At 71.0% G+C, this 55,678-nt stretch carries 51 protein-coding genes and 2 pseudogenes (2 of these 53 cut by a window edge); 28 read left to right on the top strand and 25 right to left on the bottom strand.

The features are described 5' to 3' along the window. The 4 genes from MMSR116_RS20910 to MMSR116_RS20895 all read right to left on the bottom strand — a co-directional run. A protein-coding gene (locus MMSR116_RS20910; protein WP_010687088.1) for a flagellar hook basal-body protein crosses the window boundary here: on the bottom strand, positions 1-595 show its 5' portion. It extends 197 nt beyond the left edge of the window; 595 of the gene's 792 nt are visible here — the first part of the coding sequence; its start codon is at positions 593-595; its stop codon lies beyond the left edge, outside the window. A 181-nt stretch (positions 596-776) separates the two neighbouring features. Continuing rightward, the gene (locus MMSR116_RS20905) at positions 777-1,259 is read right to left on the bottom strand and encodes a secondary thiamine-phosphate synthase enzyme YjbQ (RefSeq protein ID WP_010687087.1); all 483 of its coding nucleotides are present in this window, start codon (positions 1,257-1,259) and stop codon (positions 777-779) included. After that, positions 1,256-2,974: a cisplatin damage response ATP-dependent DNA ligase gene (locus MMSR116_RS20900; protein ID WP_010687086.1), complete on the bottom strand. Its 1,719-nt coding sequence runs from the start codon at positions 2,972-2,974 to the stop codon at positions 1,256-1,258. The genes MMSR116_RS20905 and MMSR116_RS20900 overlap by 4 nt, the downstream gene beginning before the upstream one ends. Beyond that, positions 2,971-4,032 (bottom strand): ligase-associated DNA damage response exonuclease, encoded by a 1,062-nt coding sequence (locus MMSR116_RS20895; RefSeq protein ID WP_010687085.1) that lies wholly within the window; start codon positions 4,030-4,032, stop codon positions 2,971-2,973. The genes MMSR116_RS20900 and MMSR116_RS20895 overlap by 4 nt, the downstream gene beginning before the upstream one ends. A 68-nt stretch (positions 4,033-4,100) precedes the next feature. Between MMSR116_RS20895 and MMSR116_RS20890 the strand changes: the two genes are divergently transcribed. Then, positions 4,101-5,045 (top strand): methyltransferase, encoded by a 945-nt coding sequence (locus MMSR116_RS20890; RefSeq protein ID WP_010687084.1) that lies wholly within the window; start codon positions 4,101-4,103, stop codon positions 5,043-5,045. 68 nt (positions 5,046-5,113) lie between these two features. After that, the gene (locus MMSR116_RS20885; protein ID WP_010687083.1) at positions 5,114-5,908 is read left to right on the top strand and encodes a YoaK family protein; all 795 of its coding nucleotides are present in this window, start codon (positions 5,114-5,116) and stop codon (positions 5,906-5,908) included. 36 nt (positions 5,909-5,944) lie between these two features. Here MMSR116_RS20885 and arfB read toward each other — a convergent pair whose 3' ends face one another. Further along, positions 5,945-6,376 (bottom strand): alternative ribosome rescue aminoacyl-tRNA hydrolase ArfB, encoded by a 432-nt coding sequence (arfB, locus tag MMSR116_RS20880; protein ID WP_010687082.1) that lies wholly within the window; start codon positions 6,374-6,376, stop codon positions 5,945-5,947. A 225-nt stretch (positions 6,377-6,601) separates the two neighbouring features. Then, positions 6,602-6,892, bottom strand: coding sequence for a BolA family protein (locus MMSR116_RS20875; protein ID WP_010687081.1), 291 nt, complete (start codon positions 6,890-6,892; stop codon positions 6,602-6,604). Positions 6,893-7,000: 108 nt separating this feature from the next. Here MMSR116_RS20875 and MMSR116_RS20870 point away from each other — a divergent pair, with 108 nt between their 5' ends. The 3 genes from MMSR116_RS20870 (at position 7,001) to cobT (ending at position 10,978) form a co-directional block, all read left to right on the top strand. After that, entirely contained in the window at positions 7,001-7,621 is a 621-nt protein-coding gene (locus tag MMSR116_RS20870) for a J domain-containing protein (RefSeq protein WP_010687080.1), read from the top strand. A gap of 311 nt (positions 7,622-7,932) precedes the next feature. Further along, positions 7,933-8,916: a cobaltochelatase subunit CobS gene (gene cobS, locus MMSR116_RS20865; protein ID WP_010687079.1), complete on the top strand. Its 984-nt coding sequence runs from the start codon at positions 7,933-7,935 to the stop codon at positions 8,914-8,916. A gap of 154 nt (positions 8,917-9,070) precedes the next feature. Then, positions 9,071-10,978, top strand: a complete 1,908-nt coding sequence (gene cobT, locus MMSR116_RS20860) for a cobaltochelatase subunit CobT (protein ID WP_010687078.1) — start codon at positions 9,071-9,073, stop codon at positions 10,976-10,978. 287 nt (positions 10,979-11,265) lie between these two features. Here the strand turns inward: cobT and rpmB are convergent, their stop codons facing one another. Then, on the bottom strand, positions 11,266-11,568 hold the full coding sequence (rpmB, locus tag MMSR116_RS20855; RefSeq protein WP_010687077.1) for a 50S ribosomal protein L28: 303 nt from the start codon (positions 11,566-11,568) through the stop codon (positions 11,266-11,268). A 315-nt stretch (positions 11,569-11,883) separates the two neighbouring features. Between rpmB and MMSR116_RS20850 the strand changes: the two genes are divergently transcribed. The 7 genes from MMSR116_RS20850 to MMSR116_RS20820 all read left to right on the top strand — a co-directional run bounded on the left by MMSR116_RS20850 (position 11,884) and on the right by MMSR116_RS20820 (position 20,497). Beyond that, positions 11,884-12,828: a DUF3108 domain-containing protein gene (locus MMSR116_RS20850; RefSeq protein ID WP_039894773.1), complete on the top strand. Its 945-nt coding sequence runs from the start codon at positions 11,884-11,886 to the stop codon at positions 12,826-12,828. Positions 12,829-12,912: 84 nt separating this feature from the next. Next, a complete protein-coding gene (locus tag MMSR116_RS20845) occupies positions 12,913-13,203 on the top strand; it encodes a DUF1330 domain-containing protein (protein ID WP_010687075.1) in 291 nt (96 codons plus the stop codon). Between the two features lie 519 nt (positions 13,204-13,722). After that, positions 13,723-17,115: a helicase-related protein gene (locus MMSR116_RS20840; RefSeq protein ID WP_191991969.1), complete on the top strand. Its 3,393-nt coding sequence runs from the start codon at positions 13,723-13,725 to the stop codon at positions 17,113-17,115. Between the two features lie 12 nt (positions 17,116-17,127). Continuing rightward, positions 17,128-17,421: an RNA-binding S4 domain-containing protein gene (locus MMSR116_RS20835; RefSeq protein WP_010687072.1), complete on the top strand. Its 294-nt coding sequence runs from the start codon at positions 17,128-17,130 to the stop codon at positions 17,419-17,421. Positions 17,422-17,865: 444 nt separating this feature from the next. Beyond that, positions 17,866-18,204 carry a ferredoxin FdxA gene (fdxA, locus tag MMSR116_RS20830; RefSeq protein WP_010687071.1) on the top strand — a complete coding sequence of 113 codons (339 nt, stop codon included), beginning with the start codon at positions 17,866-17,868 and terminating at the stop codon, positions 18,202-18,204. A 503-nt stretch (positions 18,205-18,707) separates the two neighbouring features. After that, the gene (locus MMSR116_RS20825) at positions 18,708-19,307 is read left to right on the top strand and encodes a CarD family transcriptional regulator (RefSeq protein ID WP_010687070.1); all 600 of its coding nucleotides are present in this window, start codon (positions 18,708-18,710) and stop codon (positions 19,305-19,307) included. A 314-nt stretch (positions 19,308-19,621) separates the two neighbouring features. Further along, positions 19,622-20,497 (top strand): RNA polymerase factor sigma-32, encoded by an 876-nt coding sequence (locus tag MMSR116_RS20820; RefSeq protein ID WP_010687069.1) that lies wholly within the window; start codon positions 19,622-19,624, stop codon positions 20,495-20,497. 166 nt (positions 20,498-20,663) lie between these two features. Here the strand turns inward: MMSR116_RS20820 and MMSR116_RS20815 are convergent, their stop codons facing one another. Continuing rightward, on the bottom strand, positions 20,664-21,896 hold the full coding sequence (locus MMSR116_RS20815; protein ID WP_010687068.1) for an MFS transporter: 1,233 nt from the start codon (positions 21,894-21,896) through the stop codon (positions 20,664-20,666). A 433-nt stretch (positions 21,897-22,329) separates the two neighbouring features. Continuing rightward, on the bottom strand, positions 22,330-22,830 hold the full coding sequence (secB, locus tag MMSR116_RS20810) for a protein-export chaperone SecB (protein WP_010687067.1): 501 nt from the start codon (positions 22,828-22,830) through the stop codon (positions 22,330-22,332). A gap of 327 nt (positions 22,831-23,157) precedes the next feature. On the opposite strand from secB, the gene MMSR116_RS20805 reads away from it, so the two are divergent. The 8 genes from MMSR116_RS20805 (at position 23,158) to gmk (ending at position 30,533) form a co-directional block, all read left to right on the top strand. Beyond that, complete coding sequence (locus MMSR116_RS20805) at positions 23,158-23,871, top strand: Tim44/TimA family putative adaptor protein (protein WP_010687066.1); 714 nt, start codon at positions 23,158-23,160, stop codon at positions 23,869-23,871. An 18-nt stretch (positions 23,872-23,889) separates the two neighbouring features. After that, entirely contained in the window at positions 23,890-25,071 is a 1,182-nt protein-coding gene (gene mltA / locus MMSR116_RS20800; RefSeq protein WP_010687065.1) for a murein transglycosylase A, read from the top strand. Then, complete coding sequence (locus tag MMSR116_RS20795; protein ID WP_010687064.1) at positions 25,068-25,703, top strand: Smr/MutS family protein; 636 nt, start codon at positions 25,068-25,070, stop codon at positions 25,701-25,703. The genes mltA and MMSR116_RS20795 overlap by 4 nt, the downstream gene beginning before the upstream one ends. 125 nt (positions 25,704-25,828) lie before the next feature. Next, positions 25,829-26,719, top strand: a complete 891-nt coding sequence (gene mutM / locus MMSR116_RS20790; protein WP_039894772.1) for a bifunctional DNA-formamidopyrimidine glycosylase/DNA-(apurinic or apyrimidinic site) lyase — start codon at positions 25,829-25,831, stop codon at positions 26,717-26,719. Positions 26,720-26,869: 150 nt separating this feature from the next. After that, positions 26,870-28,285: an endolytic transglycosylase MltG gene (gene mltG, locus MMSR116_RS20785; protein ID WP_010687062.1), complete on the top strand. Its 1,416-nt coding sequence runs from the start codon at positions 26,870-26,872 to the stop codon at positions 28,283-28,285. A 91-nt stretch (positions 28,286-28,376) separates the two neighbouring features. Further along, on the top strand, positions 28,377-28,817 hold the full coding sequence (locus MMSR116_RS20780; protein WP_010687061.1) for a VOC family protein: 441 nt from the start codon (positions 28,377-28,379) through the stop codon (positions 28,815-28,817). A 128-nt stretch (positions 28,818-28,945) separates the two neighbouring features. Continuing rightward, the gene (locus MMSR116_RS20775) at positions 28,946-29,821 is read left to right on the top strand and encodes a YicC/YloC family endoribonuclease (RefSeq protein ID WP_010687060.1); all 876 of its coding nucleotides are present in this window, start codon (positions 28,946-28,948) and stop codon (positions 29,819-29,821) included. A gap of 49 nt (positions 29,822-29,870) precedes the next feature. After that, a complete protein-coding gene (gmk, locus tag MMSR116_RS20770; protein ID WP_010687059.1) occupies positions 29,871-30,533 on the top strand; it encodes a guanylate kinase in 663 nt (220 codons plus the stop codon). Between the two features lie 291 nt (positions 30,534-30,824). On the opposite strand, the gene MMSR116_RS20765 is transcribed toward gmk, so the two are convergent. Further along, positions 30,825-31,271 carry a DMT family transporter gene (locus MMSR116_RS20765; protein WP_010687058.1) on the bottom strand — a complete coding sequence of 149 codons (447 nt, stop codon included), beginning with the start codon at positions 31,269-31,271 and terminating at the stop codon, positions 30,825-30,827. A gap of 97 nt (positions 31,272-31,368) precedes the next feature. On the opposite strand from MMSR116_RS20765, the gene MMSR116_RS20760 reads away from it, so the two are divergent. Continuing rightward, complete coding sequence (locus MMSR116_RS20760; protein WP_010687057.1) at positions 31,369-32,244, top strand: LysR family transcriptional regulator; 876 nt, start codon at positions 31,369-31,371, stop codon at positions 32,242-32,244. Positions 32,245-32,253: 9 nt separating this feature from the next. Here MMSR116_RS20760 and MMSR116_RS20755 read toward each other — a convergent pair whose 3' ends face one another. The 10 genes and pseudogenes from MMSR116_RS20755 to rimP form a co-directional block, all read right to left on the bottom strand. Continuing rightward, positions 32,254-32,832, bottom strand: coding sequence for a biliverdin-producing heme oxygenase (locus MMSR116_RS20755; protein WP_010687056.1), 579 nt, complete (start codon positions 32,830-32,832; stop codon positions 32,254-32,256). Between the two features lie 14 nt (positions 32,833-32,846). Then, the gene (locus MMSR116_RS20750) at positions 32,847-35,462 is read right to left on the bottom strand and encodes a histidine kinase dimerization/phosphoacceptor domain -containing protein (protein WP_010687055.1); all 2,616 of its coding nucleotides are present in this window, start codon (positions 35,460-35,462) and stop codon (positions 32,847-32,849) included. A gap of 85 nt (positions 35,463-35,547) precedes the next feature. Beyond that, positions 35,548-36,933 carry a dihydrolipoyl dehydrogenase gene (locus MMSR116_RS20745; RefSeq protein WP_010687054.1) on the bottom strand — a complete coding sequence of 462 codons (1,386 nt, stop codon included), beginning with the start codon at positions 36,931-36,933 and terminating at the stop codon, positions 35,548-35,550. A 202-nt stretch (positions 36,934-37,135) separates the two neighbouring features. Then, entirely contained in the window at positions 37,136-38,164 is a 1,029-nt protein-coding gene (gene truB / locus MMSR116_RS20740) for a tRNA pseudouridine(55) synthase TruB (RefSeq protein ID WP_010687053.1), read from the bottom strand. A 53-nt stretch (positions 38,165-38,217) separates the two neighbouring features. Then, entirely contained in the window at positions 38,218-38,646 is a 429-nt protein-coding gene (gene rbfA, locus MMSR116_RS20735; protein WP_010687052.1) for a 30S ribosome-binding factor RbfA, read from the bottom strand. Positions 38,647-38,750: 104 nt separating this feature from the next. Further along, positions 38,751-41,522 (bottom strand): translation initiation factor IF-2, encoded by a 2,772-nt coding sequence (infB, locus tag MMSR116_RS20730; protein ID WP_432419876.1) that lies wholly within the window; start codon positions 41,520-41,522, stop codon positions 38,751-38,753. 43 nt (positions 41,523-41,565) lie between these two features. Then, positions 41,566-41,673: pseudogene (locus MMSR116_RS32575) on the bottom strand (hypothetical protein); the annotation flags it as partial. A gap of 76 nt (positions 41,674-41,749) precedes the next feature. Beyond that, on the bottom strand, positions 41,750-42,472 hold the full coding sequence (locus MMSR116_RS20725; RefSeq protein WP_010685355.1) for an RNA-binding protein: 723 nt from the start codon (positions 42,470-42,472) through the stop codon (positions 41,750-41,752). A gap of 25 nt (positions 42,473-42,497) precedes the next feature. Beyond that, positions 42,498-44,123 carry a transcription termination factor NusA gene (gene nusA / locus MMSR116_RS20720; RefSeq protein ID WP_010685354.1) on the bottom strand — a complete coding sequence of 542 codons (1,626 nt, stop codon included), beginning with the start codon at positions 44,121-44,123 and terminating at the stop codon, positions 42,498-42,500. Between the two features lie 64 nt (positions 44,124-44,187). Further along, positions 44,188-44,953 (bottom strand): annotated as a pseudogene (gene rimP, locus MMSR116_RS20715) (ribosome maturation factor RimP). Positions 44,954-45,196: 243 nt separating this feature from the next. Here rimP and MMSR116_RS20710 point away from each other — a divergent pair. Continuing rightward, positions 45,197-45,625 carry an anthrone oxygenase family protein gene (locus MMSR116_RS20710; protein WP_010685352.1) on the top strand — a complete coding sequence of 143 codons (429 nt, stop codon included), beginning with the start codon at positions 45,197-45,199 and terminating at the stop codon, positions 45,623-45,625. Between the two features lie 20 nt (positions 45,626-45,645). Here MMSR116_RS20710 and MMSR116_RS20705 read toward each other — a convergent pair whose 3' ends face one another. Beyond that, entirely contained in the window at positions 45,646-46,662 is a 1,017-nt protein-coding gene (locus MMSR116_RS20705; RefSeq protein ID WP_039893898.1) for an aldo/keto reductase, read from the bottom strand. Positions 46,663-46,869: 207 nt separating this feature from the next. Between MMSR116_RS20705 and MMSR116_RS20700 the strand changes: the two genes are divergently transcribed. Continuing rightward, positions 46,870-47,799: a sulfite oxidase heme-binding subunit YedZ gene (locus MMSR116_RS20700; RefSeq protein WP_010685350.1), complete on the top strand. Its 930-nt coding sequence runs from the start codon at positions 46,870-46,872 to the stop codon at positions 47,797-47,799. A gap of 67 nt (positions 47,800-47,866) precedes the next feature. Next, positions 47,867-48,250 carry a hypothetical protein gene (locus MMSR116_RS20695; protein WP_010685349.1) on the top strand — a complete coding sequence of 128 codons (384 nt, stop codon included), beginning with the start codon at positions 47,867-47,869 and terminating at the stop codon, positions 48,248-48,250. A gap of 500 nt (positions 48,251-48,750) precedes the next feature. Here MMSR116_RS20695 and MMSR116_RS31430 read toward each other — a convergent pair whose 3' ends face one another. Both MMSR116_RS31430 and MMSR116_RS20690 read right to left on the bottom strand, forming a co-directional pair. Continuing rightward, positions 48,751-48,927 (bottom strand): hypothetical protein, encoded by a 177-nt coding sequence (locus tag MMSR116_RS31430; protein ID WP_010685348.1) that lies wholly within the window; start codon positions 48,925-48,927, stop codon positions 48,751-48,753. A gap of 149 nt (positions 48,928-49,076) precedes the next feature. Continuing rightward, entirely contained in the window at positions 49,077-49,475 is a 399-nt protein-coding gene (locus tag MMSR116_RS20690) for a DUF4174 domain-containing protein (protein ID WP_010685347.1), read from the bottom strand. 123 nt (positions 49,476-49,598) lie between these two features. Here MMSR116_RS20690 and MMSR116_RS20685 point away from each other — a divergent pair, with 123 nt between their 5' ends. From MMSR116_RS20685 to MMSR116_RS20675, 3 genes are all read left to right on the top strand, one after another. Next, positions 49,599-50,615, top strand: coding sequence for an NADP-dependent oxidoreductase (locus tag MMSR116_RS20685; RefSeq protein WP_010685346.1), 1,017 nt, complete (start codon positions 49,599-49,601; stop codon positions 50,613-50,615). 168 nt (positions 50,616-50,783) lie between these two features. Beyond that, positions 50,784-51,332: a single-stranded DNA-binding protein gene (gene ssb / locus MMSR116_RS20680; protein ID WP_010685345.1), complete on the top strand. Its 549-nt coding sequence runs from the start codon at positions 50,784-50,786 to the stop codon at positions 51,330-51,332. 270 nt (positions 51,333-51,602) lie between these two features. Continuing rightward, positions 51,603-52,874, top strand: coding sequence for an MFS transporter (locus MMSR116_RS20675; RefSeq protein ID WP_010685344.1), 1,272 nt, complete (start codon positions 51,603-51,605; stop codon positions 52,872-52,874). Between the two features lie 21 nt (positions 52,875-52,895). On the opposite strand, the gene MMSR116_RS20670 is transcribed toward MMSR116_RS20675, so the two are convergent. Next, positions 52,896-53,774: an SDR family oxidoreductase gene (locus tag MMSR116_RS20670; protein ID WP_010685343.1), complete on the bottom strand. Its 879-nt coding sequence runs from the start codon at positions 53,772-53,774 to the stop codon at positions 52,896-52,898. 268 nt (positions 53,775-54,042) lie between these two features. After that, positions 54,043-54,852, bottom strand: a complete 810-nt coding sequence (xth, locus tag MMSR116_RS20665) for an exodeoxyribonuclease III (RefSeq protein WP_039893897.1) — start codon at positions 54,850-54,852, stop codon at positions 54,043-54,045. A gap of 160 nt (positions 54,853-55,012) precedes the next feature. Here xth and MMSR116_RS20660 point away from each other — a divergent pair, with 160 nt between their 5' ends. After that, on the top strand, positions 55,013-55,678 hold the 5' portion of the coding sequence (locus MMSR116_RS20660) for a lysophospholipid acyltransferase family protein (protein WP_010685341.1). It continues 75 nt past the right edge of the window; the window shows 666 of its 741 coding nt (coding positions 1-666); its start codon is at positions 55,013-55,015; the stop codon falls past the right edge of the window.

The raw sequence follows: 55,678 nt of genomic DNA, 5'->3' as shown, positions 1-55,678 counted from the left end.
CCACGTAGGTGCCGCCGTCGAGGGAGGCGAGATTGTCCTGCAGGCCGAATTGCGCGAGCGTGAGCGTGCCCAGCGGTACCGAACTGCCGTTTGCGGCCGTTCCGGTGAGCGTACCGGCGGGCGAGACCGTGAGGCTCGACAGGGTGTTGGCGCCGGTCGGGACCTGCACCGGGCCGCTCGCCGAAGGGCCGGCGAACAGGTAGTAGCCCGCGCCGTTGGTGAGGTAGCCGTTCGCGTCCGGCGTGAAGTCGCCGCGGCGCGTATAGCCGGTCTGACCGGTGAAGCTCGGGCTCTGGTCCGTGCCGGTGTTCTCCCGGACGATGAAGTAGCCGTTGCCCGAGATCGCGAGGTTGGTCGACACGCCGGTCGACTGCACCGTGCCCTGGATGTTGAGGCTGTTGCGCGTGCTGGACGAGACGCCACCGGCCGGCTGCATGCCGCCCTCGGTCTGGGCCAGCATGTCGGCGAAGCTCGTCTCGGTGGACTTGAAGCCCGCCGTCTGGGTGTTGGCGATGTTCCCCGAGATGTTGTTCAGGGCGAGGGACTGCGCCGAGGCGCCGGAAATCGAGTTCGAGAGCGCAGCGAAAAGGCCCATCGGGGTCTCCGTTCGCGAGACCGGCAGGGCAGCCGACCCGACGGAGAATCATAAGCGCCCGATATGGTTAATCGTCCGTGTGCGGCGGTCTGTTGCCGCCCCTGCCGCCGATGCGGCCGCGCTGAGCCGGCCGGCACACCGCCGTCCTTGCGGGCGGACCGAATCGATGACGGCGCGGACTTCACGCGCCGATCGCGCTCAGCACGATCTCCCGCCGGTGCGGCCGATCACGATGCTCGATCAGGTAGATCCCCTGCCACGTGCCGAGCGCGAGGCGGCCGTCGACCAGCGGGATGGTGAGGGCCGAATCGGTGACCAGCGTGCGGATATGGGCCGGCATGTCGTCCGGCCCCTCGGCGCCGTGGACGTAGCCGGCGTGCCGCGGCGCGAACCCGTCGAGCGCCGCCATCAGGTCCGTCTGGACGTCGGGATCGGCATTCTCCTGGATGGTCAACGAGGCCGAGGTGTGCCGGCAGAACACCGTCACGAGACCGTCCTGGACGCCGCTGCCGCGCACGAAATCCGACACCGCGGCGGTGAAATCCGTGAAGCCCTGCCCCGGGGTCGCGATGGCGAGGCGCCCGCTCGCGTGGCGCTCCACCGGGCCCGCGGCCAACGCCTCCACCGGCCCGATCTTGCCCTCTCGGTTGATCCCCTGCCTCATGCGGACTTCTCCATCAGGGTCGCGCCGGGCGCGATCTCGCGCTCGCCGCGGGCGAGGATGCGCTCCAGCACGTCGATCCGGTCGGCCTCAGCGGGGGGCTTGTCCCAGCGGATGCGGCTGACCCGGGGGAAGCGCATCGCCACCCCGGACTTGTGACGGGTCGAGCGCTGCACGCCCTCGAAGGCGATCTCCAGCACGAGGCCGGCGTCGCGCCCGTGGGCGACCTCGCGCACCGGGCCGAAGCGCTTGGTGGTGTTGTTGCGGACGTAGCGGTCGAGCTTGGCGAGTTCCGCGTCGGTGAAGCCGTGATAGGCCTTGCCCACCGGCACAAGCTCGTCCCCGCCCTCGGGCGCCGCGCGCCAGACTCCGAACGTGTAGTCCGAGTAGAAGGACGAGCGCTTCCCATGCCCCCGCTGGGCGTACATCATCACGGCATCGACGATGTGGGGCTCGCGCTTCCACTTCCACCATGGCCCCTTGGGTCGCCCTGGCAGGTAGGGGCTGTTCAGGCGCTTGAGCATCACACCCTCAATGGCATCGGCGTCCTCGCCGGCCCCCACGGAGGCGGGGTCGGCCCGCGCGGCGGCCAGCGCCTCCCAATCCGCGAACGGCACGCGCGGCGAGATATCGATCCGGGCATGGTCGAGGCGCGTGACGAGGGCCTCGAGCTTCGCCCGCCGGGCCGCGAAGGGCTCAGGCCTCAGGTCCTCACCGTCGAGGGTGAGGAGGTCGTAGGCCCGGACATGGGCAGGGAACTCCTCGAGGAGCTTTGCCGTGACGGCCTTCCGGTTCAGCCGCTGCTGCAGCACGTTGAAGCTCTGCACCCGCCGCTCGCGCAGGATCAGCAGTTCGCCGTCGAGCGCGCCCGCGAAGGTGATGGCCTCGGCGAGATCCGGGAACGCCCCGGTGATGTCCTCACCGGTGCGGGAATAAACCTTTCCGACCTGCTCGCCGGCCCGGTCGAGTCCGCCGACGAGCTGGACGCGGATGCCGTCCCACTTCCACTCGGCCGAGAACGCCTCGGCCTCAAGCTTCTCGAGGTCGGCCTCCTCCTCGATCGGGTGTGACAGCATCGGGGGCCGGAACGGGGCCGGGTTCAGGGTCTCCGGGCGCTCACCCCGTCCCTCGACCCAGGCGAACAGGGTCTCGAATGGCGGTGTCAGCCCGTGCCAGACCTCCTCGACAGCGTCCGCATCGTGGCCGCCCAGCGCGCCCACCGCGGTCTTGGCGAGCCGCGCTGAGACGCCGACGCGGAGGTTGCCGGTGACGAGCTTCAGGAGCGCCCAGCGGCCGGTCTCGTCGAGGGCATCGAGCCATTCGGCGAGGTGGCGGGGCAGCTCGCGTTTGGGGATGGTCGCCAGTGTCTCGACGACCTCCGCCAGGGTCGGGACGTGCGGCGGCGGGTTGTTGTGGCCCGGGCCCGGTTCCCGCGGCGCCTCCGGCCGCCCCGGCCAGATCAGCGCCGTCGTCTCCGCGAGATCCCCGACATAGTTGTGCGACAGCCGGAACAGCACCGGATCGATCCGCTCCTCCACCAGGCCGCGGATGAGGGCCGGCTTGGCTTCGCGAAAGCTCAAGGTGCCCGTCATGGCGCCGAGCGCGAAGCCTCGTTCCGGATCGGGTGTGCGGGAAAAGTAATCCTGCAGCATCCGCAGCTTGGCATTGCGTCGCGGCTCGTAGGCGAGGCGGTCCAGCAGGTGGGCGAACTCGTTCACGCCGCTGCCTCCGCGTCAGCCCCTGGGCTGCCTTCAGCGGCAACTTCGGCTTCCCCGTCGTCGCCGTATCCCAGCAGGTGGAGCGGCCGGGCCCTGATGCCCTGCGTGCCGCACCAGTGGACCAGCGCGTCCTCCTGCCCGTGCGTGACCCAGACCTCGCCGGCACCGGTGTCGCGGATGGTGCGGCACAGGTCCGGCCAGTCGGAATGGTCGGAGATCACCAGCGGCAGCTCGACGCCCTTCTGCCGGGCGCGGGCCCGCACCCGCATCCAGCCCGAGGCGAAGCAGGTGACCGGATCCGGAAACTTCCGGGACCACAGATCCTGGATCGACGAGGGCGGGCAGATCACGATCGCCCCGTGCAGATCCTTGCGCTCGGCGGCCACCACCTTCGGCGTGTCGCCCAGCGGGATCCCCTCCTCCTTGTAGAGGGCGGTGAGCTTCTCCATGGCCCCGTGCAGATGGATCGGCCGGTCCCAGCCTTCCTCCCGCAGGAGCGCCATCACCCGCTGCGCCTTGCCGAGCGCGTAGGCGCCGACGATGTGCGCCCGCTCGGGGAACAGCTTCACCGATTCGAGGAGCTTGCGGACCTCGCCCCGTGTGTCGGGGTGGGTGAAGACCGGCAGACCGAAGGTCGCCTCGGTGATGAAGACATCGCAGGGCACCACTTCGAAGGGCAGGCAGGTCGGGTCCGGCGCGCGCTTGTAGTCGCCCGAGACCACCACGCGGGCTCCCTCGCGCTCGATGGCGATCTGTGCGGAGCCGAGGACGTGCCCGGCTGGGGCGAAGCGCACGGTCACGTCGCCCACGGACAAAGCCTCGCCGAGCCGGGCCTCCTGCCGCTGGCGGCAGAACTCCGCGCCGTAGCGCACCGCCATGATCCGCAGGGTCTCGGGCGTCGCCAGCACCTGGCCGTGCCCGGACCGGGCGTGGTCGGCATGGCCGTGGGTGATCAGCGCACGCTCCACCGGCCAGGTCGGATCGACGTGGAAGCGACCGAGGGGGCAGTAGAGCCCCTCGCGGGTCAGGGTGAGGAGTTCGCTGGCGCGTGTCGGCATCGGGTCCGTGCTGCCGGTGGAGTCCGCCGGTGGCCCCGGTATATAGGCGCCCCCGACCCGGCAGACGCATGGCCTCGCACCTCAGTTCCGGCGACCTCCTCGCCGACCGCCGCTATCGCTACGCGGAAGCCTGCCTGGCGGATGGCGACTTCACCGGGGCCGCCGACCTCGCCGAGCAGGCCCTGGAGATCGCGCCGCGCTACGCGCCGGCTTGGCTGCTCCTGGGGCGGGCCCGGGAGGCGTTGGCGGCGGAGGGCGCCCCGGACCTGCGGGACGCCGCCGCCCGTGCCTATGCCCACGCCCTCGCCATCGACCCCGGCGACACACTGGGTGTGCGGGCGCACCTGACGCGCCTGAAGCCGGCCGGCGGCCTGCCGGTCCTCTCCGCCGCCCATATCCGGGCCCTGTTCGACGGCTACGCCCCGCGCTTCGAGCGGCACCTCGTGGAAGGCTTGGGGTATGTCGGTCCGCAATGCATCCGCGACGCCCTGCCGGCGGATCCGGAGCGGTTCGCGATCGTACTCGATCTCGGCTGCGGTACCGGCCTGATGGGCGCGGCGATCCGCGACCGGGCCGAGCATCTCGTCGGCATCGATGTCTCGCCGGGGATGCTGACCCGGGCACGCGACAGGCTCTGGCGGGATCGCCCGCTCTACGACCGCCTCGTCGAGGACGAGGTGATCGCCTTCCTGGCCGGCGAGCCGCAGGGATCCGCGGATCTCTGTCTCGCCGCCGACGTGCTGATCTACGTGGCGGATCTCGGCGCCTTCCTGGCGGGGATCGGCCGGATCTTGCGACCCGGAGGGCTGGGGGCGGTCACCGTGCAATCCCACGACGGGGCCGGGACCGTCCTGGGTCCGGACGGGCGCTACGCCCATGCCGACCGGCATCTCGCCGACACGGCCGCCGCGGCCGGCCTCGACCTCGTCGCGCTGCGCCCGGCGAGCATCCGCCGGGAGGCCGGCCGGCCGGTGCCCGGCCGCGTCGTTGTGTTGCGCCGCACCGCGGCATGAAACCGCTTGGCTGTTCGTCCATTGTCAGTCGGTCGCGACAGGCGCGACCGCTGCATCGGGGGATCAGCATGGCGGATTACGGCAGTCGGACCGGTATTGGCACGCCTGAGCGAAAGCCCGAGCCTCCGGCGGACAAGTCCTTCCCGGCCGATCCGCGAACCCGGATCCCCTTCGCCATCGCCCTCGCTGCACTGGCCGGCTGCGCCGATTCCATCGGCTTCCTGGAATTCTCGCAGCTGTTCATGTCCTTCATGTCGGGCAACACGACGCGCTTCGGCGTGGCGGTGTCGAACGGCGATTGGGAGAACGTCACCCGAGTCGCCAGCACCATCAGCATCTTCTGCTTCGGCGCCTTCCTGGGAACGCTGATCGCCGCCTGGGTCGGCCGTTGGCGGCTCGCCGTCCTCCTGACCATCCAGGCACTCCTGCTGGCCGGCGGCCTTCTGATGCCGTGGGGCACCTTCGCCTATCCGCTGCATGCCTATCCGATCGTTCTCGCCTTGGGCCTCCAGAACGCGACGCTTCAGGACGAGGGCGGCCGCTCCCTGGCGCTGACCTACGTCACAGGCGCGGTCGTCCGTTTCGGGACGGGCTGCGCCAACCTGCTGCTCGGTACCGTCGCCCCGTCCTTCTGGATCCAGGCCCCGCTCTGGGCGGGCCTCAGCACTGGCGCGGTGATCGGCGGTCTCCTCGATATCCGCTACGGCGAGTCGGCCTTCCTGTTCCCGGCCGCGCTCGCCGCCATCCTGGCGCTGATCGCCATCGCCCTCACGCTCGCCAAGCCGGGCAGCACGTTGGTGGCGGGCTCGTCGCCGGCCCCCGATGCCAGCCCGAAGGCCGAGGTGATCGACGCCATCCATTGAGGCGGCCATTGGGCCGCCACCGAGGCGGCCTGCCCGTCAGCTGTCAGAGTCCCTGACGCTGCCGCGTCCCTGCTTGATCGTGGCGCGATTCTTCTTGGCCCCGATGCGCCGCTCCTGCGAACCCCGCGTCGGCTTCGTCGGGCGGCGGATCGGCGGGGGCGGCTTGGCGGCCTCCGCGACCAGATCGATCAGGCGCTGCAGGATCTCGGCCCGGTTGCGCTCCTGGGTGCGGTGGCGCTGCCCTGTCAGGACGAGGACCCCATCCTTGGTCATCCGTCGCCCGGCCAAGCGGACGAGGTTCGCCTTGACCCGATCGTCCACGGCCGGCGACGCGAAAACCGGCCAGCGGAGTTGCACCGCGGTCTCGACCTTGTTGACGTTCTGGCCGCCCGCGCCCGAGGCCCGCAGGAAAGACAGCTCGATCTCATCGTCCGCGATGGCGATGCGCGGTGTCACCCGCAGGGGCATGGCGCTCTCCCGGATAGGGTCACGGTCGCCCGCTCATCTGGCGCGCGGCCCTGGATCCGGCAGGTGCCGATCGGCGCGCGCATCACCATATCCCGTCTCCACCCCCGTCCCACCGTCAGAGCGACCCGCCGCGTCACCACGGATGCAGCCAAGCGACCCGGTGTAGCGCACCCATTCCGAACGCGGTGCCGGCTGGATCGCTGCGCTCCGCTCGCAGAAACGGTGTCAGGCGGCCTCGGCCGGCGTACGCGCCCGCAGTGCGAGGGCGTGCAAGCCCCGCTTGAACGCGTCGTCGAGCAGCGCGTTCACCAAGCGGTGCCGCTCCACCCGGCTCTTGCCCTCGAATGCCGCCGCGACGATGTCGAGCCGGTAATGGGTCTCGCCCCCCGGCCGTGCTCCGGCATGGCCGGCATGCAGATGCGACTCGTCGATCACGTCGAGGCGCGCCGGTGCGAGCTGTTCCCGCAGCCGCGCCTCCATCCAGTCCCGCAGGGTGCCGCCCGCTCCGTCAGCCATCGCGCCTCGCGTCGTGTTCGTGCGTGTCCGTCAAGCCCGATCTCGCGCATGCGTCATCAGGCCCGGTGCCCTTGTGTCTCAGGTCCGCCCCCTCATAATCGGCCCGTCATGGATCTCAACTCGCGCCTGTTCGACAGCATCCGGATCAAACCGTCCTGCGACGAGCCGAAGGCCGCGGCCGAGGCCGTCTGCGAGAGTCCGGGCTGCACGCAGCCGGGCCTGTACCGGGCGCCGAAGGGCCGGAAGGCGGAAGGCCAGTACTGGCGCTTCTGCATCGATCATGTCCGCGCCTACAACGCCAGCTACAACTATTTCGACGGCATGAACGATGCCGCCGTGCAGGCCTATCAGAAGGACGCGATCATCGGTCACCGCCCGACCTGGGCGATGGGGGTGAACAAGGCGGGCGAGAAACCCGCCAGCGAGCCTGCGCGCGACTGGGCCTATGTCGATCCTCTCGGCATCCTGCGCGGCGAGGGCGTCGGCGAGGCGCGCCGCCGCGCCCGCCAGCCCGAGCCGCCGAAGCCCCGCCACTCGGCCACGGTCCGCCGGGCCCTCGACGTGATGGGACTTGAGGAGGGCGCGGATTCGGCCGCCATCAAGGCGCAGTACAAGGTGCTGGTGAAGCGCTTCCACCCGGATGCCAACGGCGGCGACCGCTCCTTCGAGGAGCGGTTGCGCGACATCATCCGGGCCCACGATGTCCTGCGCGCGGCCGGGCTCTGCTGACCCGTACTCCCCCAAGGCGGACGCCGGCTCGGCGCGAGACGCGGCCCGAGCAGAGTGCGTCATAAGAGGACCATGACGCCGTTCGCGAGCGCGAACGGCTTCAACGGCACGAAGGATGCAGGCCGGGTTGCATCCAGGATAGGGCAAACCGCGCGGCGCAGCCCTATATGGGGGCGATGCCGGTCGGTGGCGCCCGAACGCGCCGCCGTCTAAGGAGGACTCCGCCCCGCCGCGGAGGCCCGGCTCGACGTTCTTCCGCGCGGATGCTTCACTGTTTGGGAGTGAAGCGCCCGCGCCTCACGAGGTTCCGAATGCTCTCTGACGCTACGCAAGCCGCGCTGCCCGACCGCACCGTCTCCGTCCGCGATGTCTTCGGCATCGATCTCGACCTCAAGGTGCCGGCCTTCGCCGAGCCCGAGGAGCACGTGCCGGATGTCGACCCGGACTACATCTTCGATCGGGAGACGACGCTCGCGATCCTGGCCGGCTTCGCCCGCAACCGCCGCGTGATGGTCACCGGCTACCACGGCACCGGCAAGTCGACCCATATCGAGCAGGTCGCCGCCCGGCTGAACTGGCCGTGCATCCGGATCAACCTCGACAGCCACGTCTCGCGCATCGACCTCGTCGGCAAGGACGCCATCGTCCTCCAGGACGGCAAGCAGGTCACCGCCTTCCAGGACGGCATCCTGCCCTGGGCGCTGCAGAACAACGTCGCGCTGGTATTCGACGAGTACGATGCCGGCCGCCCGGACGTGATGTTCGTGATCCAGCGCGTGCTGGAGCTGTCGGGCCGGCTGACGCTCCTCGACCAGAAGCGCGTGATCCGCCCGCACCCGGCCTTCCGGCTGTTCGCCACCGCCAATACGGTCGGCCTCGGCGACACGTCGGGCCTCTATCACGGCACCCAGCAGATCAACCAGGGCCAGATGGACCGGTGGTCGATCGTCACCACGCTGAACTACCTGCCGCACGACCGCGAGGTCGACATCGTGCTCTCGAAGGCCACCCACTATCGGGGCGACCAGGGCCGCGACATCGTCAACCGCATGGTGCGCGTGGCGGATCTCACCCGCAACGCCTTCATGAACGGCGACCTCTCCACCGTCATGAGCCCGCGCACGGTGATCACCTGGGCCGAGAACGCCGACATCTTCAAGGATATCGGCTTCGCCTTCCGGGTGACGTTCCTCAACAAGTGCGACGAGCTGGAGCGGACGCTGGTGGCCGAATTCTATCAGCGCGCCTTCGGCAAGGAGCTGCCCGAGAGCGCGGTGAACGTCGCGCTGAGCTGACCCGCATGGAGGAGGTCGTGGCGCGCGGGATCGGGGTGACTGCATCGGGCTCTGCCCGCGCCGCCCCGTTCGCGCGCGCCACGCCGTCGCTTCCTTCGGCCGGGACGAGATCCTGACCCGCCCCTTCGCGTCCGACGACGACCGGTAGCCGCGCATGTCCATCTCCAACCGCAAGCCCGGCGAGCGCCGTGAACCCGTGGCCGAGCCCCTGAAGCGCTCGGTGGCCGGGTGCCTGCGCGCCATCGCCCGACGCGCCGAGGTCGAGGTCACCTACGCCACCGACCGGCCGGCGCTCACCGGCGACAAGGCCCGGCTGCCCGAGCCCCCGCGCAAGCTCTCGGCGCAGGACGTCGCGGTGCTGCGGGGCAACGCCGACGCCATGGCGCTGCGGCTCGGCTGCCACGACGTGGCCGTCCACCGCCGCCTCGCCCCCGAGAACGCCGCCGCGCGGGCGGTTTACGACGCGGTCGAGCAGGCCCGGGTCGAGGCGATCGGCTCGCGGCGGATGGCGGGCGTCGCCAGCAACATCTCGGCGATGCTGGAGGACCGCTATCACCGCGGCGGCAAGTACGAGACCATCACAGACCGGGCCGACGCCCCTATGGAGGACGCCGTCGCCCTGATGGTGCGCGAGCGCCTGACCGGCCAGAAGCCGCCCGAGGCCGCCTCCAAGATCGTCGAGCTGTGGCGCGAGCATATCGAGGCCAAGGCCGGACCGAATCTCGACGGGTTGCTCGGCTCCATCGAGGATCAGCGCAAGTTCGCCCGCTCGGTGCGCGACCTCCTCACGTCCCTCGACATGTCGGACGAGACGCCGTTCGACGCCGAGGACGACGAGAACGACGACGAGAACGAGGCCCAGGACGACGAGCAGAATCCGAGCGAGGGCGACTCGGAGGAGAAGAGCCAGGGCGAGCGCGCCGAGATCGAGACCTCCGAGGAGGCCTCCGACGAGATCGAGGAAGGCGCCCAGGAATCCGCTGACGCGCCGTCCGGAGAATTGCCCGAGGAGGCCGAGGACGCCGATTCCGAGGAGGCCTCGGAGGCGTCGCGCCCGCCGCAGCGGCAGGGCAACGAGGCCCGCGGGCCCGAGTACCGGGTGTTCAATCCCCGGTTCGACGAGGTCATCCACGCCGAGGAGTTGTGCGACGCCGACGAGCTGTCGCGCCTGCGCTCCTACCTCGACAAGCAGCTCTCGCACCTGCAGGGCGTGGTCGGGCGCCTCGCCAACCGCCTGCAGCGGCGGCTGCTCGCCCAGCAGAACCGGGCCTGGGATTTCGACTTGGAGGAGGGTCAGCTCGACCCGGCGCGCCTCGTGCGCGTCGTCATCGACCCGTACCAGCCCCTCTCCTTCAAGCAGGAGAAGGACACGAATTTCCGCGATACGGTGGTCACGCTGCTCCTCGACAATTCCGGCTCGATGCGCGGCCGGCCGATCACCGTGGCGGCGACCTGCGCCGACATCCTGGCGCGGACGCTGGAGCGCTGCGGCGTGAAAGTGGAGATCCTGGGCTTCACCACCCGGGCCTGGAAGGGCGGTCAGAGCCGCGAGGCGTGGCTCGCCGCCGGCAAGCCACCGAATCCCGGCCGCCTGAACGACCTGCGCCACATCGTCTACAAGGCCGCGGACGCCCCTTGGCGGCGGGCGCGCAAGAACCTCGGGCTGATGATGCGCGAGGGGCTGCTGAAGGAGAACATCGACGGCGAGGCGCTCGACTGGGCGCACAAGCGCCTGCTCGGGCGGCCGGAGCAGCGCAAGATCCTGATGGTGATCTCGGACGGCGCGCCGGTGGACGATTCGACCCTCTCGGTGAATGCCGGCAACTACCTGGAGCGCCACCTGCGCTGGATGATCGAGGAGATCGAGACGCGCTCGCCGGTGGAACTCCTGGCCATCGGCATCGGCCACGACGTGACCCGGTACTATCGCCGCGCCGTGACGATCATCGACGCCGAGGAACTCGGTGGCGCGATGACCGAGAAGCTGGCCGAGTTGTTCGAGGAGGACGGTGCGCCCGCGCCGACGAGCCGGATGCTGCGCGCGGCCGGCGGGCGACGGTGATCGCCGGCCGGCCGGAGCGGCCGCTGCCGCTCCGCCTTTTGCCTCATCCGATTCAGAACCTCATCTTGAGGTGCCGGAGCGCAGCGGAGGCCTCGAAAGAGCCCTCCAGATAGCACCGCGATTCCTGGAGCCCTCCCTGGAGGCCCGCTGACGCGGGCACCTCAGGATGAGGGTGTGGTCGGAATTGCACGGATCGATGGCCCGCCACGCGCAAGCGGAAGCCGCCGTAGCCCAGGGGCTGCGGCGGCTCGAACCGTCCGACGAAAGGGGGCGCGAAGCCCGCGGGCTCAGGCCGCGGCGGGCTGGGTCTCGGCGAGCTTCTTGTGGATCTCGCGCTTCAGCAGGCGCGCGGTCTGCGAGAGGTCACCCTCGCCGGCCTTGATCAGGAAGGCGTCGAGGCCGCCGCGGTGCTCAACCGAGCGCAGGGCGTGGGCGGTGACCCGCAGGCGGACGCGCTTGCCCAGCGCGTCGGACTGCAGGGTGACGTTGCACAGGTTCGGCAGGAACCGGCACTTGGTCTTGCGGTTCGAGTGGCTCACGAGGTGGCCGACCTGAACGGCCTTGCCGGTGAGTTCGCAGCGGCGCGCCATGATGACTTAAGATCCCGTCTCGTTCCGCTCGATGAAGACCCGATCGCGGCCGGCGCGATCGTCGTCGCAGCGGGCGGCGCCCATTGCGTGTTCCAGGTCCGGCGGAGTCCTGTTGAAGGCGCGAGCCTATAGGCGACGCAGGTGCGTTGCGTCAAGGTCCGCGGCGGCAAGCTGAGCGCGGCGGAGCCCCAACGGTCTGTTAACCACGATGCCGGGATATAGCCGTACTCCGCCCGCAGGAAGGCACCGCACCGCCTGAGACGGGCGTGGCCGAGCGGGCATCGGGGCCCGACCTCCTGGGATGCGATCCGGATCATGAGCGCCACGCCTGTCCGTCGGACGATCAAGCCCGTGACCCTGCGTCCCCTCGGACGGGTCGTCGGCGCCGTCCTCGCCGTCGCGGCCCTGGCCGGCCCGGCGGAGGCGCGGGCGCGGGCAAAGCGGCCGGGGGCGGCGGCGCCCGCCACGGTGGCGGTCGATTACAGCATCAATCTCGCGGGCCTGCCGATCGGCACCGCGCGGCTCGCCGGCTCCTTCGACCGCGACCGCTACCTCATGGACGTGTCGGCGACGCTCACCGGCCTCGTCGGCGCCATCACGGGCGGCCGGGGCTCGGCCCGGGCCTCCGGAACCTTCGCGGCAGCGCCCCAGCCCGGCGCCTTCTCGATCGCCACGCACACGGCGAGTTCCGGGATCGCCGTGCGCATGGCTCTGGCCCACGGAAACGTGGTCCAGTCCGAGATCGCGCCGCCGCTCGTCGACATGCAGGACCGCGTGCCGGTCACAGCCGCCAACAAGCGCGGCATCCTCGATCCGGTGAGCGCCCTGCTGATGCCGACGCAGGGACGCGGCGAGCCCCTGGACCCGGACAACTGCAACCGGACCCTGCCGGTCTTCGACGGCGCCACCCGGTTCAACGTGCTGCTGAGCTACGCCGAGACGCGGCCCGTGCAGAAGCCGGGCTATGCCGGACAGGTCCTCGTCTGCAACGCCCGCTACCAAGCAGTGGCGGGCCACCGTCCGGACCGGCCGGGGGTGAAGTTCATGGAGGAGAACCGGGAGATGTCGGTCTGGCTCGCGCCGGTCGCGGGGACACGGGCGCTGATTCCGCTGCGCATCTCGGTCCTCACCACGGTCGGCACGAACATCATCGAGGCGATGCGCTGGACCCAGAGCGGCGCCGCCGAGACCATCGGGACGGCCGGAGCCGCCCCCGCGGCCAGCGGCGACGTCGCGCAGGCGAGCCTGCCCGGGCAATAGCGCCGCCGTTGCGCCGCCTTTGACCGGCGGCCGATTTCCCGGCACGCCTGCGGGGCGCGGCCGCCGCGCCAGGGAGGCCTGACAATGCCCAAGGGCTACATCATCGTCCGGATGACGGTCACCGACCCGGAGACCTACAAGGACTACGCCGCCATGGCCTCCGAGGCCATGCGCAAGTACGGCTGCAAGCCGCTGGTCCGCGGCGGCCGCTGCGAGGCGCTGGAGGGCGAGGGCCGGCCGCGCAACGTCGTGCTGGAGTTCGAGTCCTACGAGGCCGCCCGCACCTACTACTTCTCACCCGAGTATCAGGCCGCCGTCGAGAAGCGCAGGCCCGCGGGAATCGGCGAGGTGGTGCTGGTCGAAGGCGTGGATTGAGCCGCCTCCGACCGCGAGGACGGCCGTCGGGGATGAAATCTTCACCGGCCGGGCGATAATTCGTGGATGCGCGTGCCCGTCCTCCGAATCGTCCCGGTCCTGATCGCCCTCGCCGGCCCGGCGGCCGCGGACCGGCTGAGCGCCGGCACCGCTGAAGCCGGATGCGGCGGCGATGCGTCCTCGTCGGCTGAAGTGATCGAGCATCGCCCGCCCCGCCGCGGTCCGCTGACCGCGAATGCCGACACGCTCTGCGCCGACCTCGCACCCCAGCCGGGCACGCCGACGACGCAGATAGACATCTACCCGATGATCACGCCGCAGGTTGGGCCTGGAGGCTTTGGCCCCGGAAGCGTTGGACCTGGCGGCGTTGGACCTGGCGGCGGCGGCATCCCATATGGGGGACGACCCATCCGGCCCTATCGTCCCTGACGCGACCGGCCGACAGAACCCCTCCCCGCCCGCGCCCTGACGGCGCCGCGACGGCCTTCTCATCCGAAGGAACCGCCGACCATCGACGCGCTGCTCCGCCCCTCGCAAAGCCGCTCGCTGCCCCGCGACGTTCGCGCCCGCGGCGTCACGGCGGTCCTCGGGCCGACCAACACCGGCAAGACGCATCTCGCCATCGAGCGGATGCTCGCGCACCCGACCGGGATGATCGGGCTGCCCCTGCGGCTGCTCGCCCGGGAGGTCTACCTGCGCGTCGTCGCCAAAGTCGGCCCCGAGAAGGTCGCGCTCGTCACCGGCGAGGAGAAGATCAAGCCGGACCGGCCGCGCTACTGGATCTGCACCATCGAGGCGATGCCCCGCGACCTCGACGTGGCGTACGTCGCCATCGACGAGATCCAGCTCGCCGCCGACATGGATCGCGGCCACGTCTTCACCGACCGCCTGCTCTACGTGCGCGGCCGAGAGGAGACCCTGCTGATCGGCTCCTCGACCATGCTGCCGCTGGTCCAGAGCCTGATCCCCAACGTCCACACCACGACGCGGCCGCGGCTGTCGCAGCTCACCTTCGCGGGGGAGAAGCGGCTGTCGCGCCTGCCCCGGCGCACGGCCATCGTGGCGTTCTCGGCCGAGGAGGTCTACGCCATCGCCGAGCTGATCCGCCGCCAGCGCGGCGGCGCCGCGGTGGTGCTGGGCGCGCTCTCGCCCCGGACCCGCAACGCCCAGGTCGAGATGTACCAGGCCGGGGACGTCGACTACCTCGTCGCCACCGACGCGGTCGGGATGGGCCTCAACCTCGACGTCGACCACGTCGCGTTCGCGGCCAATTGGAAGTACGACGGCACCCGCTTCCGCAAGCTCACCCCCGCCGAGATGGGCCAGATCGCCGGCCGTGCAGGACGGCACCTGTCGGACGGGACGTTCGGCTCCACCGGGCGCTGCCCGCCCTTCGAGGCCGAATTGGTGGAGCGGCTGGAGAGCCACGATTTCGACCCGCTCCGCATCCTGCAGTGGCGCAACCCGGACCTGAGCTTCGGCAGCCTGGAGGCCCTGCAGGCGAGCCTCGACGAGCACCCGCGCGAAACGGGTCTGACCCGCGCCCCCATGGGCGAGGACCAGCAGGCCCTCGAGATTCTGATGAAGGAGGACGACGTCCGCGACCTCGCCCGCAGCCCGGCCGGCGTGCGCCGGCTCTGGGACGTCTGCGGCGTGCCGGATTATCGCAAGGTCCACCCGCAGGTGCACGCCGATCTGGTGGCGCAGCTCTATCGATTCCTGATGAAGGGCATGGCGGGCCGCATCCCCGACACGTGGTTCGCCGAGCAGGTGGCGATGATCGACCGCACCGACGGCGACATCGACACCCTGTCGCGCCGGATCGCCCAGGGACGCACCTGGACGTTCGTCGCCAACAGACCCGACTGGCTGCGCGACCCGGAACATTGGCAGGGCGAGACACGTCGGGTAGAGGACAGGCTGTCCGACGCCCTGCACGAACGCCTCGCGAGCCGCTTCGTCGACCGGCGCACCAGCGTCCTGATGCGGCGCCTGAGAGAGAACACGATGCTCGAAGCCCAGATCACCGCCGACGGTGACGTCACCGTCGAGGGTCAGCATGTCGGCCACCTTCACGGATTCCTGTTCGTTCCCGATGCCAGCGCCGAGGGCCACGAAGCCAAGACCCTGAGGAGCGCCGCCGAGAAGGCGCTCGCGGGCGAGATCGAGGCACGGGCCGACCGATTCGCCGGCACGGCCGATTCGACCCTCGTGCTCGCGCACGACGGCACGATCCGCTGGACCGGGGCGCCCGTCGCCAAGCTGACCCCCGGCGAGAAGCTGTTCGCCCCGCAGATCCGCCTGCTGGCCGACGAGAGCCTGGCCGGTGCGCACCGCGAGAAGGTCGAGGCGCGCCTCGACGCGTGGCTGAAGGCCACCATCGTGCGGCTCCTCGGCCCGCTGATGGAGATCGAGACGGCGGCCGACCTCACCGGGCTCGCCAAGGGCATCGGCTATCAGGTTGTCGAGGCTCTGGGCGTGCTGGAGCGCTCGAAGGTGGCGCAGGAGATGCGCAGCCTCGATCAGGATGGCCGCGGCGCGTTGCGCCGGCACGGCGTTCGCTTCGGTGCCTACCACATCTTCCTGCCGGCCCTGCTGAAGCCGGCGCCGCGCACCCTCGCGGCCCAGCTCTGGGCCCTGCGCAACGGCGGACTCGACCAGCGCGGCCTCGACGAGATCGCGCATCTCGCCGGCTCCGGACGCACGTCCATCAAGGTCGACCGCGAGATCGCCAAGGGCCTCTACCGGGCGGCCGGCTTCCGGGTGAGCGGCGAGCGGGCCGTGCGGGTCGACATCCTGGAGCGGCTCGCCGACCTGATCCGCCCGGCGATCGCCTACCGTCCCGGCACGACCCCGGGTGCCCCGCCGGATGGCACGGCCGACGGCGACGGTTTCGTGGCCACGGTGGGCATGACCTCGCTCGTCGGCTGCTCGGGCGAGGACTTCGCCTCGATCCTGAAGTCCCTCGGCTACAACGCGGAGTCGCGTCCCGGTCCGGCGATCACGGTGCCACTCGTTCCGGCGGCCGCCACGACGCCGGCTGCGGCACCGGCCGCCGCCGAGGTTTCTCCGGAGGCCGAGGCGGCCTCCGAGGAGGCTGTCGCCGCGCAGGCGGACGCGGCCGAGCCCGTCGGGGAAGGGCCCGCGGCGGAGGAATCCGCGACGGCCGAGGCTGCGGAGGGCGGCGCGGTCGGAACCGAAGCTGCCGCCGCCGCGGACGAGCCGGTGGCGGTCGTTGCCGAGCCGGCGCCCGCCGAGATCCCGCCTTCGGAGCCCGCGGCCGAGGCGGCCTCCGACGAGCCGGCGGCGGAAGCGTCCCGCGGCACCGACGCCCCGGCCGAGGAACCCGTCGCCGAATCGGACCAGCCCGCCGAGGCCTCTGCGGAGGCCGCAGAGCCCGCCACGGCCGGGACCGAGGCCGCCCCCGAGACGTCAGAGGCGGAGCCGGCCGCGCCCCCCGCGGAAGCGGGCGCAGAGGCTGCGAATGCGGAGGGCGAGCAGGCCGCCGAGGCCCCTCAGATCGAGGTTTGGCGTCTGCAGCGCCATCAGCGCCCGGCCCACCAGCGTCCTCAGAATCGTCCGCGCGGGGCCGGTCGCGGCCGCGACGGCGGCCAGCAGGGGCAGCACCCCGGGCAGGGACGCCCGGAAGGCGGCCGGCCGGAGCATCGCCGGGCTGACGGTGGCGAGGGCGGACCACGCCCCGGGCGGGATCGTGGCCCTCGCCGCGACCGCTTCGAAGGTGGCCGGCCGGAGCGCCGGGACGATCAGCGCGGCGCGGAGCAACGCCATGCCGGGCCGCGTCCCGACCAGCGCCCCCCGCGCCGGGAACGGGCGCCGGATCCGGATTCACCCTTCGCCAAGCTGGCTGCGCTCAAGGCACAGCTCGAAGCCGGCGACGGCGGGAAGCGCTGACCGCCGCCGCGCATGCGGGAGGATCGGCAGCGTCTCGACAAATGGCTCTGGTTCGCGCGCTTCGCGCGGACCCGTTCCCTCGCGGCGCGGCTGGCTTCGGACGGTTTCGTCCGGGTCAACGGCAGTCGGACCGAGAACCCGGCGAAGGGCATCGGCATCGGCGACGTCGTGACGGTCGCGGCGCCGCACGCGACGCTGGCGGTACGGGTGCTGGGCCTGGGGGTGCGGCGCGGGCCCGCTCCGGAGGCGCGCCTGCTGTACGACGATCTGTCGGGGGGCTCCCCGCCGCAGGACCCGTCGCTGTGAGGAGATCGGCGATGGCCGACGGCGGCGAGGCGAAGCTGCGGGACGTGGTCGAACTGGCAGGAACCAGCCGGCCATCAGGTCGGCCACCGCGTCATCCTCGGACTGCGGAGGTGGCCCCGAATTCCAGAACCACGCCGGGCATCCAGTGCGGCGCCGTCGGCGGATCTGAATACCGGGCTCGCCCGTCGTGCCTCACGTAGAGAGGGCCGCCGTCGCTGACCGCGTTCGTGTCTGGAAAGCCGCCGTCTCGGGAGTTGAAATCTTCGCCCCGCTGCGGCGCCCGCGCGCTTGTCAGCCCGTGAGGCACGGTCTAGAGCCGTGGCCTCCGAAGCCCGGCTCCGCGCCGAGCGTCACCGGCGTCCCGCTTACCGAGCGCCACCCGGGCGAGCGGACCGCTCCAGGGCTCCGCCCGGGCCAAGTCGTGTTTTAGGACGAAGACATCCGATGACCTACGTCGTCACCGACAATTGCATCAAGTGCAAGTACACGGACTGCGTCGAGGTCTGTCCGGTCGATTGTTTCTATGAAGGCGAGAACATGCTCGTCATCCACCCGGACGAGTGCATCGATTGTGGCGTCTGCGAGCCGGAATGCCCGGCCGAGGCGATCAAGCCGGACACCGAATCGAACCTCGACACGTGGCTGAAGTTGAACGCCGACTACGCAAAGTCCTGGCCCAACATCACGCAGAAAAAGGAAGCTCCCGCGGACGCCAAGGAGTGGGACGGCAAGAGCGGAAAGCTCGAGGCGCACTTCTCGCCGAACCCCGGCTCGGGCGACTGATCAGAGCGGACGGTCCTCACGATTTCGGCATCCCCCGCTCCGGGCCGGGCAAGTCCGGGGACATCGTCCAGGACGGACACGGAATTTCGGAACGAAGAAGGCCTGCACAGCGCGAAGCCCTGATCCGCTCGAGGGGCATTTCTGTCCCGGCGCGCCAGTGTAAAACTCTTGGTCGCAGCGCTGAGCTCGCGCATGCGTCTTCAGGGATGCTTTGATCTGCGCGCCGGATTGTGGTAGACAATCCGCCTGCCGTCGCTCGCGCCTGACGTGCTTCCTCCAGCTGAAACACCTTCGATCTTCGTGGGTTAGGAGTGGTACGCGATCGACCGCCGAGGCACACTTCGGCGGACGATCCAGGCTTGTGCACGGCCGCGCCGGGGATGTCCTGGATTTCGCCTCGGGCGCGATCATGGGAAGCGGCGAGGCAAACCGGGTGTCCCGCCCGGAACAACACGGTTTCGCGCGGCGTCGAACGGCTGCGCGCCAGTGGAGGCCCTTCTCGCATGACCACAGCCAAGAAGACGACGACCGCAGGCCGGCAAGGTTTCAAGACCGGCGAGGCTGTCGTGTATCCGGCCCACGGCGTCGGTCGCATCACCGCGATCGAGGAGCAAGAGATCGCGGGCTACAAGCTTGAGCTGTTCGTTGTGTCGTTCGAGAAGGACAAGATGGTCCTGCGCGTCCCGACCGCGAAGGCCAACAGCGTGGGCATGCGCAAGCTGGCCGAGCCGGAGCTGGTCAAGAAGGCCCTGGATCTGCTGACCGGCCGCGCCCGGATCAAGCGGACCATGTGGTCGCGCCGCGCCCAGGAATACGAGGCCAAGATCAACTCGGGCGACCTGCTGGCCGTCACCGAGGTTGTGCGCGATCTCTACCGCTCCGAGGCCCAGCCCGAGCAGTCCTATTCCGAGCGGCAGCTCTACGAGGCGGCCCTGGACCGGATCGTCCGCGAGATCTCGTCTGTGAACCGCATCACCGAGACCGAGGCGCTGAAGCTGATCGAGCAGAGCCTCGCGAAGTCGCCCCGCCGGGCCAAGAGCGAGGCGGAGCCCGAAGCCGAGGGTGAGACCGACGGCGACGACATCCAGGAAGAGGCCGCCTGAGCCCTGCTCACGACGGCACGACCCTCGAACCCGGCCCTGGCGGCCGGGTTTTTTCTTGCTTCGTGCGGACTTGCCCACATGACCAAGGCGAATTTGGTCCGAACGGCACTGGACGATCCATCGCCCGAGCCCATGTCATCCCGATGGAACACGTGATCGTGGTCGATCCGCTGTCGCATTCTGGGGCAGTGACGCGGAACTTTCGTGTTTCGCCTTCCGTTGTCGGTTGCCTGGCGTCGCCCCTGGGAGGCGCCTGCGCGCCGGACTAGCAGGTCCGGCGCCGCAACAGCACTCGACAACAAGAGGCAGGCGGGATGGCTGAGATCGCGGGAATTCGACGGCAGTTCATTCGGACTGCGATGGAGGCGCCCTTCCTGGCGCGGGAGGAAGAGCGCGGCCTCGCCGTTCGCTGGAAGGATGACCGCGACGAGCGCGCCCTTCACCGCCTGATCTCGGCCCATATGCGCCTCGTCATTGCTCTGGCGGGGCGTTTTCGTCACTACGGTCTGCCGATGGCCGATCTCGTCCAGGAAGGTCATGTCGGCCTGATGGAAGCCGCCGCCCGGTTCGAGCCGGAGCGGGATGTCCGCTTCTCGACCTACGCGACGTGGTGGATCCGGGCCTCGATCCAGGACTACATCCTGCGCAACTGGTCGATCGTCCGCGGGGGCACCTCCTCCGCGCAGAAGGCCCTGTTCTTCAACCTTCGCCGGCTGCGTGCCCGCCTCATGCAATCCACCGAGGAGCATGTCGGCGACGAGATCCACCGCCGCATCGCCAGCGCCATCGGCGTCTCGCGGGACGATGTCGCCCTGATGGACGCGCGCCTGTCCGGCCCGGACATGTCGCTCAACGCCCCCGTGGGCGAGGACAGCGACGCCTCCTCGGAGCGGATGGATTTCCTGGTCGACGGCGCCGATCTGCCGGACGAGACCGTGAGCGCCACGGTGGACGGCGAGCGCCGCCTCGGCTGGCTCCAGCAGGCCCTGACAGTTCTGTCCGAGCGCGAGTTGCGCATCCTGCGCGAGCGCCGGCTCGCCGAGGATCAGGCCACCCTGGAAGCCCTCGGGCAGCGCCTCGGCATCTCGAAGGAGCGCGTCCGCCAGATCGAGAACCGGGCCCTGGAGAAGCTGCGCCGCGCCCTCGCCGACCGCTTCCCCGCCGCCACCGGCAGCCCCCATATCGGCTGAACCGAGGCGGAGAGACATCGGAACGAAGCCCGGCCCCGGCCGGGCTTTCGCGTTTCAGGGCGTCTCGGTTCCCGCCGTCATCGCGCGCAGCGAAACGACCCCAAGCCGCGGAACAGGCCCGAACGTGGCGCCGGCTCGGATCGCGTCGTTCCGCTCACGTAGACCGTCAAGTCCCCTGCACGGCCGCGCTGCGGCGCTCTTGCCGACGGCGCCTCCGTCCGGGCTCGGGCGTCGCATCGAGCCAGATCACGAGCGCCAGGGCGACGAGAGCCGGCACCCCAAGGGCGAGAAACGAGCCCGTCCAGCCGAACAGCCCGTAGGACAGGCCACCGTACCAGCCCGACAGGGCACCACCCACTCCCTGCACCGCGTTGACGCTGCCGAGCGCCGTCTGCGTGCGCCCGGATCCCCAGGTCAGGTCCGCGACGACCACCGGCACCGCGACCCCGACGATCCCGGAGGCCACGCCATCCAAGACCTCGGCGGCGATGAGCCAGACCGGATCGTCGATCAGGCCGGACAGGAGCGCCCGCACCGGCAAGACCGCGAAGGCGACCATCAGGAGCTGTCGCCGCCCGCGCTTGTCCGCGAGGGACCCGGCGAACAGCGCCACCGGCACCATCACCAGCTGCGCCACCATCACGTAGCGCGCCGTCCAAGTGGTGGCGTCGGCGGCGGTGGCCACGAGCTTCTGGCCGAGCAGCGAGAGCATGCCGCCATTGCCGAGATTGAACAGCGTCAGCGCCACCGTGAGCACGAGGAGCCGGCGATTGCCCAGGACCTGTCGCAGGCCGCTGCGCGCCGGCTCGTCCTCCTCGTCCTCCTTCCAGCCGACCGCGCGACGTCGGTTCCAGGCCCTGGCCGGTGTCGTCAGTGTTGCGACGATCGCCGCGACCGCCATTCCGCCCAGCACCCAGAAGGCGATCGCAGGCCCGAACGTGGCGGTGCCCAGGCTGATGCCGCCGGCAGCGGCGAGGATGCCGACGTGGTTGAAGGCTTGGTTGCGGCCCTGCTGCTTGGGAAACTGGTCCTTCCCGACGATCCCCAGGGTCAGGGCTGCCACCGCCGGCAGCAGCAGCGTGCCGCCGGCCGCAGCGAGGAGTTGCGCGGCCAGCACGGCCGGCAGGCTTCTGGCCGGAAGCAGCAGCAGCGTGCCGGCCAGGATCGCGCCGCAGGCGAGCCCGATCAGCAGGCGGGGCCGGGGGTACCGGTCGACCAGGGCGCCGAAGGGGCCGCTGAGGAACAGCGTGCCGAATCCGACCAGGGTGATGACGAACCCGATCCGGGCCGGACTCCACCCGGCAGATTGCGCCAGCCATGTTCCGAGAAACGGTCCCAGGCCGCCCTGGATGTCTCCGATGAACAGATTGATCAGGGCGAGGTGAGCGGTGGGAGCCATGCGATCCTGGAGCCGTAGCGGGCCCCGCACCTGGACTCGGGACCCGCCACGGTCAAGCCCGGAACGGCAGTGCCGCACCCCGGATCCGACAGCTCCTGTGCGCTCGGGATCGGGTTCCCGCCCGACCAGAGCCCGCTCCCGACGGACCGCTGCTTCGGCGAGACCTCGCTGTGGGCTCGAAGGTGCCGCATCACCACGAGGCCGGTGGTCGGAGAGGGGCGATTTCGGCGCCTGGACTGTCCGCCACCGTCGAGGCCGGGCTCGCCGTGGCAGCGCGCCGCGGAGACTGGCACGCTGTCCGGCCAAGCCGAGTTACCGCGGAGCTGGATCGTGCTGCGCGCTCCCCGTCTCGACGGGCGCCCCGCGAATGCTCTGCGCGCGCTCGCGGCGGCTCCTCGCGGTAACGGCCGCTGACGCGCCGCCGGGCGCGACGTCAGGAGGCCAGCGGACCCTGCGCGCCCTGCTGCTCCACCATCCGCTGGCGGTAGAGGCTGACGAAGTCGATCGGATCGATGTACAGGGGCGGGAAGCCGCCGTTGCGCACCGCCTCGGCCACGATCTGGCGCGCGAACGGGAAGAGCAGGCGCGGGCACTCGATCATCACGGCCGGATGAATCTGGTCGGCCGGGATGTTCACCAGGCGGAACACGCCCGCATAGGTCACCTCGAAGGCGAACAGCACATCGTTCTGGACCTTGGCGTCGCCCTCGAGCTTGAGTTCGACCTCGAAATCCGTCTCCGAGAGCTGCGACGCGTTGACGTTCACCTGGATGTTGATCTGCGGTCCCTGCCCCTCCTTGGGCTGCAGGGAACGCGGCGCGTTCGGGTTCTCGAAGGACAGATCCTTCGTGTACTGCGCCAGGGCGTTGATCATCGGAGCATCGCCCTGCGGCATGCCGCCGCCGTTGCCGTTCGCTGCCGGAGAGTCGGCCATGCGGATCATCCTTCTCGATCAGCCGGCGAGGCCGGCGCGGGTTTTCTCAGCGGGAGCCGCCGGAACGCGCCGCGGAACTACCCAAACCGCAGGGCCGCTAACACGCGCATCGTGCCTGGACAAGCGAGCTGGCGTGGCGCTGGCGACGGCGGCACCCGCGACCCATATCCGATGCGGGAACGCGTTTTGCTCGGGGACAACCGGCTCGCCCCCGGCGCGTTGGTCGGATATGAGTCGCCAGGACCCATGCGCGCTTAGCCGGCGCCGCACCGCGCAGGACTTGAGCAAGGGGCACAGGGTCCCACCGCGGCCACCATCGGATCGGTGATGCAGGACAGTTTCGACGTTACGACGATCATCTTTCTCGCGCTCGCGGTCTTCGTGATCTGGCGTCTGCGCTCCGTGCTCGGCCAGAAGACCGGCGCGGAACGCTCGCCGTTCAAGCCCGTCGATCGCAGCCGCACCGAGCCCCAGACGCGGACGGACGGGGACAATGTCGTGCGCCTGCCCGGCGCTGACCGGGTGCAGCCCGCCTCGGCCCCCGCCGCCGCGCCGCGCGACTGGCGCGGCATCGCCGAGCCCGGCTCGGAGGTGTCCCGCGGGCTGGAGGCCTGCGTGCAGGCGGAGCCGAGCTTCGATCCGCGAGCTTTCCTGGAGGGTGCCAAGTCCGCCTACGAGGCCATCATGATCGCCTTTGCCAAGGGCGACAGGAAGACCTTGCGCGGACTCCTGTCCAAGGAGGTCGGCGAGGCGTTCGAGCGGGCCATCGCCGAGCGCGAGCGCAACCGGCAGACCCTGGAGACCACCTTCGTCTCCATCGACAAGGCCGAGATCGTCGCCGTCGAGGTGCGCAACCGCGTCGCACAGATCACCGTGCGCTTCCTGTCGAACCTGATCACCGCCACCCGCAATGCCGAGGGCAAGGTCGTGGATGGCAGTGCCGAGACCGTGGTCGAGGTGCCCGACGTCTGGACCTTCGCCCGCAGCCTGGGCTCCCGCGATCCGAACTGGCAGCTCGTGGCCACCGAGGCCGGCGCCTGACTTCGTGACAGCCTTGCCGTGCCGATCCCGCGTGCTTGGTCCGGAATCGTCCCGGCCGTCCTCCTCGCCCTGCTGACTCAGGCATCGACCGCCGCCCCTCAGCGGGTCGGCGGCGCGGTCCTGACGCCCGTCGCCCCCGAGACGCTGCCGGGCTTTCCCGGTCCGGAGCCTGCTGCGGCGCTGGACGCCTTTCGCCGCGTCTGCGCCGCGCCACCGCCCGCCCTGCCGCAGCCGGCGGGCGTCGCGGGCGATCCCGCCGCCCTGGCCGAGGCCTGTGCGGCGGCCGCGGGCGACCGGGGGGATGCCGCCGCCTTCTTCCGGGAGCATTTCGACGCCTTCCGCGTCGAGCGGCCCGGTTCCGAGCGCCCCGGCTTCCTGACCGGCTACTTCGAGCCGGAACTGACGGGCTCCCTCGAGCCGGGGCCGAATTTCACCGCACCGGTCCTGGCCCGCCCCGACGACCTCGTCTCTCTCGGCCCCGGCGAGACCCGGCCGGGTCTGGACCCCAACCTGCGGGCCGCCCGCGCCACTGCGGACGGCTTCGCGCCCTATCCCGATCGGGCCGCGATCGAGGACGGGGCGCTGGGATCGAGGGCACGGCCGATCCTGTGGCTGCGCGATGCCGTCGACCTGCTGGTCCTGCAGGTGCAGGGCTCCGGACGCGTCCGCTTGCCGGACGGGCGCGCCGTGCGGGTCCTGTACGACGGACGGAACGGACGGCCCTACACGGCGGTGGCCAAGCTGATCGTGCAGGAGGGGCATCTGCCGCTGGAGGGCCTGACCCTGGCCCGCTGGACGGGTTGGCTGCGCGAGCACCCGGACATTGCCCGGCGGCTGATCCGTGCCAATGCCTCCTACATCTTCTTCCGCCTCGCCGAGGTGGCGGATCCCACCCTCGGCCCGCCCGGGGCCGCCAACGCGCCGCTCAGCCCCGGCCGCAGCTTGGCCGTCGATTCGACCCTGTGGCGCTACGGGCTGCCGTTCTGGCTCGCGGGACCGCTTCCGGGCGCGGCGCCGGGCGAGACCGGACGGATGGTCGTCGCCGCCGATACGGGTTCGGCCATCGTCGGACCGGCCCGCGGCGACCTCTTCGTCGGGACCGGCGATGAGGCCGGCGTCGCAGCCGGGAACCTGCGCGACGCCATCGGTTTCGTGGTGCTGCTGCCGAAACGCCTCGCCCTCCGCGGGGACGCGCCGTGAGAGCGCCGCGCCGCGGGCGGCGCCTCACCGCCGGCGAGGCGCGGCTCTGGGACGCGATCGCCAAGCTGGTCACACCGCTGCCGGGCCGCGCACCGCCAGTTCCCGAGACCGCCCCCGCCCCGGCGAGCCCAACCGCCACCATGCCGGCGCTGACGGCCCCGATCCTGAAGCCGAGCGCGCCGCCGGTCGCCAAAAGGCCGCGCGCGAAAACCCCGCCGAAGCCGGCGCCCGAGCCGCCGCGGCCGGCGACGGCCGCACCCTACCAGGCGCCGCCCCAGCGCCACGCCCCGAGCCCGGGACTGGAGCGGACCGCAAAGGTCGGTCTGCGCCGCGGGCGATTGGCGATCGAGGCGCGGATCGACCTTCACGGGATGGTGCAGGCGGAAGCCCACGCCGCGCTCACGGGTTTCCTGCTGCGGGCGCGGGCCGCCGGCCATGCCTACGTGCTGGTGGTCACGGGCAAGGGGGGGCCGGGCTATTCGGAGGCCTTCGCCGAGCGCGGGGTTCTCCGCCGCAGCGTCCCGCACTGGCTGCGCGGTCCGGACTTGCGCGGGATCGTCGTCGGCTTCGAGGAGGCCGCCCGCCATCATGGCGGCGGCGGCGCGCTCTACGTCCGGCTGCGGCGGCGCTAGCGGGCGGGGACGCGGACCCGGCGCAGGAACCGGCCGCGCGACATCGGCGCCGTTGCCATGGCGGCCGTACCCGCCGATATCCGGGACCGGCGCGCGAGGCGCCGCACAGGCAAGCCGCGAGAGAGATGCCCGAGCTTCCCGAGGTCGAGACGGTCAGGCGGGGTTTGGCCCCCGCCATGGTCGGCGCCCGTTTCAGCCGCATCACCCTGCGGCGGCCCAACCTGCGCTTCCCGTTTCCGGATCGGTTCGCCGCGCGGCTGGAGGGACGGGCGGTCACGAGCCTCGCCCGCCGGGCGAAATACCTCACCGCCGACCTCGATTCGGGCGAGACGCTGATCATGCATCTCGGCATGAGCGGCCGGTTCGACGTGGCGCTTCCCGACGGCCGCAATCTGTCCCCCGGGGACTTCTACCTGGAGGGCGCATCGGGCACACCCAAGCACGACCATGTGGTGATGGCGATGAGCACCGGCGCCACCGTCACCTACAACGACGCGCGCCGCTTCGGCTTCATGGACCTCGTGCCGAGCCGCGATCTCGCCGCCTGCCGCCACTTCGCCAGGATGGGGATCGAGCCCCTCGACGGGCTCACCGGAGCGGTGATCGCGCGGCTCTTCCGCTACAAGATCGCGCCGCTGAAGGCCGCGCTGCTGGATCAGCGTCTCATCGCCGGCCTCGGCAATATCTACGTCTGCGAGGCCCTGCACCGGGCGCGCCTTCACCCGGAGGCCCCGGCGGGCAGTCTCGCGAAGCCTGACGGTCGCCCGACACCGAAGGCCAACGCCCTGGCGAAGGCGATCGTGCAGGTTCTCGAGGAGGCGGTGGCGGCCGGCGGCTCCACCCTCCGCGACTACGTCCACACGGATGGCAGCGCCGGCGCCTTCCAGCACGCCTTCCGGGTCTACGACCGCTTCGGGCTGCCCTGCAGCCGGCCGGGCTGCGGGGGATCGGTCGCCCGGATCGTCCAGGCCAACCGCTCGACGTTCTACTGCGCGACCTGCCAACCCCAGGCCTGAGCGCGACGAACCGACGTCACTGCAGCGCGAGACGGCATTTTCGCCACAAACCCGACTAGGGTCTCAGACCTCGACGTGCGCACCCGGTCGCGGGCAGCCGATCCCGGCCCGCGACGCGTGACGGGTCGCACGGGCCCAGACAGGATCCCGATGTTCTTCCGCCGCTCCAAGTTGCCCGCGCCCGAGCGCATCACGCAGGATCCGACGGACGAGCCGGCGCTGCCGCAGCGGCTCTCGCCGCGCTCGCCCGGCGAGGCGATCAAGCCCACCGTCGCGCCTCCGCCTCCGGAGAAGCCCGAGCGCGAGCGGAGCGGGTTCGTGGGACTCGTCAGCGGGGCGCTGACCTTCGCGGTGGTCATCGCCATCGCGGCGATGATCAGCATCACCCTGTTCCAGCGGCAGGTGCGCGAGCCGGGCCCGCTCACGGCCGACAAGGTCGTGGTGATCCCGACCCACAGCGGCACCGGCGAGATCGCCGAGACCCTGAAGCGCGAGGGCGTGATCGACCATACCGGACTGTTCGAGTTCGCCGCCCGCTTCGGCGGCCGGCCGGCACTGCGGGCCGGCGAGTACGTGTTCAAGGCCCATGCCAGCATCGCCGACACCCTCGACACCATCGCCACCGGCCGGCAGGTGCAGCACGCCATCACCTTCCCGGAGGGCCTGACCTCCGAGCAGATCGTGGGCCGCCTCAACGACAACGACGTGCTCACCGGCGAGATCAACGAGATCCCGCCCGAGGGTTCGCTCCTGCCCGACACCTACAAGTTCGAGCGCGGCGCCACCCGCCAGCAGATCGTCAACCTGATGAAGGCCAAGCAGCGCGAGGTGCTGAACCAGATCTGGCTGCGGCGCAGCGCCGACGTGCCGGTGCGGACCCCGGCCGAGATGGTCACCCTGGCCTCCATCGTCGAGAAGGAGACCGGCCGCGCCGACGAGCGCCCGCGGGTGGCCGGCGTGTTCATCAACCGCCTCAACAAGCGGATGAAGCTGCAATCCGACCCGACGATCGTCTACGGTCTCGTGGGCGGCCGCGGCACCCTCGGACGGGGCATCCTGCGCTCCGAGATCGATCGGCCGACGCCCTACAACACCTACGTGATCGAGGGCCTGCCCCCGGGCCCGATCGCCAATCCCGGCAAGGCCGCCCTGGAGGCGGTGGCCAACCCGTCGCGGACCAAGGATCTCTACTTCGTGGCCGACGGAAGCGGCGGACACGCCTTCGCCGACTCGCTCGAAGGGCACCAGCGCAACGTCGCCCGCTGGCGCGCGGTGGAGAAGAGCCGTCAGGCGCCGCCGGACGCCGTCGACAAGGTCGAGCCGGGCCCGGATCCGGCGACGCCCGGGCGCGCCTCGGCCTACGCGCCGGGCGGTATCCCCGCCTCGAACGGCGTCAACACCAACGCGGCCTTCGCCCTCGACACCGGCACGCCGGGCTCGCGCGCCTTCGACGCCTCCGAGGGCACGCGCCTCGATCCGCTGAAGAACCGCAGCTACGACCTGGGTTCGCCCAAGACCGTTCCGGCGCTCAGCGAACCGACTGCGGCGCCGCGCGGACGACGCTGACCTTCGCCCGGGGGTCCGCGGCCGCGCCGGTCCGAGCCTCCTGTATGGAACGCTGTATCCGCGCAGCGTTCCGTGAGACGAGGAGAGACCCGTGCCCAAGATGATCTTCGTGAACCTGCCCGTCGAAGACGTCGAGCGCTCGGCCGGCTTCTACGCGGCGCTCGGTGCGACACGGGACGCCCGTTTCTCCCAGCCTGGCACGGCCGCCGCGATGGTGTTCTCCGACGCGATCGTGGTCATGCTGCTCAGCCACGCGCATTTCGCCGGGTTCTCCCCCCGTCCGATCGCCGACGCGCGGTCCGCCACCGAGGTGCTGGTCTGCCTGTCGGAGGAGAGCCGCGCGGCCGTCGATGCCAGCGTGGACCGGGCCGTCGCCGCCGGGGGGCGCGCCGACCTCCGGCCGAAGCAGGAGATGGGCGAGGTCATGTACGGCCGGACTCTCGAGGATCTCGACGGCCACGTGATCGAGCTGATGTGGATGGACGTCGCGGCCATGACGGCGGCCATGACGAAAGACCAACCGACGGCGTGATCCGGGGCGCCGCGCCCCCGTGCCGGCGCCGCGACGCGCGTCATCCGCGGCCCGACCGGTCGACCGGCCTCTTCCCCCCGCTGAGATCCGTGCTACAGGCCCCGATCTTCTGAGGGACGGGGGTCGCCATGGCCCAGATCGCGAGCATGACGGGCTTCGCCCGGACGGCGGGGACCGCCGGGCCGGTGCACTGGGCCTGGGAGGTCCGCAGCGTCAACGGGCGCGGGCTCGACGTGCGCACCCGCGTGCCGTCGGGCTATGACGGACTCGGCGAGACCGCCCGCACCGCGCTCCAGAAGACGCTGACGCGCGGCCAGTGCCAGCTGACCCTGACGCTCACCAAGCCGGACAGCACCGCCCGGGTACGGATCAACGAGACCCTGCTGGCGAGCCTCGCGCAGGCGGTCGCCCGGGTCCCTGTTCCTGAGGGCGTGGCGCCCGCCACCCTGGATGGCCTCCTCAACGTCCGCGGCGTGATCGAGGTCGAGGACGAGGCTGCGGACACCGACACCCTCGCCCACGATCTCGCGGCGGGCGTGGTCCGGCTGGTCGCGGATCTCGTCGAGGCCCGCCGCGCCGAGGGGCGCCAGCTCGAGCAGGTCGTCACCGGACAGGTCGACCGGATCGCGGCCCTGACCGAGGCCGCGGAGGAGAACCCGGCGCGCCAGCCCGAGGCGGTGCGGGCGCGACTGATGGCGGCGGTCGAGGCGCTCGGCGGCAGCGGCCTCGATCCCGACCGCCTGCATCAGGAGGCCATGCTGCTCGCCGGCAAGGCGGATGTCCGCGAGGAGCTGGATCGGCTCCGCGCCCACGTTGCCAGCGCCCGCGAACTCCTGGCGGCGGGCGGCGCGATCGGTCGCCGGCTCGATTTCCTGGCCCAGGAATTCGGCCGCGAGGCCAACACGCTCTGCGCCAAGGCCAACGACATCAGCCTGTCGCGGATCGGGCTCGACCTGAAGGCCGTGGTCGAGCAGTTCCGCGAGCAGGTCCAGAACATCGAATGACGGGACCAACCATGAGGGTACGGATGCGAAACGCCGGGGAGCCACGCGCATGACCGAGCCGGCCGGGAGCGTCTCCGACCCCATCGCGCGGCGCGGGTTGATCCTGATCCTGTCCTCGCCCTCCGGGGCGGGCAAGACCACCCTGACGCGGGCGATCGCGCAGGATCCCGCCTGGGCGCTCGACCTGTCGATCTCCGTGACCACCCGGGCCCGGCGGCCCTCCGAGATCGACGGGCGGCACTACCACTTCATCGAGCGCGAGGCCTTCGATGACCTGCGCAGCCGCGACGACCTGCTCGAATGGGCCGAGGTCCACGGCAATTTCTACGGGACACCCCGCCGGCCGGTGGAGAAGGTGCTCGGGGCCGGCCGGGACATGATCTTCGACATCGACTACCAGGGGACCAGGCAGGTGCGCTCCAAGCTCGCCCAGGATGTCGTGACCGTCTTCATCCTGCCCCCCAGCATGGCCGAGCTGCGCCAGCGCCTGGAGCGCCGGGCAGAGGACTCGGCCGAGACGATCGAGAAGCGCCTCTCCAACGCGCGGACGGAGATCCAGCGCTGGGTCGAGTACGATTACGTCCTCGTCAACGACGACCTGCAGAACGCCTTCCGCTCACTCCAGGGCATCCTGGCGGCCGAGCGGCTGAAGCGGGCGCGCCGGACCGGCCTCGCCGGGTTCGTCGAAGGGCTGCTAGCCGAGACGCCGTAGAGCCCAGTCCTGCCTCAGCTTTTACAAGGTGTGGGGTGGGGCAGGCAGCATCGTACGGAGCCGTGTCTGCGCTGCCCCTTTTCCGGACGCCTGGAAGGCAGCGGAGGGTGATCCGGAACCCGGCAAAAGGACACCGCGCAGCGTCCATCTGGAACCTATCGGGCCGCTATCGCGGCGCTTCGTGTGCTGGGTCACGGAGCAGGCTCCGCTTCGCTCCATCTTTCCGGGAACGGTGCGCGTCATACGGGTGCAGCCGCCGACCACCGCGAAAGGGCTGACCGGCCCCCCAATCTACCGCCGGATCAGCACAACCCCACCCACCAGCAGCACGATCCCGATAAGCCGTGGCAGGTCGATCGGCCGCTGCGCGAGGCCCAGAAGCCCGACCTGATCGAAGACGACCGACGCGAGCATCTGACCTGTCACCAGCAGGGCGAAGAAGGTCGCGGCGCCGAGCTTCGGGACGAGCAGGATGGCGAGCCCGATGAAGAGTGCGCCGAACAGGCCGCCGCTCCAGGTCCACCACGGAACCCGCGCCGCCAGGCTCGTTGCCGGCACGGGGTCGCGCAGGGCCACGGCCAGGAGCGCCATGCAGGTCAGGCCGACGAAATAGCTCGAGAACCCGGCCCAGGAGGCGGAGTCCAGCTCTGCCCGCAGATTGGCGTTCAGGATCTGCTGCAGGACGAGCCCGGCGCCCGCCAGGATGGCGAGGAGCGCGGAGACCGCGAAGGCGAGCATGGTCGGCCCTTTCCGAGGGATGATCGAGTGCTCATTGACACAGGCATTGTGCCATGCCGCCAAATGACACAATGGCCCGAGTCCATGCGAGATCGGCATGATCAATCCGGCGCATCTGGACCTGTTTCGCGCGGTGATACGGCACGGCGGCATGACCCGGGCGGCCGCAGCTCTGAAGATCGGCCAGCCCCAAATCAGCCGCGCCGTCGCGCAGTTGGAGGCGGAACTCGGCTTCCCGCTCTTCGTCCGCGGCCACGGCAGCGCGGTACCGACGCTGGAGGGCGAGGCTTTCGCCCACGAGGTCGCGCAGACCTTCGCGGGGCTCGACCACCTGCAGCAGGCCGCGCGCCGCATCCGGGATCGCGGGACGGGCTCGCTGCGCGTGGCCTGCCAGCCGTCCCTAGCGTCCCGGCTCTTGCCGAGGGCGATCCGCGGCCTCGATGCCGAGTGCCCGGGCCTGCGCATCGCGGTCCATGTGCCGAGCCCGGACACGATCTGGTCCTGGACGGCGTCCGGTCAGTGCGACCTCGGCCTCGCGCGGCCGCGATCCGGCTATACCGGGGTGACGGCCGAGCCGTACCTCACGACGATGGCCGTCTGCGCGCTGCCGCGGCGGCACACCCTCGCCGACAGGCGCGTCGTGACCGCAGCGGATCTGGCCGGCGTGCCGCTGATCTCAGCCGGATCGAGCGCAGTCCAGGCGGCGACGGAGGCCGCCGGAGTGGTTCCGCACTTTGCCCTGATGGCCGAATACACGGCCGCACGCTGCGGCTTGGTCGCCGAGGGTCTCGGCGGCGCCATCGTCGATCCCGTCCCCGCCCGGGAGTTGACCGGCCTGCCGATCGTCCTGCGGCCGTTCCGGCCCGGGATCCCGATCGAGACCCTGCTGCTGCGCCCCGCCGGACGGCCGCCCAGCCGCCTCGCAGAACGCTTGATCGCCCATCTGATGCTGGCGCGGGACGGGCTGCGGTGAGCGGCCCTGTCAGGCGGTCGGCGCCGGGCAGAGCCATCCGCGCATGGCCGCGAACGTAGTCACGGCCGCTCCGGTGAGGGAGGCCTCCGCCTCGGGATCATCCGCGAAGCGTTCGAGGCGCGAGCGGAAGGCGGTCCACATCGCGCCGGCCGCGGCACCGTGGGCCCGGTAATAGGCGAGCCCGTCGTTCGAGAATCCGTGCAGCCCGGCTATGTGCCGGCCGATCAGCTGGCCGCCCAGCGTCGAGCCTTCCAGCACGTAGAGCGCGCCGGTCGCCGCGGCGGGATCGGCCAGGACATGAGGCGCCGGCCGCGGGAGCGCCGCGACCGCGCCCGGCGCCAGACCGAGATGGTCGAGGTCGGCGGCCAGACGGGTGAGGCGGCGGCGCGGCGCGAGGAACGCCTCGTCGGCGAGCCCTAGCCCGATGGTCGCTTCCCACACGGCGTGGAAGCCGTAGAGCCGCGCCAGCAGGTCGCGGTAGCCGGACAGCGTCGCCACCCGCGCTCGCCAGTCGAGGTCGTCCTCAAGGGCTTGGTGGGCCGGCGCGGTCGCCGCGCGCAGGCGGGCATGCAGGTTGGCGCGCTCCATCGCGGTGGACGGGCTCACGCGGTGATCGTGAAGCAGGCGCCGGGATTGTTGGCGACGTCGAGCTTGGCGTTGATCTGGTCCAACATTGCCCGGATGAGCTTCATGCCGAGACCCGATCCCTTGCCGCGGGCCTTGGCGTCGGCCCAGTCGTCGGGCAGGCCACCGCCGTCGTCGCAGACGCGGAGCTGCACCTCGCCGGGGCCGGAGGCCGAGACGCTGACCTCGACCCGGCCGCCGCCGGCCGGGTTCGCCGCGTACTTGAAGGCGTTGGTGACAAGTTCCGTGGCGATCAGCGAGAGGGCCACCGCCTTGCGGTAGGGCACCATCAGCCCCGGCTCGGCGGTGAGGTCGACGGCATGGCCGTCGCCCGCCAAGCCGGCGAGGTCGTTGCACAGGCTCTCGATGGTCTGGCCGAGATCGACCTCGTCGACCCGCTCGGCCTGGTACAAGCTGTCATGCACGCGCGCGACGCTCATCACCCGCGCGGAGGTGTCGGCGAAGGCCTGCCGCGCGTCGCCGTCTGCGATCTGGCGGCGCTGCATCTGCAGGAAAGCCGAAACGATCTGGAGGGAATTCTTGACCCGGTGGTCGATTTCCCGGGTCAGCAGGTCCTTCTGTTCGAGGAGCCGCTCCTTCTCGGCGAGCAGGCTGGTCAGTTCGTCGATCTTGCGGCGCTGCCGCAGCACGACGCCCTCCACGGCCTCCGCCAGGGAGCCGGCAAGCTGGATCTGCCAATCGGCCCACGGGCTGGCGAAGCCGGTGCGCTCCTCGATCCAGCGCTCGAAGGACCGCCGCGGGAGGACCGCCACTGGGCCACTGCCCGCCAGCACCGGCTTGCGCGGATCGCCGCCCCAGGTGACCGTGCTGGGGACTTCGGGACGGAACCAGAGCAGCAGGTTCTCGCGCGACTCGTCCACGAAAGCGGCGAGCAGGCCGCTGGCGATCTCCCGGTGGAGAGCAGCTTTCGGATACTCGGCGGAGAAGGTGTTGCTGCTGTAGCCGCCCTCGCTCGCCGGCACGCGATCCCGCAGCCAAGCCGCGATCGCCGTCACCGCCTTGGCCGGCGGCGTCCGGCCGATCAGCGTGACCCGCCCGCCCGAGACGATGCCGGCCCCGGTGGCGCTGAACAGGTCGAGGAGCGTGGTCGCTCCGGTGGTCAAGGCGGCCACGAAGTCGTCGGAGCGGGTCAGCCCGCGGACCAGCCGACCCTCGACGTCGAGATGGGCCTGCCGCTCGTCCCAGAGACGGCGCGACTCGATCTCCTGCACCCGCATGGCGAAGGCGTCGGTCAGGACCGTCGCGGCGGAGCGGGTCTCCGGCGTGACATAGTGCGGGCGGCGATGATGTCCGATCATCAGGCCCCAGAGCCGGCCCTCGACCATGATCGAGATCGACATCGAGCCGTTCACGCCGAGGTTGCGCTGATACTCCAGGTGGATCGGCGAGAGCGTCCGGTGCTGCGCGAAGGTCAGGTCGATGGGGGCGTTGCCGCCCCCCGGGGCGGCCACCAAGCCGACCGGCACGCTGTCGCGGTCGATCACGAAGCGGCTCTTGGCCTTCGTATAGAGGGCGCGGGCCTGGGCGGGGATGTCGGAGGCGGGAAAGCGCAGACCGAGGAGACTGCGCGACCAGTCGGGCGCCTTATCCTCGGCCACCGCCTCGCCGTTCCAGTCGGTGTCGAAGCGGTAGACCAAGACCGCCTCGAACCCGGTGAGCGCCCGGATCTCCAGGGCCGCGATCCGGGCGGCGTCCGCCAAGCTCCCGGCCTCGCGCAGGCGCCCGACGGCGAGTTCGGTATCAACCTGACTCGCGGTCGCGAAATCGTCGTCGGAATCCGGTTCAAGTTCCAGCTCGACGATCAGGCGCCCAGCATGGGCGTGGGCGACGGCGTGGTAGGTCGCGCCGGAGCCCAGAAACGTGATCCGGCGCCGGAGCGAGCGGCCGTCTTCCAGGGTCCCGCCTCCGAGCCGGACCCGGATCGCCGCGACGAAATCGGCCGGCAGCACGTCGGCCAGGGGCCGCCCAGCCAGCGGCGGCTCGACCGGATCGACGATCTCGGAGACGTTGGCCGAATAAGCCTGCACGTGAAGGGTCGCGGCATCGGCGGCCAGCATCACGGCGTTGGGCTGGATCGAGCCCGGAATGTGGATCGGCTCGCGCTCGCAGAGGCTGGCATCCACCGGCTCGGCGCGGACACGCCGCCCGATCGCCGCCATCACGGCCTCGCGCGACAGGCCAGCCCCGAGGCTCTCAAGCGGGTCGATCGTCAGCCACGTGACCGGCTGTGTGCCCGCGACCTGACCATGGCGCATGCGGACCCGGGCACGCAGAGGCTGCGGAAGCCGGCCGAAGACGTAATCGAAGCTTTCGTCCAGGCCCCCCCGGCGAGCACCCGCCAGGAAACGGCCGCGGAAGCCCGGCACGTTCGTGCCCGGCATCACGTCGCGGAAGTAATCGCGCCCGAGCACCGCCTCGCGCGACAGACCCGAGATCGAACTGGCACCTTCGCTGAAAACCACGACGCTGCCGGCCGGATCCAGGCCGATCACGCCCTGATCCAAGCGGTCGAGTTCGTCGAGGGCGAGCGCATCAAGGTCGATGCCGCTATCTGGGGTCTGGCTCGGCGGCATCAGAAATAGAACCAGCTCATTCAGACGGGTATGGCGGTCGGATCGACCAAGCGCAATGATTGTGGTCGCGACAAGATCAACGCGTTCAAATCTTTCGCTGGACGTCCGACAGGGCGCTCATAAGCCCCTCTTCCATTGTCGGATGATAAGTCGGCCACGCTTCCAGGCTCGGAACCGACAAGCCCTGGGCAACAACATAAATCAACAAATGCGCAAGATGCTCCACGGCCGGTCCGAGCATTTCGCCGCCCAGCAACCGGCCGCCGCGATCGGCCCAGATGCGGATGCCGCCCTGGTTCAGCCCCTCGACCCGGGCTCGCCCCTGGTCTGAGAAGTCCATCGTTCCGACCACGCGGTCCGCGGCATCCGGGTCGTAGGGCGCGCCGATCACGGCGGCCTGCGGATGGGTGAAGACCATGGCGAAGCTCGGCCAAGGATCGGGACTTGCGACCGGTCGCCCTGCCGCGAGGGCCGCCGCGTTGGCCCCAGCGATCTCCCCCTGCCGGCTCGCTTCGTGCAGCACCGGCCGCCACGCGTCCGCGTCACCGGCGATCAGGTTCTGCCCGCCCGCGCAGACCAGACTGCACCGATCGAAATCCGGCACGCCGCCCTTTCCGGGGCGCAGGCCGGCCGCCTCGAGTCCGAGGCCCGCGAGATTGGGGGACCGGCCGGCCGCAGCGAGGACGCGCGATGCGCGCGTCACCTGTGCGCGCCCTGCGCGATCCGTCCAATCGAGGCGCACACCGTCACCGTCCGGGGCCGCAGCCTGAACCTTAGCACCGAGCTGGAGGTCGAACTCGGCGCCGAAGATCTCGGCCGCCTGGCGCGCAAGGGCGGGCTCGGACAGACCGGCAACGGTCTCGCCCGAATCGATCACCGTAACGGCGACGCCGAGCCGCGCCATGGCCTGCGCGATCTCGATACCGACCGCTCCGGCGCCGAGGACCGCGAGCGAGTCCGGCAGATCGGGGATCTCGAACAGGGTGTCGGTGGTCAGGAGACGATCGTCGAGCGCGCGCAGCGGCTCCGGCACGACCGGGCTCGACCCCGTGGCGATGACGGCGGCCCGGAAGCGGACGCGCGTGTGATCGTCAATGATGAGCGTCCGCGTGTCCTGGAAGCGGGCGCTTCCGGCGATCCGACTCTCGTCAGGGAGTTCGTCCAGGCCCTCGAACACGCTCCCGACGAACCGGTCGCGCTCGGCGCGCAGGCGCTTCAGGACGGCCGGGCCATCCACCACGACGTCCGACACCCGGATTCCGAACAGCGCGGTGTTGCGCGCCGCGTGGGCCGCCGAGCCGGCGGCGATCAGCAGCTTGGACGGCATGCAGCCCACCCGCGCGCAGGTAGTACCGCCGGGGCCGCGCTCGATCAGCACGGCCCGCGCGCCGGCCGCGGCGGCCGCACGGTATGCCGCGATACCGGCCGTGCCGGCGCCGATCACCGCCACATCGTAGTCGAGTTCGCGCATTGCCGCCCCGGATCGCCCGCGGGGCCAAAGTCCTACGGCTCAGGTTCGTTCCACCTGCGCGCACGCGCCTCAGGCGTGATCACGCATCAAGTTCGGACTCGTCGGGCGGCGCAAAGGTCTTGGCGGACCATAGCCCCACGCGTCCCCCTCGCTTCTCTGCGGGGGAGAGAGCGATGCGCTCGAATCCGCCAAGCCTCGGGCCTCACGCCCCGCGGTTCGGAGCGGTCCCGCCGAGATGGAACACACGGTGGGGCACCAATTCGCCGCGTTCCACGTCGCCGACGGCCACCAGGATGCCCGCGCAGGTCGCGAAAGCCTTGCCCTCCACAGGCGCGTCGCGGCCCCGCAGGATGACCGGCTGCCCGCGCATCAGGCGCAGGCCCAGATCGCGGGAAACGGCGACTTCCGGGATCGCGTCAAGGGCCGTCTCCACCGGGCGCAGGTAGGTCATCGCGGCCTCGGGGCTGCCTTCCGTGAGGGCGCTGACCGGACAGGCCTCGGCCTCCGAGAAGGGACCGACACGGGTCCGACGCAGGGCCGCGACATGGCCGTAGCAGCCGAGCATACGGCCGAGGTCGCGGGCGAGCGCGCGGACGTAGGTGCCCTTGCCGCACTCGGCCTCGATCACGGTGCGCTCGCCGTCATGCTCCATCACCGCGAGTCGGTCGATCTGCACCGGCCGCGCGACCAGCTCCACGGTCTCGCCCTCGCGGGCGAGGTCGTAGGCGCGTTCGCCCTGGATCTTGATGGCGGAGTAGCGCGGCGGCACCTGCTCGATCGCCCCGACGAAGGCCGGCAGCGCCGCCTCGACCGCCGCGCGGTCCGGGCGGGCATCGCTGGTGGCGACGGCGCGCCCCTCGGCATCGTCGGTATCGGTCTCGACGCCCCACTGAACGGTGAAGCGGTAGGCCTTGCGGCCGTCCATGACGAAGGGGACGGTCTTGGTCGCCTCACCGAGCGCGATCGGCAGGATGCCGGACGCGAGGGGATCGAGGGTGCCGGCATGCCCGGCCTTCTTGGCGTTGAAGGCGCGCTTCACCACGGCGACAGCGTGGGTCGAGGTCATGCCGACATGCTTGTCGAGGATCACCCAGCCCGAGACGTCGCGGCGCTTGGGCCGGTCCGGGCGCGGGCCGCGCTGCGGGCGGCGGCCCTCCGGGCCCCGACGCTCGGCGCTCGGAACCGCGGGAGGACGCTCGCCGTGCGAATGATCGTCGATGGAAACCGTCATATCCTCGTGTCCCGCGGGGCTGAGCCCCGTCCCCTTGCATTCGGTGTTCGGGATCAATGCCCCGATCCGGTCTCCGGTTCGTCCGCGTCCCGGCCGTGATCGAGATCCCGCTGCACGCGCTCGTCGCGCAGCAGACGGTCGATCCGCGCCGCCTCGTCGAAGGTCTCATCGCGCCGGAATCGCAGCTCCGGCGCGAATTTCAGGTTCACCCGCCGCGCCACCTCCTGGCGCAGCACCTTCCGGTGGCGCTCCAGGGCGGCGATCACCGGCGCCTCGTCGAGGCCGCCGAGGGGCATCACGTAGGCGGTGGCGAGCTTCAGGTCCGGCGACATCCGCACCTCCGGAACGGTCACGACATGCGTGCCGAGCACAGGATCCTGAATGTCGCCGCGCTGCAGCACCTCGGCCAGGGCGTGACGGATGAGTTCGGCCACGCGCTGCTGACGCTGCGAGGGGCCGGTGGATGTCGGTTTCTGGGCCATTGCGTCTCGGGCCGAACCGCGTGGGCGGCCGGCTCACGTCCTGAAAAAAGAAAGGACGGCCGCGGCGGATGCCGCGACCGCCCTGTCCGGACGGATCCGGACCGTCAGAGCGTGCGGCGGATCTCCTCGACCCGGTAGCACTCGATCGTGTCGCCCGCGCGCATGTTCTCGAAGTTCTCGAAGGCCATGCCGCACTCCTGTCCGGAGGTGACTTCCTTCGCGTCGTCCTTGAAGCGCTTGAGCGTCTTCAGCTTGCCCTCGTGGATCACCACGCTGTCGCGGATCAGGCGGACATGGGCGCCGCGCTCCACGATGCCGTCGGTGACCCGGCAGCCGGCGACCTTTCCGACCTTCGAGACCTCGAAGACTTCCTGGATGGTTGCCTCGCCGAGGCGCTCCTCCCGCAGGGTCGGCGGCAGCATGCCCGACAGCGTGGCTTTGATGTCGTCCACGAGGTCGTAGATGATGTTGTAGTACCGGATCTCGATGCCGGCCCGCTCGGCGGCCTCGCGGGCCTCCTTGTGGGCGCGCACGTTGAAGCCGATGACCACCGCCTTCGAGGCCTGCGCCAGGGTGATGTCCGATTCGGTGATGCCGCCGACGCCCGACAGGAGGATGCGGGCCGCGACCTCGTCGTTGCCGAGCTTCTCCAAGGCGCCCGAGATCGCCTCGACCGAGCCCTGCACGTCGCCCTTGATGACGACCGGCAGCTCCTTGCGGCCGGCGCCCTCCTTAAGGTCGCGCATCATGTCGACCAGCGAGCGGTTGGCGCCGCCGGTGCGGGCGTTCTGACGCTCGCGCTTCTGGCGGGCGCGGTATTCGGTGACCTCGCGGGCGCGGGCCTCGTTGGGCACCACGATGACGCGGTCGCCGGCATCCGGCGTGCCGTTGAAGCCCAGCACCTCCACGGGGACCGAAGGACCCGCGTACTGCACGTTCTCGCCGAGATCGTCGATCAGGGCGCGCACGCGGCCCCACTCCGCGCCCGCCACGACGATGTCGCCGGTGAACAGGGTGCCGCGCTGGACAAGGACCGTGGCCACGGGACCGCGGCCGCGGTCGAGCTGGGCCTCGATCACCGTGCCCTCACCGTCGCGCTTCTCGTTGGCGCGCAGGTTCATGATCTCGGCCTGGATCTGGATGCCGTCCAGCAGCTCCGCGAGGCCGGCGCCGGTCTTGGCCGAGACTTCGAACTCCAGGGTCTCGCCGCCCATCGACTCGACCTGAATGTCGTGCTGCAGCAGTTCCGTACGGACCCGCTCGGGCTTGGCATCCGGCTTGTCGATCTTGTTGACCGCGATGATCATCGGGACACCAGCCGCCTTGGCATGCTGGATGGCCTCGATGGTCTGGGGCATGACGCCGTCATCGGCCGCCACCACGATCACCACGATGTCGGTGACCTTGGCGCCGCGGGCACGCATCGACGTGAACGCCGCGTGGCCGGGCGTGTCGATGAAGGTGATCATGTCGCCGGACGGGGCCGCGACCTGATAGGCGCCGATGTGCTGGGTGATGCCGCCGGCCTCGCCCTCGACCACGTTCGCCTTGCGGATCGCGTCGAGCAGCGACGTCTTGCCGTGGTCGACGTGGCCCATGATGGTGACCACGGGCGGACGGGGATCGAGATCCTCCTCCAGATCCGGCTCGTCGGAGGAGAGACCCTCCTCGACATCGGATTCGGCGACGCGGCGGACCGTGTGGCCGAGTTCCTCGGCGATGAGCTGGGCGGTGTCCGAGTCGATCACGTCGGTGATCTTGTGGATCTGGCCCTGCTTCATCAGCAGACGGATCACGTCCACGGCCCGCTCCGACATGCGGTTGGCGAGTTCCTGGATGGTGATCGTCTCGGGAATCGTCACCTCGCGGGACAGCTTCTCCTTCTGCTCCACCTGGCCGCGGCCGCTCATCCGCTGCTGGCGGCGGCGGAACGACGCCACGGAGCGCGTGCGCTCCTCCTCGCCGGAGGTCGCGTTGGCGATGGTCAGACGGCCGCGGTTGCGGTCGCCGCCGGGCGACTTCGGCGTCTTGGGCGGCGTGATGATCTTGAGCGGCATGCCGGGACGGCGGATCACCCGCTTCGTCTCCGACTCGTCGTCGTTGGTCTGGGCGCCGCGGCCCGCGGGACGCGCCGTCGCGGCCGCCCCGGCGGGACGGGCGGCGGTGGCCGGCGTCGCGCTCTTCTCCGGCTCCGGCGGCGCGGCCGGGCGGGCCATGAAGTTGAGGTCGCGGGGCTTGCGCGTGTCCGCGGTGATGGTCTTGCGCGGCTCGCCCGTCGAAGGACGCGGCGTCAGCGGCGGGCGCGGCGCGGCAGCGGCCGGCGCGGCCGCAGGGCGGGCAGCGGCGGCAGCCGGGCGAGCAGCTTCGGCCGGCCGCGCGGGCGCAGCGGCCGCCGGGCGGGTGGGCGCCGGCGCGGCGGCCGGACGGGACGGAGCGGCGGGGGCGGGCTGGGCGGCCGGCGCCGGAGCAGCCTGCGCCTCGGGGGCCGGAGCTTCGGCCGTCTTCGCGGCCTCGGGCGGCGGCGGCTGCAGCGGCGGCCGCGGCGGCCTTGCGCTCCTCCTCCTCGCGGGCGGCGCGCCTCGGCGGCCTCGCGCTCGCGCGCGCCTGCTCTCGGCCTCCCGACGGCGCGCCTCGGCGTCGGCCTCGGCCTTGCGGCGGGCCTCGGCCTCCCGGCGCTGCGCGTCGGCGAGGGCGGCGGCGCGGGCAGCGCTCTCCTGCTCGCTCAGCGTCCGCAGGACCACGCCCGAGGCGGCCCGCTGGGCCGGGCGTGGCGCCGCCGCGGCGGGCGAGCGCCGCCGCGGCGGGCGCGGCCGGAGCCGGGCGCGGTGCGGGTGCCGGCTCACGGGCGGGGGCGGCCGGCGCGGCGCCGATGACACGGCGCTTCACCGTCTCGACCACGACCTGCTTGGAGCGGCCATGGGAGAAGCTCTGACGCACGGTTCCCGCCTCGATCGGCCGCTTAAGGGAGAGCGGCTTCGGGGAAGTCCTGTTCAGAGTCTTGTCGCCCGGGTTGTTCGTATCGCTCATTCAGCCTGAACCCTGAGGGTTTCCATCGTCCCGTGAACCGACGCCCGGTGGCGCCGGCCAAAACTATCCTGCGTCGTCAACGTGAGGCTTCGTCGATCCCGCCGATTCGGGCTGGATCGGGCTCCCCGGTCGCCGCGGCGGCGCCCTCGAAGGAGCGTAGCCGACGCCAACGCGACAGGCAGCCGGCAGCTCCGGCTCCTGCGACGAGCGCAGCGTGTATCACATGATCCCGACCTAAGGCCATGTCCAATTCGTCTTCGGACAGGTCGTCGACGATCGGTATCCTTGACATGGCCTCACCGTGACGCCGGTGCAAGGCCGACGCGATCTTCCGCCGCCCGTCCGGGCTGGCCTCCGCGGCGTGAATCACCGCGAGGGCGCCGGGCTGGCCGCCAATGGCCGCCTCCACCTTCGAGAAGCCCGCCACGATGCAGCCGGCCTTGTTGGCCAGCGCGATCGCCTGACGGAGATCCGCCCGCAGGGCCGCGGCGATCCGGTCCGGGAGGTCGGGAGCGGCCGGGGCCGGCTCCTTGAACGCCCGGGAGAACAGGTTCTTCCGCACGGCGGCGGCAACCGCGTCCCGCCGGGCGCTGACCCAGGCGCCGCGGCCCGGCAGCTTGGCGCGCAGGTCGGGCACGACGCTGCCGTCCGGCCCACGCACGAACCGGATCATGCCGTCCGGCGCCTGGGCGACGCGCGTGACGATGCAGGTCCGCTCGGGCGCGCGGCGGCTGGGGCCGGCATCGAGCCCCCCGGCAACCAGCCCGTCCTCGGACAGGGTCGTGTCGACCGCGACCATCGCGCCTCCGCCGCCGGCTGCCGCCTCAGGCCTCGGCCTGCGCCGGGGCGGCTTCCTCGCCCTCGGCCGCCTCGGCGCCCTCCTCGGCCTCCGGCTCCGGCAGCGCCTCGATCCAGCCGGCCTTGAGGCGCGCGGCCATGATCAGGGCCTCGGCCTCGGCACGGGACAGGTCGAACCCGTCAAGATAGCCGGCATGGCGCACGGCCTCGGGGCCGCGGCCCTCCGTGTAGCCGACGAGGTCGTCGGTGGCGCAGCCCGCCAGATCCTCGACGGACTTCACGTCGTTCTCGCCGAGCGCCACCATCATGGGCGTGGTGACGCCCTCGATCTCGCGCAGCTCGTCGGCGACGCCGAGCTCGGTGCGGCGGGCGTCGTGCGCCTGCTCGATCCGGGCGAGGTGATCCTGGGCGCGGGCCTGGATCTCGGCTCCGGTCTCCTCGTCGAGCCCCTGGATCCCGGACAGCTCCTGCAGGTCGACGTAGGCGATCTCCTCGACGTTGCGGAAGCCTTCCGCCGCGAGCAGCTGGCCGACGGTCTCGTCGACGTCGAGCGCCTCCATGAAGACCTGGGTCCGCTCGGCGAACTCCTTCTGGCGGCGCTCCGATTCCTCGGCTTCGGTGAGGATGTCGATGTCCCAGCCGGTGAGCTGGGAGGCGAGGCGCACGTTCTGGCCGCGGCGGCCGATCGCCAGCGACAGCTGGTCGTCCGGTACCACCACCTCGATTCGGTCGGCCTCCTCGTCGAGCACCACCTTCACCACCTCGGCCGGCTGGAGGGCGTTGACGATGAAGGTCGCCTCGTCCTCGGACCACGGGATGATGTCGATCTTCTCGCCCTGCAATTCGCCGACCACGGCCTGAACGCGCGAGCCGCGCATGCCCACGCAGGCGCCGACCGGGTCGATGCTGCCGTCGCGGGAGATCACCGCGATCTTGGCGCGGGAGCCCGGGTCGCGGGCGACCGCCTTCACCTCGACGATGCCGTCGTAGATCTCGGGCACTTCCTGGCCGAACAGCTTGGCCATGAACTGCGGGTGCGAGCGCGACAGGAAAATCTGCGGCCCGCGCACTTCCGAGCGCACGTCGAACAGGTAGGAACGGATGCGGTCGCCCGGCCGGAAGGTCTCGCGCGGGATCATCTCGTCCCGGCGCACGATGCCCTCGCCGCGGCCGAGATCGACGATGACGTTGCCGTACTCGACGCGCTTCACGATGCCGTTGAGGATCTCGCCGATGCGGTCCTTGTACTCGTCGAACTGGCGGGCACGCTCGGCGTCGCGCACCTTCTGGACGATGACCTGCTTGGCCGATTGCGCGGCGACGCGGCCGAAATCGAAGGGGGGCAGGGTGTCGGAGATCACGTCGCCGACCAGCGCGCCCGGGTTGTAGCGGCGAGCCTGATCCAGGGTAATCTCGCGGGCGTCGTTCTCCACCTGATCGACGACCAGAAGGTGGCGCGACAGGCGCAGCGCCCCGGTCTTCGGGTCGATCTCGGCGTGAACGTCGGTCTCGGCGCCGTAGCGGGAGCGGGCCGCCTTGGCGATCGCCTCCTCCATCGCGTCGATCACGATGGAGCGATCGATCACCTTCTCGCGGGCGACCGCATCGGCGATCTGGAGGAGTTCGAGCCTGTTGGCGCTGACGACGGCCATCGGTTTCGGTCCTTCTCTTCCATCAAATCTACAGGGCGGCCACCGGGCGGCCGACGCTGGGGTCTCAGTGCAGGGAATCGCGGTCCTTGAGCCGCGACGCCTTGGTCACGACCGGCTTCCTGGGGCCGGTCCGGGCCTGCTTCTGGGGCTTGGCGGCGGGGCTGGCCTTCTTCGGTCCCTGCGGCCGGAACGGGCTGCGCGCCGGCGGCGCCGCGCTCTCCTCGGCGGGATCCTCGTCCTCAGCCGCGGCGGCCTCGTCCCCAGCGGGCGGGCCGCCGCGGCGGAGCGACTCGCGGATCAGGTCGTCGGTGAGGACGAGATGGGCCTCGGCGACATCCTTGAGCGGCAGATCGATGCGGCTCGGAAGCCCTTCCTTCACGTCGGGCAAGTCGATCGGGACGGTCAGCCGGCCGAGATCCGGCGCGCCGAGGATTCCGCGGAAACGCTTGCGCCCGTCGAGCGGTGGGCTCAGCTCGACCTTCGCCTCGTAGCCGACCCAGCGGGCGAAGTCGGAGACCCGCACCAGCGGCCGGTCGATCCCCGGCCGAGGACACTTCGAGGTTGTAGGCGCCGCCAACCGGATCATCGACATCGAGGATCGGCGAGATCGCGCGGCTCACCGCCTCGCAATCGTCGATCGTGAACGTGCCGTCCGGCCGCTCCGCCATGATCTGCACGGTGCAGCCGTTGATGTTGGACATCTTCACCCGGACCAGCCGGAAGCCGAGCCCCTGGAGGGGCCCCTCGATCGCCTGCGCGATGCGCGCGGCGGTACCGGCCTCGCGGACGAGGCGCTTCTCGGACAGATCCGCTTCGATCTCGGACGACATGGGTGTTCAGCGCGCAACCTTCGCGGCGTCCTGCGTGGCCCGTCCGCAGCGTGCGGCCTCGGGTGGCGAGTGGCTGTGCGGCGAAAAAAAAGAGCGGACCCGGTGGGGCCCACTCCCGAACCGCAGCCTCTCGACTGCCATCAGAACTGTTGATCCACGAGATAACGGCCCGGCGCAGAAAGTTCAAGGCCGAACCGACGGCCGGGACATGCGATCGGTCCCGACCGATGGTAAGCCGGCCGGATGCTGACCGGTCTTCTCGCCCTGACGACCGCCGCGCTCTTCACGGGCGCGGCCCTTTACATCAACCTCGTCGAGCAGCCGGCGCGGATGATCCTGGACGATCGCGCTGTGCTGACGGCGTGGAAGCCGGCCTACAAGCGCGGCTTCGCCATCCAGGCGCCACTCGCGGTCGTCGGCTTCCTGCTGGGCGTCGCGGCGTGGTGGACGAGCGACCGGCCCGCTTTCCTGGGCGGCGGGTTACTCATGCTGGCGAACTGGCCCTGGACCGTCGTGGCGATCCTGCCAACCAACCGGATCCTGATGGCGACGGCGCCGGAGGTGGCGGACAGCACCTCCCGCGCCTTGCTCGAGCGGTGGACCCTCCTCCACGCCGTGCGGTCGGCCCTCGGCGCCCTCGCGACGGCCTGCTTCGTCTGGGCGCTCAGCTGACGGGACCCAGTTGACGGGGCTCAGTCCATGCCGCTGCGCGGCACCCGTCCCTCCAGCGGATAGGCCGGATCGTTGTAGCCCGGCGTCGTCGGGTGGCCGGCGGCGACGAACCCGTCGACCAGTGCCTCGTCCTCCGCGGTGAAGGCGTAGTCGAGGGCGCCGAGATATTCCTGCCACTGCGCCTCCGTCCGCGGCCCGGCGATGACACCGGTGACGAGGCGGTTGTTGAGCACCCAGGCAGTGGCGAACTGCCCGGCCGTGATGCCGCGCGCCTCGGCATGCTCCTTCAGGGTCCGGGCGATGCGCAGGGATTCGGGGCGCCACTCGGTCTGCATCATCCGCGTGTCCTGGCGGCCGGCGCGGGATTCGGCCGGCGGCGGCGCATCGGGATCGTACTTGCCGGTGAGCACGCCGCGGGCGAGCGGCGAGTACGGCACGACGCCGAGCCCGAAATGCGCGCAGGCCGGCAGGTGCTCCGTCTCGGGCATGCGGTTGAACGCGTTGTAGTAGGGCTGGCTGACCACCGGCCGGTCGATCCCGGCCTCGTCGCAGAGCCGGCAGATCTCGGCGACCCGCCACGAGCGATGATTCGAGACGCCGAAATGGCGGATCTTGCCCGTCCGCACGAGGTCGGCCAGCGCCCGGACCGTCTCGGCCAGCGGCGTATCGTGATCCTCCTTGTGGAGGTAGTAGATGTCGATGAAGTCCGTGCCGAGCCGGCGCAGGCTGTCCTCGGCGGCCTTCATCACGTGCACGCGCGAAAGGCCGCGGTCGTTGACGCCCTGTCCGGTCGGATTGGCGACCTTGGTGGCCAGGATCCAGGCGTCGCGCTCACCCTTGATCGCCCGGCCGGTGATCTCCTCCGAGCGGCCCTCCGTGTAGACGTTGGCCGTGTCGATGAAGTTGATCCCGGCGTCCCGGGCATTGCCGACGATGCGGCCGGCGGTGGCCTCGTCTGTGGGGCCGCCGAACATCATCGTGCCGAGGCAGATCGGCGAGACCTTGAGGCCGGAACGGCCGAGAGTGCGGTACTGCATGGGATCCATCCGGTGTCCGTCGTCACGCTATCTCGCCGCGGAGGCGGCGCGGTCAACCACACAGGTCAACGCCGTCGTGTAACCGCCGCGCCGCCGCGGCGAACCGACCCGTGACGGCACCGATGGCCGGAGCCGGCCGTTCTCGCCGCGGGCGCGACCGGACCGGGCCGCCGCCCTCACCCACCGACAGAGCCCCGTTCGAGACCCATGTTCGACCGCTTGGCCGCTCCCCTCGCCGTCCCCCTCCCCTGGCTCGACCGCGCCGGACGCCTCTCCTGGCTGAAGCTCGCGGTGTTCGCGGCCTGCGTCGCGCCGGCGCTCTACCTCGCCGCCGCCTACCGGCTCGACGCGCTCGGCGCGAAGCCGATCACCGCCCTGATCCATGCCACCGGCGAGTGGGCGGTCCGCTTCCTGCTGCTGTCGCTGGCGATCTCGCCGCTCCGGCGCCTCGCCGACTGGCCGAAGGTCGTCGTGGTGCGACGCATGCTCGGCGTCACCGTGATGGCCTACGCGGTCGCCCACCTCACGCTCTACGCGGTCGATCAGAACCTGATCCTCACCAAAGTCGTCTCGGAGATCGCGCTCCGGCTCTACCTGACGATCGGCTTCGTGGCGCTGATCGGCCTCATCGCCCTGGGGCTGACCTCCACGGACGCGGCGATCCGAAACCTCGGCCCGAACTGGAACCGCCTGCACCGGCTCGTCTACACGATCGCCGTCCTGGGGCTGGCCCACTACTTCCTGCAGTCGAAGATCGACGTCAGCGACCCGGTCTTCTGGACCGGGCTGTTCCTGCTGCTGATGGGGTGGCGGGTGATGCGGCGGTTCTCGCTCCCGGAGCGGCCCTGGTCGCTCCTGCTTCTCGCGATCCTGGCGGCCCTTGCCACGGCGGGGCTGGAGGCGGCGTGGTACGGGCTCGCCAGCGGCGTCCCGGCCAGTCTCGTGCTCGCCGCCAACCTGGATGTCTCCGGTCCGATCCGGCCGGCCTGGTGGGTGCTGGCGGTCGGATTGTCGCTGCCGCTCGTGGCGCTGGCGCGCGGCCCGAAACAGCGTTCGGCCGGGCAGGCGCCGGGCCGGCGGGCGGCTTCCGCGCCCCGCCGGGAGCCCGTTCAGGAGGCCTTGTCGCCGCGGGCCTGATGCCGCAGAACCCGCTCCCGCCCGCCGCCGAAGGCGGCTCCGGGCCCATCGGAGCTCTCATCACGCCATGCGCGGCACGCTTCTCCTGATCGCGGGCTTGCTCGCGCCGACCCTCGCCCTCGCGGCCCCGCCCGCGAAGCCGGCCGCCAAGGCGGCCCCTGCCGCGCCGTCCCCGGCCGCGCCAGCGGTTGCGGCCTGCACACCGCCCGAGCCGCCGCCGCCCTCCGCCCGGCCGAGCAAGCCGCCGCTGCCGGAGAAGCCCGCCTGCCTCGACGCCAAGGACGGATGCCCGGGCTGGGAGGCCTACAGCTACAACGACGCGATCAAGGCCTACAATCTCCAGGCGCAAGCCTTCCGGCCGATCGCCGAGGCCTACATGCAGAAGCTCAATGCCTACGTGAAGGCGAGCGGCGAGTACGCGCAGTGCGAGGTCAACGCGATGCAGAAATAGCCGGCTGAACGGCAGCCGACATCGCTTCACGGGAGCGGTTCAGGCGGACCGGCGCAACGTCCGGGGACGATGGCCGCGATCCCCGCGCGCCCGACTCCGCCGAGGCCCCCGTGCCCGCCTGTCGCCTTCTCGCCCGAACCGGACTCCTTGCCCTTCTCCTCGCCGCCGGCCCGGCGCTGGCTGCCGACTTCGACGGGCCTTATCCGCCATCCCACGACGACGGCGGCCCGATGCAGGAGGATGAACCCGAGCGCCGGCCGCCGCCACCGCCGCCGCGCCCAGGGCCGGAGTTTCGCGGTCCCCGCTTCACCGCGGCGCCCCCTGAGGCGTGCCGGGAATTCGTGCGGCGCCGGTTCGATGCGGACGGAGCGCCGGTGCTGCGCCGGGTTCGGGTCTGCGACGAGCCGGCCTTCGACCGCGGCCCGCCCCCGCCGCCACCTCCCCCCGAGGACATCCCGCCCCGTCGGTGGGAAGGACCCCGGTGGTGACGCCGCACCGGCTCAGATCCGGGCCGGGGCCTTCTTGAGCGCTGCCGCGAAGGCCTTGAGCTGGCGGTTCAGGTCCGCCAGCTCGTTCAGCGCGATGGTCTTGTGGCCGTCGCGGACCGCGCGCTCGATGTCCTCGACCTGCGCGGCAGCGAGGCGGCGGATGGCGGTGGCAACTTGTTGTCGGGTCATCGATTCGAGCGTCTCGTGCGAGCGTCCTGACGGGCCTCAACGGACGGCCGGGCAACGGCCGTCGACACGTTTCGGTGATAGGGCGGTAGGCTTAACCGTTGGTGTCCGCCCCCCGCCCGCGCACAGGAGACTTGGTCCCGGACTTGGCCCTAGCGACGCTCCCGCATCTCGGCGCGTCGCATCGGCATCGCGTCGATCGTGGCGAACAGCGTTTGCGGCGCGATCGGCGACTCGGCGGTGAGCTTGGCGCCCCCGTCCTTCCCGATCAGGACAGCCCGGAAGCTGTCGGCTGGAAGGCCGAGGCGGGCGCGCAGGGCCCGCGCCTCCGCGCCGGAGCCGACCGCTTCCAGCACCACGAGGTCGCGCTCGGCGATGCTGGCACGGGCCGAACCCAGCGCCGTCCGCTGCGCCTTGAGGTGTGCGTCGCCGGCGTCGGGGGCGGACAGGACGAGCACCCGCGCGCGGTCGCGGTAGCTGTCGAGCGGGCCGGCCGATGCGGCTCCCGCGGCCAGGACCGCCAATCCGAGACCCAGTGCCGTTCCCCGCATGGCGCCGCTTCCTGCTTCAGAACCGGGACAACGCGTGATCCGGCCCGGAGATCACCGCGGCGCCTTGGCCGTCGCGACCCGGCGCCCCAGATCGGGGGCGATTGCCTGATCCGGGAGTTTGCCATGACCGCCATGAACCGTCGCATCGTCCTGGCCTCGCGCCCGCAGGGCGAGCCGCGCCCCGACAACTTCCGCCTGGAGGAGGTGCCGGTTCCGCAGCCCGGCCCGGGGCAGGTCCTCCTGCGCACCCGCTGGCTGTCGCTCGACCCCTACATGCGCGGCCGGATGAGCGACGCGAAATCCTACGCGGCCCCGGTGGAGATCGGCGCGCCGATCACCGCTGAGACCGTGGGCGAGGTCGTCGCCTCCAACCACCCGGACCACGCCGTCGGCGACCTGCTCACGGCCTTCGCGGGCTGGCAGGACTATTTCGTCACGGATGGCAAGGGCTCCCGCAAGGTCGATCCCGCGGCCGCTCCGCCTTCCACGGCGCTGGGCGTGCTCGGGATGCCGGGCATGACCGCCTATACCGGCCTCCTCAACATCGGCCGGCCCAAGGCCGGCGAGACCGTCGTGGTCGCGGCCGCCGCGGGACCGGTCGGCTCGCTCGTCGGGCAGATCGCCAAGCTGAAGGGCGCCCGGGCTGTCGGGATCGCGGGCGGCCCGGACAAGTGCCGCTATCTCACCGAGGAACTGGGCTTCGACGCCGCCGTGGACCATCGCGGCGCCGACCTGCCGGGCGCGCTCGCCGCCGCCTGCCCGAAGGGCATCGACGTCTATTTCGAGAACGTCGGCGGCGCGGTCTTCGCCGCGGTGATGCCGCTGCTCAACCCGTTCGCGCGGATCCCGGTCTGCGGCCTGGTCTCGGCCTACAACGCCACCGAGGTCCCGCCCGGGCCGGACCGCCTGCCCGGCCTGATGCGCTCCGTGCTGACCAACCGGCTGCACATCCAGGGATTCATCGTCTGGGATTTCGCCGACCAGGCGGCGACGTTCCGCGATGAGGTCGGCGGCTGGATCCAGGAGGGGCGGGTCCGCTACCGCGAGGACGTGGTCGAGGGTTTGGAGAAGGCGCCGGAGGCCTTCATCGGCCTGTTGAAAGGGCGCAATTTCGGCAAGCTGGTCGTGCGCGTGTCGTGACGGCGGCTTGCTGCCACTCTGGAACAGATGTAGAACAAACGGATCCGGCGGCGCTGCGGAAAGCGGGCACAAGCCCGCACCGCAGGTTGCCGCTCCGGAGGCCCAGGCGCATGGTTCGCGCGCCGCCGGGCAGATGCCCAGTGAGATCCGTACGGTGAGGAGAGAGCGATGGCGGGCAGCGTCAACAAGGTGATTCTGGTGGGCAATCTCGGGCGGGACCCGGAGATGCGCCGCCTCGGCTCGGGCGACCCGGTCTGCAACCTGCGGCTCGCGACCTCCGAGTCGTGGAAGGACAAGGCGACCGGCGAGCGCAAGGAGAAGACCGAGTGGCACTCGGTCGTGATCTACAACGACAACCTCGCCCGCGTCGCCGAGCAGTACCTGCGCAAGGGCTCGAAGGTCTATATCGAGGGCCAGCTCCAGACCCGGAAGTGGACCGACAATTCGGGCGTCGAGAAGTACACCACCGAGGTGGTGCTCCAGCGCTTCCGCGGCGAGATGACGATCCTCGACGGTCGCGGCGGCGGTGGCGGGGACTTCGCCGGTGAGGACGAGGGCGGCGGCCAGATCAGCCGCGGGGGTGACCGGGGTGGTGACCGCGGCGGCGATTTCGGCGGCGGCCGCGCCCAGGGCGGTGAGCGCCGTCCGGCGCCCGCCTCCTCGGGCGGGGGTGGGGGCCGCGGCGGCTACGATCTGGACGACGACATCCCGTTCTAGGACCTTTCACGGTCACGCAGACACCAGGCTTGAACATCGGACCCGCCGCGCCCCGCGCGGCGGGTTTCTCGTTGGAACCGAAGCTCCTCGATCGCTGCCGGACATCGCCGGCCGGTGCCGCCGAGAGGCTGTCCTCCCGCCTCTCGCAGATCTGCGCAGAGAGGGCGCTACGCGCGCGTCCGGCAATCGTGCTAGTCTGATTCGGCCGGGCTGTTATCGTGCTGATGACAGCAGAGACGCGTAACGACGACAATAACAAGTGCGCGCTCGATGACGACATTGCGGATCAGGCCGGACCTGCACCATCGATCCGCTCTCGCCGGCGCCGCTGGCAACGCTCTCGAATGGTACGACTTCACGATCTACGGCTTCGGCGCGCACATCATCGGGCGCCTGTTCTTCCCGGCTGCCGATCCCGTGGTGTCGCTGCTCGCGACCTACGGCGTGTTCGCGTCCGCGTTCCTGGTGCGGCCCCTGGGCAGCCTGTTCTTCGGCCACGTGGCGGACCGGTACGGGCGGACCTCCGCCCTCACCCTCTCCGTGGGCCTGATGGCGCTATCGACAGTCTGCATCGGTCTGCTGCCGACCTACGCGGCCCTCGGGATCGCCGCGCCGATCCTGCTCGTCGTCTGCCGGCTGGTCCAGGGCCTGTCGGTCGGCGGCGAGTTCACCACCTCGATCACATTCCTCGGCGAACGCTGTCCCGCCGAGCGGCGCGGCTTCTACTGCGCCCTTCCGGCCTGCACCATCGGGATCGGACAGATGCTCGGCTCGTTCGTGTTCTTCCTGATGGAGGCGTGGCTGCCCCGGGAGGCTGTGCTGGACTGGGGCTGGCGCATCCCGTTCCTGTTCGGGATCCTCCTCGGGGCGTGCACTCTGTGGCTTCGGCGCGCCATCCTCGTCGTCGACCGGCCGCTGCCCGCGGAGCGCGCGTTCCCGATCGTCGAGGCTATCCGGAGCGAGGGGCGCGCGATGCTGTGCGGCTTCCTGATCAGCGTGCTCGCGGGCGTCGGCATCTACCTGGGTGTCATCTACCTGCGCGGCTTCCTGGTCCGCACCGATGGGCTCACGCCGGCCACCGCGTCGGGGCTCGGGACGATCGGCACGGCGATCCTGATCGTCTTGGGTCCGGTCTTCGGCGCCCTGTCGGACCGCGTGGGCCGGCGCCCCGTCATGATGGCCGGAGCTGCGGCCTTCATCGTCCTGGCGTGGCCGATCTTCCGACTGCTGACCCAGGCCGAACTGACCTTCGTGCTGGCCGGCGAGGTTCTCTACATGCTGGTGCTGTCCGTCTACATCGGCCCCCTGGGAGCGATGCTGACGGAGCTATTCAGCCAGCGCGTGCGGGGGTCCGGCTCGGCGGTAAGCTACAATCTCGCGCTCGGCGTCTTCGGCGGCACCACGCCGGCGATCCTCGTCTATCTCGTTACCGAGACCCATTCGGCCAATGCCGCGCCCCTGTGGCTCGCCCTCGCGGCGGCCCTGGGTCTCGCGGGCGTACTGCTGGCGCCGGAACGGGCCGGCGCGCCGCTGCGACCGTGAAGGTCCTCGCCGCAGGCTCGGTCAGAGCATCGGCATGCCGCCCGTGACCGGGACCAGGGCACCCGACATGTAACTGCCCTCCCGTGAGGCGAGCAGCACGTAAGCCGGGGCCAGTTCCGCGGGCTGGCCGGCGCGGCCCAGCGGCGTCTGAGCGCCGAGTTGCTCCATCTGCTCCGGACTTTTCACGATCGGCTGGATCGGCGTCCAGACCGGTCCGGGTGCGACGCAATTGACCCGGATCCCCTTCGGAGCCAGCAGATTGGACAGGCCGATGGTCAGGCTCGCGATGGCGCCCTTGGTGGCGGCGTAGATCAGCATGTTCGGGCCGGCGACCTTGGCCTGCACGCTGGTGCTGTTCACGATGGCGCCGCCCGGCTTCATGTGCGGAACGGCGGCCTGGGCGAGGTAGTACATCGCGAACACGTTGGCGCGGAACGACCCCTCGATGTCGCCGGCCCTCAAGTCGTCGAGGCCCTCGTTCACCACCTGGGCGGCGGCGTTGTTCACCAGGATGTCGAGACGCCCGAAGGTCTCCACGGTGCGCGCCACGAGATGCCGGCACTGAGTCTCGTCGCGGATGTCGCCCGGAAGCAGAAGGCAACGGCGACCGGCCTTCTCGACCCAGGCCTTCGTCTCCTCGGCGTCCTCCTGCTCGGCCTCGAGATAGGAGATCGTCACGTCGGCGCCCTCTCGGGCGTAGGCGATCGCCACCGCCCGGCCGATCCCGGAATCGCCGCCGGTGATCAAGGCCGCTTGTCCGGTCAGGAGTCCCTTGCCGACATAGCTTTCCTCGCCGTGGTCGGGGCGCGGCGTCATCTTCGTGGTGAGGCCCGGCCGCGGCTGCTGCTGGTCACCGGGGAACGGGGGCCGGGGTCCGGCTTCGCGCGGGTCCTGGGTCATGAAAGCGGCTCCGCGTCGTGGGTGATCACGAGGAATTAGGGCCGCCGCCGTCGCCGCCGCCTGCGCCCGGCCGTCACAGGCCGGCCCAGGCGGCGGCCCCTGTCAGAATGCGCGGTTGCGCCCGGCATGCGGGCCACCGTAGCGGCGACGCAGGTAGGAAACGACCTTGGGAAGGAGGAAGGCAATCAGGATCTTGCGCATGGGGCCAGCTCGCGTCACGGGATCGTGAGCGGGCAATGCTCGGACCGGGCGGCAGTTCCGCCCGCTCTCACAACTCCAGCGTGAGGGTCACCGGCGCATGGTCGGAGGGTCGCTCCCAGGAGCGGGCCTCGCGCAGCACCTCGACCTTGCGGACGGTTCCGGCGAGGTCCGGCGACACCCAGGCATGGTCCAGGCGCCGCCCCTTGTTGGCGGCCGACCAGTCGCGAGACCGGTAGCTCCACCACGTGTAGATCTTCTCCGGCTCCGGGGTGAGGTCGCGGGCCGCGTCGATCCAGCCGGCCTCCCCGCGCAGGATCTCCAGCGCCTCGGTCTCCACGGGCGTGTGGCTCACCACGTCGAGGAGCTGCTTGTGCGACCAGACATCGTGCTCCAGCGGCGCGACGTTGAGGTCGCCCACCAGGATGGCCGGCCCGGAGACACGCTTGCCGCCCCAGGCGCGCAGCTCGGCGAGGAAGTCGAGCTTGTGGGCGAATTTCGGGTTGAGGTCGCGGTCGGGCACGTCGCCGCCGGCGGGGACGTAGAAATCGTGCAGCACGATCCCGGCGGCGGCGCCCGCCTCAGGGCCGAGCACGGCCGAGATGTGGCGGGCATCCTGGCGCTCGCAGAAGCCCATCACGGCGCGGGTATGCAGGGGGAAGCGCGAGAGGATCGCGACGCCGTTGTAGCCCTTCTGCCCGGCGAACATCACGTGCTCGTAGCCGGAGCCGCGCAGGGCCTTCAGCGGGAAGGCGTCGTCGGGGCACTTGGTCTCCTGCAGGCAGAGCACGTCCGGCCTGTGCTCGGCCAGGAAGCGCAGCACCGAGTCGATGCGCAGGCGCACCGAGTTGATGTTCCAAGTGGTGACGGTGAAGTGCACGGGCCACGCTGGGGTTCGGAGGGCGTTGCGCTCCGATAGCCGATTTCGCGGCACGCGACAGTCCGCTCACCGCCTGTGAGGCAAAAGGCCGTGCGTGACCGGCCGGCAGGCGCTATGCCCGGACCCTGCCCTGTCCCGGGCCCCTCGCCGAGGCCCTGTCATGGCAAATGCCCGCTCGCTTCTGTTCGCCGTCTACTGGGCGGCCTGGACGACCCTGTTCCTGGCGCCGCTGGCGATCTTCCTCCTGTCCGGATCCCCTCAGGGGCCGATCCGCCGGGCGACGCGCCTCTGGGCGCGCGGGATTCTCGGCGGGCTGCGGCGCATCGTCGGGCTGCATTACGTCGAGGAGGGCCGCCAGCACCTGCCGGCCGAGCCCTGCCTGATCGTCGCCAACCACCAGTCGACCTGGGAGACGCTGGCCTTCCTCGTCCTGGTGCCGGACGTGGCGATCGTCGCCAAGCGGGAGCTTCTGGCCATACCGGTGGTCGGCTGGTTCCTGCGGCGCTCGCCGATGATCGTCATCGATCGAGCCAACGGCACCCAGGCGCTGCGCACCATGATCGACGGTGGCCGGGCGGCAGTCGCGGCCGGGCGCTCGGTGCTGATCTTCCCCGAGGGCACCCGCGGCGGGATCGGCGCTCCCCTGCGCTTCAAGCGCGGCGTCGAGCTGCTCTACAGCCGGCTCGGCCTGCCGGTGGTGCCGGTGGCGCTCAATTCCGGCCTGTTCTGGCCCGGAGGTGCAGCGACCCGATCCGGCACGGTCGTGGTGAGCTACCTCGCCGCCATCGCGCCGGGCCTGCCGCCCGCGGAGTTCCTGCGCGGTACC

Source organism: Methylobacterium mesophilicum SR1.6/6 (genome assembly GCF_000364445.2).
GTDB lineage: Bacteria > Pseudomonadota > Alphaproteobacteria > Rhizobiales > Beijerinckiaceae > Methylobacterium > Methylobacterium mesophilicum_A.
Note: the sequence above shows the minus strand (reverse complement) of the source record. Positions and strands in the feature narration are given on the sequence as shown.

What these genes read in the sequence shown, in the direction of transcription:
- MMSR116_RS20905 (WP_010687087.1), bottom strand. Translation starts at nt 1,259, where the DNA reads ATGAGGCAGGGGATCAACCGAGAGGGCAAGATCGGGCCGGTGGAGGCG.
- MMSR116_RS20895 (WP_010687085.1), bottom strand. Translation starts at nt 4,032, where the DNA reads ATGCCGACACGCGCCAGCGAACTCCTCACCCTGACCCGCGAGGGGCTC.
- MMSR116_RS20890 (WP_010687084.1), top strand. Translation starts at nt 4,101, where the DNA reads ATGGCCTCGCACCTCAGTTCCGGCGACCTCCTCGCCGACCGCCGCTAT.
- MMSR116_RS20885 (WP_010687083.1), top strand. Translation starts at nt 5,114, where the DNA reads ATGGCGGATTACGGCAGTCGGACCGGTATTGGCACGCCTGAGCGAAAG.
- arfB (WP_010687082.1), bottom strand. Translation starts at nt 6,376, where the DNA reads ATGCCCCTGCGGGTGACACCGCGCATCGCCATCGCGGACGATGAGATC.
- MMSR116_RS20875 (WP_010687081.1), bottom strand. Translation starts at nt 6,892, where the DNA reads ATGGCTGACGGAGCGGGCGGCACCCTGCGGGACTGGATGGAGGCGCGG.
- MMSR116_RS20870 (WP_010687080.1), top strand. Translation starts at nt 7,001, where the DNA reads ATGGATCTCAACTCGCGCCTGTTCGACAGCATCCGGATCAAACCGTCC.
- cobS (WP_010687079.1), top strand. Translation starts at nt 7,933, where the DNA reads ATGCTCTCTGACGCTACGCAAGCCGCGCTGCCCGACCGCACCGTCTCC.
- cobT (WP_010687078.1), top strand. Translation starts at nt 9,071, where the DNA reads ATGTCCATCTCCAACCGCAAGCCCGGCGAGCGCCGTGAACCCGTGGCC.
- rpmB (WP_010687077.1), bottom strand. Translation starts at nt 11,568, where the DNA reads ATGGCGCGCCGCTGCGAACTCACCGGCAAGGCCGTTCAGGTCGGCCAC.
- MMSR116_RS20850 (WP_039894773.1), top strand. Translation starts at nt 11,884, where the DNA reads ATGAGCGCCACGCCTGTCCGTCGGACGATCAAGCCCGTGACCCTGCGT.
- MMSR116_RS20845 (WP_010687075.1), top strand. Translation starts at nt 12,913, where the DNA reads ATGCCCAAGGGCTACATCATCGTCCGGATGACGGTCACCGACCCGGAG.
- MMSR116_RS20835 (WP_010687072.1), top strand. Translation starts at nt 17,128, where the DNA reads ATGCGGGAGGATCGGCAGCGTCTCGACAAATGGCTCTGGTTCGCGCGC.
- fdxA (WP_010687071.1), top strand. Translation starts at nt 17,866, where the DNA reads ATGACCTACGTCGTCACCGACAATTGCATCAAGTGCAAGTACACGGAC.
- MMSR116_RS20825 (WP_010687070.1), top strand. Translation starts at nt 18,708, where the DNA reads ATGACCACAGCCAAGAAGACGACGACCGCAGGCCGGCAAGGTTTCAAG.
- MMSR116_RS20820 (WP_010687069.1), top strand. Translation starts at nt 19,622, where the DNA reads ATGGCTGAGATCGCGGGAATTCGACGGCAGTTCATTCGGACTGCGATG.
- MMSR116_RS20815 (WP_010687068.1), bottom strand. Translation starts at nt 21,896, where the DNA reads ATGGCTCCCACCGCTCACCTCGCCCTGATCAATCTGTTCATCGGAGAC.
- secB (WP_010687067.1), bottom strand. Translation starts at nt 22,830, where the DNA reads ATGGCCGACTCTCCGGCAGCGAACGGCAACGGCGGCGGCATGCCGCAG.
- MMSR116_RS20805 (WP_010687066.1), top strand. Translation starts at nt 23,158, where the DNA reads ATGCAGGACAGTTTCGACGTTACGACGATCATCTTTCTCGCGCTCGCG.
- mutM (WP_039894772.1), top strand. Translation starts at nt 25,829, where the DNA reads ATGCCCGAGCTTCCCGAGGTCGAGACGGTCAGGCGGGGTTTGGCCCCC.
- mltG (WP_010687062.1), top strand. Translation starts at nt 26,870, where the DNA reads ATGTTCTTCCGCCGCTCCAAGTTGCCCGCGCCCGAGCGCATCACGCAG.
- MMSR116_RS20775 (WP_010687060.1), top strand. Translation starts at nt 28,946, where the DNA reads ATGGCCCAGATCGCGAGCATGACGGGCTTCGCCCGGACGGCGGGGACC.
- gmk (WP_010687059.1), top strand. Translation starts at nt 29,871, where the DNA reads ATGACCGAGCCGGCCGGGAGCGTCTCCGACCCCATCGCGCGGCGCGGG.
- MMSR116_RS20765 (WP_010687058.1), bottom strand. Translation starts at nt 31,271, where the DNA reads ATGCTCGCCTTCGCGGTCTCCGCGCTCCTCGCCATCCTGGCGGGCGCC.
- MMSR116_RS20760 (WP_010687057.1), top strand. Translation starts at nt 31,369, where the DNA reads ATGATCAATCCGGCGCATCTGGACCTGTTTCGCGCGGTGATACGGCAC.
- MMSR116_RS20755 (WP_010687056.1), bottom strand. Translation starts at nt 32,832, where the DNA reads ATGGAGCGCGCCAACCTGCATGCCCGCCTGCGCGCGGCGACCGCGCCG.
- MMSR116_RS20750 (WP_010687055.1), bottom strand. Translation starts at nt 35,462, where the DNA reads ATGCCGCCGAGCCAGACCCCAGATAGCGGCATCGACCTTGATGCGCTC.
- MMSR116_RS20745 (WP_010687054.1), bottom strand. Translation starts at nt 36,933, where the DNA reads ATGCGCGAACTCGACTACGATGTGGCGGTGATCGGCGCCGGCACGGCC.
- truB (WP_010687053.1), bottom strand. Translation starts at nt 38,164, where the DNA reads ATGACGGTTTCCATCGACGATCATTCGCACGGCGAGCGTCCTCCCGCG.
- rbfA (WP_010687052.1), bottom strand. Translation starts at nt 38,646, where the DNA reads ATGGCCCAGAAACCGACATCCACCGGCCCCTCGCAGCGTCAGCAGCGC.
- MMSR116_RS20725 (WP_010685355.1), bottom strand. Translation starts at nt 42,472, where the DNA reads ATGGTCGCGGTCGACACGACCCTGTCCGAGGACGGGCTGGTTGCCGGG.
- nusA (WP_010685354.1), bottom strand. Translation starts at nt 44,123, where the DNA reads ATGGCCGTCGTCAGCGCCAACAGGCTCGAACTCCTCCAGATCGCCGAT.
- MMSR116_RS20710 (WP_010685352.1), top strand. Translation starts at nt 45,197, where the DNA reads ATGCTGACCGGTCTTCTCGCCCTGACGACCGCCGCGCTCTTCACGGGC.
- MMSR116_RS20705 (WP_039893898.1), bottom strand. Translation starts at nt 46,662, where the DNA reads ATGCAGTACCGCACTCTCGGCCGTTCCGGCCTCAAGGTCTCGCCGATC.
- MMSR116_RS20700 (WP_010685350.1), top strand. Translation starts at nt 46,870, where the DNA reads ATGTTCGACCGCTTGGCCGCTCCCCTCGCCGTCCCCCTCCCCTGGCTC.
- MMSR116_RS20695 (WP_010685349.1), top strand. Translation starts at nt 47,867, where the DNA reads ATGCGCGGCACGCTTCTCCTGATCGCGGGCTTGCTCGCGCCGACCCTC.
- MMSR116_RS31430 (WP_010685348.1), bottom strand. Translation starts at nt 48,927, where the DNA reads ATGACCCGACAACAAGTTGCCACCGCCATCCGCCGCCTCGCTGCCGCG.
- MMSR116_RS20690 (WP_010685347.1), bottom strand. Translation starts at nt 49,475, where the DNA reads ATGCGGGGAACGGCACTGGGTCTCGGATTGGCGGTCCTGGCCGCGGGA.
- MMSR116_RS20685 (WP_010685346.1), top strand. Translation starts at nt 49,599, where the DNA reads ATGACCGCCATGAACCGTCGCATCGTCCTGGCCTCGCGCCCGCAGGGC.
- ssb (WP_010685345.1), top strand. Translation starts at nt 50,784, where the DNA reads ATGGCGGGCAGCGTCAACAAGGTGATTCTGGTGGGCAATCTCGGGCGG.
- MMSR116_RS20675 (WP_010685344.1), top strand. Translation starts at nt 51,603, where the DNA reads ATGACGACATTGCGGATCAGGCCGGACCTGCACCATCGATCCGCTCTC.
- MMSR116_RS20670 (WP_010685343.1), bottom strand. Translation starts at nt 53,774, where the DNA reads ATGACCCAGGACCCGCGCGAAGCCGGACCCCGGCCCCCGTTCCCCGGT.